48 protein-coding genes, 1 pseudogene and 1 riboswitch (2 of these 50 running past the window's edge) are annotated in these 57,671 nt (G+C 50.9%); of the genes and pseudogenes, 38 read left to right on the top strand and 11 right to left on the bottom strand.

Translation table 11 applies throughout. From position 1 onward, the window contains the following. The 4 genes from ABEB26_RS01515 to ABEB26_RS01530 all read left to right on the top strand — a co-directional run. Positions 1 to 1,203: the 3' portion of a PAS domain S-box protein gene (locus tag ABEB26_RS01515; protein WP_345720173.1), read on the top strand. The gene continues 801 nt to the left of window position 1, outside the view; 1,203 of the gene's 2,004 nt are visible here — the last part of the coding sequence; its start codon lies off the left edge, out of view; it ends in the stop codon at positions 1,201 to 1,203. Positions 1,204 to 1,316: 113 nt separating this feature from the next. Continuing rightward, positions 1,317 to 1,769 carry an SET domain-containing protein gene (locus tag ABEB26_RS01520; protein ID WP_345720174.1) on the top strand — a complete coding sequence of 151 codons (453 nt, stop codon included), beginning with the start codon at positions 1,317 to 1,319 and terminating at the stop codon, positions 1,767 to 1,769. 2 nt (positions 1,770 to 1,771) lie between these two features. Further along, complete coding sequence (locus ABEB26_RS01525) at positions 1,772 to 2,746, top strand: phosphotransferase (RefSeq protein ID WP_345720175.1); 975 nt, start codon at positions 1,772 to 1,774, stop codon at positions 2,744 to 2,746. A 3-nt stretch (positions 2,747 to 2,749) separates the two neighbouring features. Continuing rightward, the gene (locus tag ABEB26_RS01530) at positions 2,750 to 3,190 is read left to right on the top strand and encodes a DUF1801 domain-containing protein (RefSeq protein ID WP_345720176.1); all 441 of its coding nucleotides are present in this window, start codon (positions 2,750 to 2,752) and stop codon (positions 3,188 to 3,190) included. A 235-nt stretch (positions 3,191 to 3,425) separates the two neighbouring features. Here the strand turns inward: ABEB26_RS01530 and ABEB26_RS01535 are convergent, their stop codons facing one another. From ABEB26_RS01535 to ABEB26_RS01545, 3 genes are all read right to left on the bottom strand, one after another. Further along, a complete protein-coding gene (locus ABEB26_RS01535) occupies positions 3,426 to 4,292 on the bottom strand; it encodes an intradiol ring-cleavage dioxygenase (RefSeq protein ID WP_345720177.1) in 867 nt (288 codons plus the stop codon). Between the two features lie 97 nt (positions 4,293 to 4,389). After that, positions 4,390 to 4,770, bottom strand: coding sequence for a DUF2231 domain-containing protein (locus ABEB26_RS01540; protein WP_345720178.1), 381 nt, complete (start codon positions 4,768 to 4,770; stop codon positions 4,390 to 4,392). A gap of 2 nt (positions 4,771 to 4,772) precedes the next feature. Then, positions 4,773 to 7,841: a GAF domain-containing protein gene (locus ABEB26_RS01545; RefSeq protein ID WP_345720179.1), complete on the bottom strand. Its 3,069-nt coding sequence runs from the start codon at positions 7,839 to 7,841 to the stop codon at positions 4,773 to 4,775. 300 nt (positions 7,842 to 8,141) lie between these two features. On the opposite strand from ABEB26_RS01545, the gene mraZ reads away from it, so the two are divergent. The 29 genes and pseudogenes from mraZ to ABEB26_RS01690 all read left to right on the top strand — a co-directional run bounded on the left by mraZ (position 8,142) and on the right by ABEB26_RS01690 (position 42,090). Beyond that, positions 8,142 to 8,573 (top strand): division/cell wall cluster transcriptional repressor MraZ, encoded by a 432-nt coding sequence (gene mraZ, locus ABEB26_RS01550; RefSeq protein WP_345720180.1) that lies wholly within the window; start codon positions 8,142 to 8,144, stop codon positions 8,571 to 8,573. Positions 8,574 to 8,581: 8 nt separating this feature from the next. Next, a complete protein-coding gene (gene rsmH / locus ABEB26_RS01555) occupies positions 8,582 to 9,595 on the top strand; it encodes a 16S rRNA (cytosine(1402)-N(4))-methyltransferase RsmH (RefSeq protein ID WP_345720181.1) in 1,014 nt (337 codons plus the stop codon). A 28-nt stretch (positions 9,596 to 9,623) separates the two neighbouring features. Next, complete coding sequence (locus tag ABEB26_RS01560; RefSeq protein WP_345720182.1) at positions 9,624 to 9,995, top strand: hypothetical protein; 372 nt, start codon at positions 9,624 to 9,626, stop codon at positions 9,993 to 9,995. A gap of 36 nt (positions 9,996 to 10,031) precedes the next feature. Continuing rightward, positions 10,032 to 11,858, top strand: a complete 1,827-nt coding sequence (locus ABEB26_RS01565; RefSeq protein WP_345720183.1) for a peptidoglycan D,D-transpeptidase FtsI family protein — start codon at positions 10,032 to 10,034, stop codon at positions 11,856 to 11,858. A 45-nt stretch (positions 11,859 to 11,903) separates the two neighbouring features. Continuing rightward, on the top strand, positions 11,904 to 13,373 hold the full coding sequence (locus tag ABEB26_RS01570) for a UDP-N-acetylmuramoyl-tripeptide--D-alanyl-D-alanine ligase (protein WP_345720184.1): 1,470 nt from the start codon (positions 11,904 to 11,906) through the stop codon (positions 13,371 to 13,373). A 17-nt stretch (positions 13,374 to 13,390) separates the two neighbouring features. Further along, positions 13,391 to 14,521, top strand: coding sequence for a phospho-N-acetylmuramoyl-pentapeptide-transferase (mraY, locus tag ABEB26_RS01575; RefSeq protein WP_345720281.1), 1,131 nt, complete (start codon positions 13,391 to 13,393; stop codon positions 14,519 to 14,521). Positions 14,522 to 14,592: 71 nt separating this feature from the next. Beyond that, a complete protein-coding gene (gene murD, locus ABEB26_RS01580; protein ID WP_345720185.1) occupies positions 14,593 to 15,891 on the top strand; it encodes a UDP-N-acetylmuramoyl-L-alanine--D-glutamate ligase in 1,299 nt (432 codons plus the stop codon). Between the two features lie 153 nt (positions 15,892 to 16,044). Then, the gene (locus ABEB26_RS01585; RefSeq protein WP_345720186.1) at positions 16,045 to 16,905 is read left to right on the top strand and encodes a rhomboid family intramembrane serine protease; all 861 of its coding nucleotides are present in this window, start codon (positions 16,045 to 16,047) and stop codon (positions 16,903 to 16,905) included. A gap of 48 nt (positions 16,906 to 16,953) precedes the next feature. Next, positions 16,954 to 18,003 (top strand): annotated as a pseudogene (ftsW, locus tag ABEB26_RS01590) (putative lipid II flippase FtsW); the annotation flags it as partial. 100 nt (positions 18,004 to 18,103) lie between these two features. Beyond that, the gene (locus ABEB26_RS01595) at positions 18,104 to 19,405 is read left to right on the top strand and encodes a UDP-N-acetylglucosamine--N-acetylmuramyl-(pentapeptide) pyrophosphoryl-undecaprenol N-acetylglucosamine transferase (protein WP_486348285.1); all 1,302 of its coding nucleotides are present in this window, start codon (positions 18,104 to 18,106) and stop codon (positions 19,403 to 19,405) included. A 5-nt stretch (positions 19,406 to 19,410) separates the two neighbouring features. Continuing rightward, complete coding sequence (locus ABEB26_RS01600; protein WP_345720189.1) at positions 19,411 to 20,043, top strand: hypothetical protein; 633 nt, start codon at positions 19,411 to 19,413, stop codon at positions 20,041 to 20,043. 160 nt (positions 20,044 to 20,203) lie between these two features. Further along, complete coding sequence (gene murC, locus ABEB26_RS01605) at positions 20,204 to 21,535, top strand: UDP-N-acetylmuramate--L-alanine ligase (RefSeq protein ID WP_345720190.1); 1,332 nt, start codon at positions 20,204 to 20,206, stop codon at positions 21,533 to 21,535. A gap of 4 nt (positions 21,536 to 21,539) precedes the next feature. Then, entirely contained in the window at positions 21,540 to 22,820 is a 1,281-nt protein-coding gene (locus ABEB26_RS01610) for a tetratricopeptide repeat protein (RefSeq protein ID WP_345720191.1), read from the top strand. A gap of 2 nt (positions 22,821 to 22,822) precedes the next feature. Then, positions 22,823 to 23,731, top strand: a complete 909-nt coding sequence (murB, locus tag ABEB26_RS01615) for a UDP-N-acetylmuramate dehydrogenase (RefSeq protein WP_345720192.1) — start codon at positions 22,823 to 22,825, stop codon at positions 23,729 to 23,731. Beyond that, positions 23,728 to 24,813 carry a D-alanine--D-alanine ligase gene (locus ABEB26_RS01620; protein WP_345720193.1) on the top strand — a complete coding sequence of 362 codons (1,086 nt, stop codon included), beginning with the start codon at positions 23,728 to 23,730 and terminating at the stop codon, positions 24,811 to 24,813. Before murB ends, ABEB26_RS01620 begins: the two co-directional genes overlap by 4 nt. Next, positions 24,810 to 25,658: a cell division protein FtsQ/DivIB gene (locus ABEB26_RS01625; RefSeq protein ID WP_345720194.1), complete on the top strand. Its 849-nt coding sequence runs from the start codon at positions 24,810 to 24,812 to the stop codon at positions 25,656 to 25,658. Before ABEB26_RS01620 ends, ABEB26_RS01625 begins: the two co-directional genes overlap by 4 nt. An 11-nt stretch (positions 25,659 to 25,669) precedes the next feature. Then, positions 25,670 to 26,014, top strand: coding sequence for a small basic family protein (locus tag ABEB26_RS01630; protein WP_201783493.1), 345 nt, complete (start codon positions 25,670 to 25,672; stop codon positions 26,012 to 26,014). Positions 26,015 to 26,267: 253 nt separating this feature from the next. Next, a complete protein-coding gene (gene ftsA, locus ABEB26_RS01635) occupies positions 26,268 to 27,515 on the top strand; it encodes a cell division protein FtsA (protein WP_345720195.1) in 1,248 nt (415 codons plus the stop codon). 70 nt (positions 27,516 to 27,585) lie between these two features. Beyond that, positions 27,586 to 28,755: a cell division protein FtsZ gene (gene ftsZ / locus ABEB26_RS01640; RefSeq protein WP_012191034.1), complete on the top strand. Its 1,170-nt coding sequence runs from the start codon at positions 27,586 to 27,588 to the stop codon at positions 28,753 to 28,755. Between the two features lie 337 nt (positions 28,756 to 29,092). Continuing rightward, positions 29,093 to 31,012, top strand: coding sequence for a peptide ABC transporter substrate-binding protein (locus tag ABEB26_RS01645; protein ID WP_345720196.1), 1,920 nt, complete (start codon positions 29,093 to 29,095; stop codon positions 31,010 to 31,012). A 317-nt stretch (positions 31,013 to 31,329) separates the two neighbouring features. Beyond that, a complete protein-coding gene (locus ABEB26_RS01650; protein ID WP_345720197.1) occupies positions 31,330 to 32,397 on the top strand; it encodes an ABC transporter permease in 1,068 nt (355 codons plus the stop codon). Positions 32,398 to 32,449: 52 nt separating this feature from the next. Continuing rightward, positions 32,450 to 33,421, top strand: a complete 972-nt coding sequence (locus ABEB26_RS01655) for an ABC transporter permease (RefSeq protein ID WP_345720198.1) — start codon at positions 32,450 to 32,452, stop codon at positions 33,419 to 33,421. 25 nt (positions 33,422 to 33,446) lie between these two features. Then, positions 33,447 to 34,421 (top strand): ABC transporter ATP-binding protein, encoded by a 975-nt coding sequence (locus ABEB26_RS01660; protein ID WP_345720199.1) that lies wholly within the window; start codon positions 33,447 to 33,449, stop codon positions 34,419 to 34,421. A gap of 12 nt (positions 34,422 to 34,433) precedes the next feature. Beyond that, positions 34,434 to 35,423 carry an ABC transporter ATP-binding protein gene (locus ABEB26_RS01665; RefSeq protein WP_345720200.1) on the top strand — a complete coding sequence of 330 codons (990 nt, stop codon included), beginning with the start codon at positions 34,434 to 34,436 and terminating at the stop codon, positions 35,421 to 35,423. A 254-nt stretch (positions 35,424 to 35,677) separates the two neighbouring features. Next, positions 35,678 to 37,426 (top strand): peptide ABC transporter substrate-binding protein, encoded by a 1,749-nt coding sequence (locus ABEB26_RS01670; protein WP_345720201.1) that lies wholly within the window; start codon positions 35,678 to 35,680, stop codon positions 37,424 to 37,426. Between the two features lie 46 nt (positions 37,427 to 37,472). Then, on the top strand, positions 37,473 to 38,432 hold the full coding sequence (locus ABEB26_RS01675; RefSeq protein WP_345720202.1) for a 2'-5' RNA ligase family protein: 960 nt from the start codon (positions 37,473 to 37,475) through the stop codon (positions 38,430 to 38,432). Between the two features lie 39 nt (positions 38,433 to 38,471). Then, positions 38,472 to 39,722, top strand: a complete 1,251-nt coding sequence (locus ABEB26_RS01680) for a Glu/Leu/Phe/Val family dehydrogenase (protein WP_345720203.1) — start codon at positions 38,472 to 38,474, stop codon at positions 39,720 to 39,722. 205 nt (positions 39,723 to 39,927) lie between these two features. Continuing rightward, positions 39,928 to 40,686 (top strand): segregation and condensation protein A, encoded by a 759-nt coding sequence (locus ABEB26_RS01685; protein ID WP_345720204.1) that lies wholly within the window; start codon positions 39,928 to 39,930, stop codon positions 40,684 to 40,686. 288 nt (positions 40,687 to 40,974) lie between these two features. Next, on the top strand, positions 40,975 to 42,090 hold the full coding sequence (locus ABEB26_RS01690) for a hypothetical protein (RefSeq protein WP_345720205.1): 1,116 nt from the start codon (positions 40,975 to 40,977) through the stop codon (positions 42,088 to 42,090). A gap of 215 nt (positions 42,091 to 42,305) precedes the next feature. Here ABEB26_RS01690 and ABEB26_RS01695 read toward each other — a convergent pair whose 3' ends face one another. Both ABEB26_RS01695 and ABEB26_RS01700 read right to left on the bottom strand, forming a co-directional pair. Continuing rightward, a complete protein-coding gene (locus ABEB26_RS01695; RefSeq protein ID WP_345720206.1) occupies positions 42,306 to 44,159 on the bottom strand; it encodes an ABC transporter ATP-binding protein in 1,854 nt (617 codons plus the stop codon). A 71-nt stretch (positions 44,160 to 44,230) separates the two neighbouring features. Continuing rightward, entirely contained in the window at positions 44,231 to 45,997 is a 1,767-nt protein-coding gene (locus ABEB26_RS01700) for an ABC transporter ATP-binding protein (protein ID WP_345720207.1), read from the bottom strand. Between the two features lie 284 nt (positions 45,998 to 46,281). Next, positions 46,282 to 46,384: riboswitch (TPP riboswitch) on the top strand. Positions 46,385 to 46,443: 59 nt separating this feature from the next. On the opposite strand from ABEB26_RS01700, the gene ABEB26_RS01705 reads away from it, so the two are divergent. Next, positions 46,444 to 47,604 (top strand): thiamine ABC transporter substrate-binding protein, encoded by a 1,161-nt coding sequence (locus tag ABEB26_RS01705; RefSeq protein ID WP_345720208.1) that lies wholly within the window; start codon positions 46,444 to 46,446, stop codon positions 47,602 to 47,604. 59 nt (positions 47,605 to 47,663) lie between these two features. Here the strand turns inward: ABEB26_RS01705 and ABEB26_RS01710 are convergent, their stop codons facing one another. Beyond that, positions 47,664 to 48,239 (bottom strand): hypothetical protein, encoded by a 576-nt coding sequence (locus tag ABEB26_RS01710; protein ID WP_345720209.1) that lies wholly within the window; start codon positions 48,237 to 48,239, stop codon positions 47,664 to 47,666. A 382-nt stretch (positions 48,240 to 48,621) separates the two neighbouring features. Between ABEB26_RS01710 and ftcD the strand changes: the two genes are divergently transcribed. From ftcD to ABEB26_RS01725, 3 genes are all read left to right on the top strand, one after another. Further along, positions 48,622 to 50,109 (top strand): glutamate formimidoyltransferase, encoded by a 1,488-nt coding sequence (gene ftcD, locus ABEB26_RS01715; RefSeq protein WP_345720210.1) that lies wholly within the window; start codon positions 48,622 to 48,624, stop codon positions 50,107 to 50,109. A gap of 61 nt (positions 50,110 to 50,170) precedes the next feature. Then, complete coding sequence (locus ABEB26_RS01720; RefSeq protein ID WP_345720211.1) at positions 50,171 to 50,329, top strand: hypothetical protein; 159 nt, start codon at positions 50,171 to 50,173, stop codon at positions 50,327 to 50,329. Between the two features lie 189 nt (positions 50,330 to 50,518). After that, the gene (locus tag ABEB26_RS01725; RefSeq protein ID WP_345720212.1) at positions 50,519 to 50,656 is read left to right on the top strand and encodes a hypothetical protein; all 138 of its coding nucleotides are present in this window, start codon (positions 50,519 to 50,521) and stop codon (positions 50,654 to 50,656) included. Here the strand turns inward: ABEB26_RS01725 and ABEB26_RS01730 are convergent. Beyond that, positions 50,627 to 52,180 (bottom strand): tRNA nucleotidyltransferase/poly(A) polymerase-related protein, encoded by a 1,554-nt coding sequence (locus ABEB26_RS01730; RefSeq protein ID WP_345720213.1) that lies wholly within the window; start codon positions 52,178 to 52,180, stop codon positions 50,627 to 50,629. The two genes, ABEB26_RS01725 and ABEB26_RS01730, sit on opposite strands and share 30 nt — an antisense overlap. Positions 52,181 to 52,258: 78 nt before the next feature. On the opposite strand from ABEB26_RS01730, the gene rfbC reads away from it, so the two are divergent. After that, positions 52,259 to 52,825: a dTDP-4-dehydrorhamnose 3,5-epimerase gene (gene rfbC, locus ABEB26_RS01735; protein ID WP_345720214.1), complete on the top strand. Its 567-nt coding sequence runs from the start codon at positions 52,259 to 52,261 to the stop codon at positions 52,823 to 52,825. Positions 52,826 to 52,940: 115 nt separating this feature from the next. Here the strand turns inward: rfbC and ABEB26_RS01740 are convergent, their stop codons facing one another. From ABEB26_RS01740 to ABEB26_RS01755, 4 genes are all read right to left on the bottom strand, one after another. Beyond that, entirely contained in the window at positions 52,941 to 53,240 is a 300-nt protein-coding gene (locus ABEB26_RS01740) for a hypothetical protein (RefSeq protein WP_345720215.1), read from the bottom strand. A 149-nt stretch (positions 53,241 to 53,389) separates the two neighbouring features. Then, positions 53,390 to 55,141: a S8 family serine peptidase gene (locus tag ABEB26_RS01745; RefSeq protein WP_345720216.1), complete on the bottom strand. Its 1,752-nt coding sequence runs from the start codon at positions 55,139 to 55,141 to the stop codon at positions 53,390 to 53,392. A 1,143-nt stretch (positions 55,142 to 56,284) separates the two neighbouring features. Next, positions 56,285 to 57,130, bottom strand: a complete 846-nt coding sequence (locus ABEB26_RS01750) for an ABC transporter permease (protein WP_345720218.1) — start codon at positions 57,128 to 57,130, stop codon at positions 56,285 to 56,287. Between the two features lie 436 nt (positions 57,131 to 57,566). Further along, a protein-coding gene (locus ABEB26_RS01755) for an FAD-dependent oxidoreductase (protein WP_345720219.1) crosses the window boundary here: on the bottom strand, positions 57,567 to 57,671 show its 3' portion. It continues 1,308 nt past the right edge of the window; the window shows 105 of its 1,413 coding nt (coding positions 1,309–1,413); the start codon falls outside the window, past its right edge; it ends in the stop codon at positions 57,567 to 57,569.

Consider the following 57,671-nt stretch of genomic DNA (forward strand, 5'->3'; position numbering starts at 1 on the left):
AATGAAGCTGCTTTGCGCCGTCTGCAAAATCGTTTGCAACAGTTTCTCGATGCCACGCCTGTTGGGTTGTATGTGGTTGAGCCTGATGGCAAACCCTATTATGCCAATGCCAAAGCCCAAGAATTGCTTGGCCAACAAGTGATGCTACCAGTCAGCCAGCAAACTGAGACCTATCGCACCTATAAAATTGGCAGCGAAACGCTCTATCCTCGCGAAGAATTGCCAACCCAACGCGCCCTCAAGGGCGAAATGGTACACCTTGATGATCTCGAATTTCGCTATGCCGATAAGCCTGCAACCGCGATTGAAGTTTATGCCCGCCCGATTTACGACCCCAACGACCAAATTGAATATGCTATCGCGACCTTTTTCGATATTACCGAGCGTCGCCAAATTGCCCAAGAGCTATTCGATTGGCGACAACGCTTCGATCTGATCATGTCAACCGTCGAGTTGGTGATGTACGATTACGATGTGACCAACAATAAAATTGAATGGAGCGATTCGGTCACCAAGATTTTGGGCTATCCCAAGGCCGAATTTAGCTTGAGCCTTGATGCTTGGGCCGCTGGTTTACACCCCGATGATGCCCCTGAAGCCTTGCGCCAACTCGAAATTGCCCAAGAAAATTGCAGCACCTACGCGGTTGAATATCGCTTTTTACACCATTCTGGTCATTGGCTCTGGCTCTTAGATCGTGGTTTCTTTATTCCAAACAACGATGGTGTGGCAATCCGCATGCTCGGCTTGGTTCAAGATATTACTGAACGCAAACAAGCTGAAGTGATGCGCGAACAAATGCAGAGCCAAATTATCGAAGCGCAAGCTGCGGCCTTGCGCGAACTTTCCACTCCATTAATTCCAATCAACGACCGCACCGTGATTATGCCGCTGATTGGTTCGATTGATTCGGCACGAGCGACCCAAATTGTCGAATCGCTGCTGCAAGGTGTAAGCCAAATGAACGCTGGCGTGGTGATTCTCGACTTAACTGGGGTTCCAGTCGTCGATACTCAAGTTGCCAGTGCTTTGTTGCAAGCGGCGCGGGCTGTGCGTTTGCTAGGTGCTGAGGTGGTATTAACTGGCATTCGCCCAGAAATTGCCCAAACCCTGGTTAGCTTGGGTATTAGTTTGGGCGATGTTGTGACCTTGAGCAATTTACAAAGCGGGATTGAACGCGCCTTGAATCGGCGTTTATCCTAAGCAAGGGGGTTTGTATCAACCCTGAAACTGAAATCTGGGCAACTGAATTAGCGGCGGCGATCGCCCACACCATTCAAGCACATACCTTTCAAGCGCGAACACCGCAAAATCAAGTGCGTTTGTGGGATGGTCGCACGCCCTATGCCATGCACCCAATTTGGTGTGCCATGACCATCTTGGCCGAACCCTTGCTGCCCGAAACGATCCGTCGCGTAGGCTCGATTGTACTGCTATGGCACGATTTGCTTGAAGATACCAGCGCCGATTTGCTGGAGAACACGCCAGAACAAGTGCGCCAACTGGTACAAGAAATGACCTTCGATGATTTTGATCATGAAATGCGTGATCTATGGCAGCGCAGCGATTTAACCAAATTGTTTAAGCTCTACGACAAAACCTCGCAATTTTTCGATGCAATTTGGCTACGCGATGCCCGTTATGCCCAATTACTCCAACATACCCAGCAACTAACCAGTTTTGTGCGCGAAACCTATGGCGATTTGAATATCGTCAAAGTAGCCCAAGCGTTGGCTGTTCCCCGCGTTACAGCTTCACAATCAGGTTAATTATGGATGAACGCTGGCGCGAAGTTGTTGAATATGTAGCAACTATATCGCTCGTGGAGCCAAGCATTTGGCGAAATTGGCAGTTAACCCCGATTGCAGGTGGCGCGAACAATCGGGTCTATCGGGCGCAATCCACCTATGCCGATTATGCGATTAAGTGGACAATTCGCGACGAGCGTCGTCGGGCATGGCGTGAATATCAAGCGCTGCAAGCTTTAGCAGAACGTGATCATTCGCTAGCTCCACAGGCAGTTTGGCTCGATGAGGCCAATTTTGCTCAGCCAGTTGTAATACAAACTTGGCTCGATTTTCCAGCCTTGACTACTATTCCACAGGATTTGGCTCAATGGCAAGGCTTAATTGAACATTACTGGTCAATTCGCCAAATAACCCAAACCTCAACCACGCTTGAACTACCCAAAGCAACCCTCAATATGAGCAGTATGGCTGAGGGTAAGGCCTTGATTGAACAACATTGCGCCAAAATTCCAACTGATCAATTGCCGATTGCGCTTGAACAGCTATTGATTTGGCTAGAAACTTGGGTTGCACCTGAGTTACCCAGCCTGCCAATGAGCTTATGCCGAGTTGATAGCAATTGGCGCAATTTTTTGGCAACACCCAAGGGCTTTGTCTCAGTTGATTGGGAAAACGCAGGCTGGGGCGATCCAAGCTTTGATATTGTTGATCTGATGACCCATCCGGCCTATGCTGAGGTACCTGCTGAGCATTGGCCTTGGTTTGTGCAGGCCTATTGTGGCTTGGGCGACGACCCACTGGCTGCCCAGCGCATTGAGATCTATCGCACATTGATGCTAATTTGGTGGGTGGTGCGTTGGCAGCGTTATTTGTATGAAGTGCCGCGCGGCTTGGATGAACGCCTCGTACAACGCCCGCCAGCGTGGCTGATTACAGCTCAAACCAATTATCAACGCTATTTGAATTTAGCCCAACAGGCTATCAACCAATGGAGGTGATCGATGCAAAGCAAAGCTACGACTGTCGAGCAATATCTAGCTGAGTTGGCTCCTGAGCGCTACAGCGTGATCGAGCCAGTGCGCCAATTGATTTTGCAGCATTTGCCTGAGGGCTATGTTGAAACCTGCAATTGGGGCATGTTGAGCTATGAAATACCCTTGGAGCGCTTCCCCAATACCTACAATCGCCAACCGTTGAGCTATGTCGCGTTGGCCGCCCAGAAAAATTATAATTCGTTGTATTTAATGCCTGTTGCCTATGACGAACCCTATGCGGCTTGGTTGCAGCAGCAATTTAGCCAAGCAGGCAAAAAATTCGATATGGGCAAATCGTGTTTGCGCTTTCGTAAACTTGAAGATTTGTTGCCCGATGTGGTAGCTCAAGTCATTCAGCGCTATTCAGTTGACGACTATATCGGCTACTATCGGGCGATGCGGGGGTAAGTTGAGGCTAGGGGTCAGGGAATAGAAAGAAATATGAATTTGACGCAGAGGCGCAGAGCAACCATGGCTATCGGCTGTAGGGGTAATGGTTCATTCGGTTGGCAATAAATACATGGCATTCCCTCACCCCCGACCCCTCTCCCACGGCGGCGGGCGAGGGGAGTGCCACGCTTCATGATGCAATGGTTCCCCCTCTCCCGCCTGGCGGGAGAGGGGGCTAGGGGGTGAGGGAACGCTAGCGTGGCGGAGCTTGCATTTGCTCAAACCGATCAGCTTGGCCAGTTTCAGCGTCGCTCAAATCGAGCGCGATTGGGAAACCTGCACTGTACCCGTCGCTGGTTTTGCTTAAGCTAAGCAGCATTTGTTCGCCACCATTGGCGTAGTGCATATCGTTTTCGTTAGTGGTGTCGCGCTGGCTACCAGCTTTGTAAGGCGCATTTGCCAAAATTTCGTTGGTCAAGGCAGTATCGAAATAAAATTGCGAGGTAAATTCATAGGCTTCGTTGGTGCTGCTGGTGGTGCGAATTTTAACGTGAATATGCACGGTGCGCCCTTGATACCAGCCTGGGAAAATCGTGGTAAAGCTAGCATCGCCATTGGCATCGGTGATTTGGTAGCCGCGTAAAAACTTTAAGCCCTCGGTCTGAAAGCCGGCATCAGTTACCCCTGAATAAATCCCCTCAGCATCACATTGCCAAATATCGACCATGGCCCCCGCCAAGGCCGTACAAGCGTTGCTGCTAATTTGCGAAACATTGATATTGAGGGTTAGCGGCACACCCGCCCGTAGCGAATTATCCGATGGCTCGCTGCGAATATCCGAGCGATTGAGTTGCTCATCGACAAAATATGGCCCAACCGTCATCTCTGGCTTGACCACACACGAGGGCAAACTGGCAACGCTGGTTGCGGCAGTGGTCGCAGTTGGTACGGCGGTTGCGGCGCTTGCGCCAGTCGTGGCGGTGGCTGCTGGTGCGGTAGTCACAGTTGAGTTTTGGCTGCCACAGGCGGCTAACATCATACCTGCGCCAACTGCTGAAAAGAGCTTGAGCGCCTCGCGGCGGCTTAAAATTCGGCCTACTGGAATATCATCATTGTCCATCGTTGGTGCTCCTTCGTCGCTAAGAACATTCCGCTTTGCAAGAGCTATTCTCGTAGGCTGCAATGAAGGATCGATGAAGATTCAACGCTGAAAATGTTTAGATTCGCTCGCTCAATTGGCCGCCAAGCCAGCCTGCTAGCACGATTAGCCCAATCCCAAGTAGATGACGGCGCTTTTGGGATGCGGCGGGCAATGGCTTGCCTAACACTAAACGCCAATAAACCGTCACCAAACTAAGGCTAACCACCGCATGACTATTGATCCAAGTCAATTGTTGGCGAATTTGATCGAAGGCTAGGGCAGCGGCCAAAATACCTGTCATTACCGCTAGCAAGCTGCTCCACCAGCCGATTTTCAAGCACCAACGAGCGGTAATTGCCAGCTCGTGGTGCGGACGGCGCTCGTTCCACAGGGTCAAAATTGAGCTAACCAGCAAGAGTGCAATGGGAAAATGAACTGCTTGGGGATGCAAACTCATGCTTAGTTCTCCATATTATTGGCCAATTTGGCGCGGTTATTCAGCAAAAAGCCGATTGTTTCGCCCAACACCTGCGATTCAAATGGCTTGGGTAGTACTGCATCAAACACATGGCGGCGGGTATCAAGATCGGGCGCATTCCAAACCGTTAGCAACATGGCGACTAACAATGGATCGCGGGTTTTCAGTAGTTCGGTCAAATCCCAAGCATTGATGTCGGTCAGGCCACTATCGGCAATCAAGGCATCGAAATCGCGGGTATAGGCCAAATCGAGCGCCAATGTGCCGCTATCGGCGCAAACTACCGTATGCCCCAAACTTTCGAGCAAGCCCGCCAACGCCGATTGAACGCGCGTATCGCTCTCGACCACCAGAATTGTGCCACGTTGCAAGGCTTGTGCGCCGCCAACTTGCAAGGGGTCGTTGGAGCTTTCGGGTCGCGGAATTGGAAACACCAGCGAAATCGTGCTACCAGTGCCCAATTCGCTTTGCACTGCTACCCGCCCACCATGATGCTGCACCACAATCGCATGAGTCATCGAAAGCCCTAGCCCGGTGCCATGCTCGCCTTTGGTGCTGAAAAATGGCTCCCACATGCGAATTTGGGTTTCTTCATCCATGCCAATGCCTGTGTCGCTGACTTCCATAATTACATCGTCAGCAACTTGCTCGGTGCGGATCGTCAGAATGCCGCCCTTGGGCATAGCATCGGTCGCATTCAGCACAACGTTGGTGAGCACTTCGCGCAAGGCAAACGGTGAACCATAAATTAACGGAATTTGGCCTTTTTCGATGCGGGTTTGAATCATGGTGCTGGCAGGGCGGCTGCGCCAACGTGGGCGAATCAGCTTAATTACATCATTAATAATTGTATTCAAATCGACCATTTCATGATCTTCGGGCTGCTGAGCACGGGTAAATTGCTGAATCCGCTCGACCATATGCCGTCCATCACGGGCAGCCTGTTCGATCACCGCCAACCCTTCGCGTTGCTCTTCGGGCGCTTCGATTAGCAATAATTGAGTGTGGCCCAAAATTCCGGCAATCAAATTGTTGAAATCATGGGCGATGCCGCTCGATAATTCACCTAAAGCCCGCAAGCGCTCGGTTTGTAGCAATACATCTTGGGCTTCTTGTTTGGCGCGGTAGGCTTGCTCAAGCTCCTGATATAGTTGCGCATTGGAAATTGCCAAGGCCATATGTCGCGCCAAAATCTGCAACAACTGTTGATGGGCTGGTGGAAAGGCATCAGGATCGAAGCTTGAAAGCACCAACACGCCCAACCAGCGATCATCGCGGCGCAAGGGAACCAGCAAGGCTACAGCCAAGCCAATTTGGCGCAACTCAGCGGCGCGACTAACTGGTGATGAGTTCATAATCATGCGATACGGCGGCGCATCGATCGGCCCAAAATCTTGCCAAATTTCTTGTGAAAGCACCAAGGTTTTATCGAGCAGGTCAACTTCGGCGCGGCCAGTTTTCATTAGCACACTGAAAAAACGGGTTTGCTCAGTTGCCAAGGCCACACAGGCCCAATCGTAGGGCACAACCCGCTCGATCTGCTGCGCGATCCGATGGCAAACCACCTCAAGATTGAGGGTCGCGTTGAGCGTGGCTGTAATGTTCGAAACTGCATTCAGTTGCTCGGTTTGTTGCTGGAGCGTGGTGATCAAATCGCGTTGTTCGAGGGCGATCGCTGCTTGTGAACAAATTGCTTCGGCAAAATTGATATTACTGCGGCCAAAATAGCGCTCAGGTCGTTGATCAAACATCGCCATCAAGCCCAAGGTGCCGTTGCGCCCAACTAATGGGATGAGTAAGGCCGACACTAAGCCAGTTTCGAGCCAAAATGCGCTGGTGCTGGTAGCTGCAGTGCGATCGTTATGATGATAGGCACTGGCTGAGGTTTGGGTCATCTGTTTCAGATCGGGAAAATAATTTAATAGTGCGGTGGCAATCACGTCAATTGAACAATCTTTGGGCATTTGCCAGGCCAGTGGCTTAAGGCTTTGGCCATGGGCATCGTATTGAAACATAATCCCAACGTTGGTTTGGAGCGCTTCACAAACCGTTTGCACCAATTGATCAAGCAAATCTTCTTTTTGAGCTTGGTTGAAAATCCGATTGACATGGCTCAGCATGGCGAGGCGTTGCTTTTCGGCACGTTGAATATCAATTAATAAACCGCCGATCATACTGATTAAGTAGTACACGCCTAATTCAAAGACAATACTAGCGAAGGCCACGCGATCGTTGCCCATCGTGCCAACGCGGCGCATGCGACTGGTTTCATCGAGGAAAAATGAGAGTGCGATTAACATACTGCCGGTGGCTGAAAGCAACGCGCCATCGAAGCCATGACGGGCAGTAAAGGCCACGATAGGCAAGAGGAACAACACATTTAAAAATTGCACCGGAATATAGGCAACCCGATCAATACCCCAGCCGATCAGGCCGACGATGGTCAGCATAAAGATCAATTGCAATACGTCGCTACGGCTGATGGTGCTGCGATGAATGCTGCGTTGCAAAGCGGCGGGCGTGCCAAACCAGCCACGGGTGGAAAGCCATGGCGTGCCTAAGCGCAGCATTGGCAAGGTGATGATCAACGAACCCAAACTATTGGTGAGCCACATCAATGCTGTGGTTACTACCAACGAATGTTCGTCGATCCAGCCGACTTGCCAGCCGACAATACTCATACAAAATGCGCTAATCGCCGTGTTGAACAACACCCCGCTGGCCAAAAAACCATTCAGAGCCGATTCGCGCGACATATCGTAGGGATACCGATATAGAATAAAAATGAGCGCTGGCAAGCCGCCTTGAGCTAACCAACCGCCAACCAACAGTGCTAGCCACCCAACCTGATTAATGCCCGCAAACCATGCGATCAGCGCCATGCTGATGGCACTGCCAACAGCCCATGGTGTGCGCCACCACATAATGCCTGCTTGCACAACCCCTAAGGCTAAAATCCAAGGCATCGGCAGATTGGCTAGCCAACCCAATCCAAACAAGAGCGCGGTTATGGTCGCACTGCAAAAACTCAGCAAGAGCGGCCTTGTCATGGTGAGCCTCGTCTCAGGAAGATGCTCTCTCATTCTATAGCGATGAGCATGCTAGCGTCAAGCGCAAAATTGGCATTTAACTTGATGCTTTGGGCCTATTTTAGCGCAGATTTAACTCGCCTCCGTCAATCCTTTTGGGCAGAATTCTGTTAGCGATTTGTCATGTTGGGCCATGGCCTGTGGTTGAAAAAACCTAATCCATGGCCTATAATGGCGATCGAAGTGGGGCAAAGTGGGGGAATGTGGGGAATTCTGTAAGCGAACATCTGAGCGAAAAAGCCTTGACAGTGGGAGCATGCCATGTTTTTGGGCGAATATGAACATACGGTTGATGATAAAGGCCGCTTGGCGATTCCAGCAAAATTTCGGGCTGGTTTGGCCGAGGGTCTAGTGTTGACCCGTGGTTTCGACCAAAATTTGCTGCTTTACCCCATGCCAGTTTGGCGTGAATTGGCTGCCCGGATTAACGCCTTGCCAATTACCCAACCTTCGGCCCGCAATTTGCGCCGTTTGATGTTTGCTGGCGCTAGCGATTTGGGCCTCGATAAACAGGGCCGAATTGTGTTACCACCCAACTTACGCCAGTATGCCACCATTACTAACCAAGCGGTGGTTACGGGCATGGATAGTTTTATTGAAATTTGGTCGGCTGAGCGCTGGCAAACGGTGCTCGATAGTTTTGCCGACGAAGCGCCTGCCTTGGCTGAGCATGTCTCCGCCTTTGGGATTTAGAGTGTTTGATGGTGAGTATGCATATTCCAGTTTTGTATGATGCCGCGCTGGCAGCCTTGAATTTACGCCCAACTGGGCGCTATATTGACGGCACGCTTGGTTGGGCGGGCCATAGTAGCGGCATCCTGGAGGGCAGCAGCCCCACCGGCCAGTTACTCGCGATCGATCAAGACCCCATGGCTTTGGCGGCAGCGCGTGAACGACTTGCTTCGTATGGCGAACGTGCGACGATTGTTCATGGCAATTATCGCCAAATGGCTAGTCTCGCCGCCCAACACGGCTGGCAGCAAGTCGATGGTATTTTACTCGATATTGGGGTTTCCTCGCCGCAACTCGATTTGCCCGAACGCGGCTTTTCGTTTCAATACGATGCGCCGTTGGATATGCGGATGAATCCGACCCGCGGCGAAAGTGCTGCTGATTTGATTGCCCAGCTCGCTGAAACCGATTTAGCTAATTTAATTTATGAATATGGCGAGGAACGCCTTTCACGGCGGATTGCGCGGCGGATTGTTGAGCAACGCAGCAAAAGCCCAATTACCAGCACTGCTCAATTGGCCAGTTTGGTCAAAAGTGCCGTGGGTGGCCATGCCGGCAAGACCCATCCAGCAACTCGAACGTTTCAGGCCTTGCGAATTGCAGTTAACGACGAATTGGGGGCATTGCGCGAAGGTTTGGCGGCGGCAACCAAGTTATTAGCACCAGGCGGGCGTTTGGCCGTGATCACCTTCCATTCTTTAGAGGATCGAATCGTCAAAGAATGGATGCGCGATCAAGCTAGCGAATGTTTGATTCCGGCCAAGCTTGAAATTTTGGCCTGCCCGCATAGCTGCGCTGCCAAAACTGGCCCTCGCTCGTGTATTTACCCAGTTGGCCGTGATTGCGATTATGTGCCAACGCTTGAGGTGCTGAGCCGCAAACCAATTGAGGCCACGCCCGAAGAATTGAAGGCCAACCCGCGGGCCCGTTCAGCCAAATTGCGGGTTGCCGAACGACGATTAACCAAGGCGCTTGCGTCTTAACCATAGCTCAATTGTCGGAGGATGCTTGATGGCGGTTCAATCTCAATCAATTGGTGGCCTGAGTGCCATCCGAAATCGCAGCACCAGCCAATCAACCCGTCAACGCCGCGCTAGCGTACTGATCGCTTTGGCGGTGGTGGTGGCTTTAATGTGTATGCTCTATTTGGCCCAAACTGGGCGAATTGCCGCGCTGGGCTTTCGGCTCGAACAACTCGAAGTGCAGCAAATTAAATTGGAGCGCGAGAATAACCAATTGCTTTATGAGATTGAACAATCGCAATCGCTTGAGGTTGTGCGTCAGCGGGCAACCGCTTTGGGCTTCAAGCCAATTGAATCAAGCCAAGCCGAATATCTGATTATCGAACTACCACACCATCGTTGGACGGCTCAGGCTCGTTAGCGCCCGTTCCAGCCTTTGCTGCTTGGAGGAACTTGCATGGCCTCACGTACCGCTCCAACTCCTCAAAACCCACCATTGCTCTCACGCTGGCGGATCAACGCGATTCTGTTGATCTGTGTGGTATTTGCTTTAGCCAATGCCCATAAATTATTTGAAGTGCAAATTCAACGCCATGATCAGCTTTCGGGCTTGGCACAGAGCGAGTTTCGCCAAAATCGCACAATTCAGCCTGCTCGTGGCATCATTCGCGATAGCACTGGTAGTGTGTTGGCGATGAATGTGGATCGTGATACGCTCGGCGTTGCTCCACCCTATATCGATGATGATGCGACTGATCCAAATGAGTCTGATCGCTTGGCCTTGTTGCTTTCGCCACTGATTGGCAAAGCGCCTAGCGAGATTAAGCAACTGCTGCTAACCAAAAATCGCGAATATGTGGTCTTGGCGCGGCGCTTAACCCCTGAGGTCAGCGAGCAAATTCGAGCACTCAAAAATACCGCGCTAACGTTGACCCCTGAGCCAGTGCGGGTGTACCCCAAAGGCACGTTTGCGGCGAATGTGGTCGGGGTTGCTAATTACGAAAATGTTGGGATTAGCGGAGTTGAGGGTTATAATAATTCGTTGTTGGCTGGGGTAGCTGGCTCGTTAGAAGCCGAAATCGACTCGGCCTCGAACTCAATTTGGATCGAGCCGCCAACTGTGCAAGAGCCACGCGATGGCGCTGACATCACCTTGACGATTGATCCAACTGCCCAACATATTGCCGAAGAAGAATTACAAAATGCCTTAGTCAACCATGGTGCAAGTGGCGGCTCGATCACCGTGATGGATGCCAAAACTGGTGCGATTTTGGCCATGGCAACTTCCACCAAGTTTGATCCCAATCGTTATACCGAATATCAACCAGAAATTTACAACAAAAACTCGGTGATTACCGATCAATATGAGCCAGGCTCAACTTTCAAGCCAATTAATTTGGCGATTGGGCTACAAGCCAAGGCCTTTACGGTCAATAGTGTGGTTGATGATCCTGGGTTTATTGCCCGTGCGCCTGGCTGCTGCGCCAACTTCGATTCCAATGGCCATTCGCCGATGACTCCCGAAAATGTGATCTTGTATTCATCGAATGTGGGCGCTTTGCAATATGCCGAAATGGCGGGCGACGAAGCCTTCTACCAAGGTTTGCATGATTTTGGTTATGGCGAACCAACCGGAATTGAGCTAGGTGGCGAAGAGGCTGGGATTGTGCAATGGCCTGAATCAACCGCTGATTGGCGGCCAATTGTGCTTTCAACCAATGGCTACGGCCAGGGGATTGCCGTTACGCCGCTACAACATGTGCGAGCGATGTCGGCGATTGCCAATGGTGGCAACTTGATGCAGCCCTACATCATTCAAGAATGGTGTGAGCGCGGCGAATGTCACAAGGTTGAGCCAAAAGTGTTGCGTAAAGTGATCGACAGCGATGTTGCCATGGATGTGGCCAAAATGATGGTGCGAGCGGCCAACAATAACTATGCGTTTCAAGAAAAGATGTGGTGGACATCATGTAGCGGCTATTACGACCGCCAAGGCAATGGCGGCGTGCCCTTGGTGCCTGGCTATAATATTGCGGCCAAAACTGGTACCAGCTCAATTCCCGATGGTCGTGGTGGCTACGAAAATGCCACGATTGGCTCGGTGATGGGCTTTGGGCCAATTGAAGATGCGCGTTTTACCGTCTTGGTCAAGCTCGATCGAACTCAAGATATTTGGGGCACATCAGCGATTCCAGTCTATGCTGCCGTGTTCAAGCGCTTGCTGACCCATTATCAAATTCCGCCCAACCCAGAGTTGGTGCATGAATGCCAAATCGAACAATAACGAATCTACTAGCGCCATGGTGTTCATGGCTTTGAGATATTGCCTATGCTAAGCCTACAAACGGTGGTTGATGGAGTGCGAATTGCCAGCGAACCACGCCTGCAATTGCCCGCAGCGTTGGCCAATTTACCAATAACGGGTGCTTGCATCGATTCACGCGAAGCCAGCGCAGATGGTTTGTTTGTGGCCTTGCAAGGCGAACGCGTCGATGGTCACGATTTTATTGCGGCAGCGGCGGCACGCGGCGTGCGGGCGGCTTTGGTGCAACGCGGGCGTTTGGCCGATCCCAGCCAGCTTGGTTTGGATCGACCGTTTGTGCTGCTCGACCCTGATCAAGGCCAAATTGCTAATGACGCGCCAGCCAATGCCTTTTTTCTGATTAGCGTTGATCTGCCGTTAGCCGCCATGCATCGGTTGGCGACGCGCTATCGCCAACAGCAGGATTTGGTGGTGGTGGGGATTACGGGCAGCGTTGGCAAAACCTCGACTAAAGAGGTGCTGGCGGCGATGCTTGCGCCAACCATGCGTACCCACAAAAGCCCCCGCTCCTACAACAGCGAAAATACCTTGCCCTTGGTGGTGCTGGGGATTGAACCAGAACATCAGATAGCAGTGCTCGAAATGGGCATCTACAACAAAGGCGATCTGGCCTTGCTGACGACGATTGCCCAGCCCCAAATTGGCATCGTAACCAACGTTGGTGCGTCGCATTTGGAGCGCATGCATACGATTGAGAATGTGGCCGAAGCCAAAAGCGAATTGGTGCAAGCCTTGCCAGCCGATGGTTGGGCGATTCTAAATTATGATGATCAGCGGGTGCGGGCGATGCAGCAGGTGACCAAAGCCCAAGTTTTTACTTATGGGCTTGATCCTGAAGCCGATTTGTGGGCTGATAACATCGAAAGCCGTGGCCTCGATGGGATTGGCTTTGATGCCCATTATCGTGGAGAACAATGGCATATCAAATTACCCTTGATTGGCTTGCACAGCGTGCATACAGCTTTGGCGGCGGCAGCAGTCGGGATTGTATTAGGGCTTTCATGGGATTCGCTGATTCAAGGGTTGCGTAGCAGCGCTCAATTGCGTTTGCTCTCGTATCCAGCGGTTGGCGGGGCAACCTTGATTGACGATACCTACAATGCCTCACCAGTTTCCTGCATTGCGGCGTTGAATTTATTGGCTGAACTACAAGGCCGCCGGATTGCCGTATTTGGCGATATGGCCGAACTAGGCCCGCACGATGAATCGGGCCATCGTTTGGTTGGTGTGCGAGCCGCCGATGTGGTTGACCAATTATATGTAGTAGGCGAAAAAGCGCGTTGGATTGGCGAAGAAGCCATTGAAGTAGGCCTGCCTGCTGAACAAGTGCATGTGCTGCCTAATAAAGCTGCGGTGATTGCGGCGTTGCAATCGACGCTCCAAGCGAATGATTACGTCCTTGTCAAAGGATCGCGTGCTGCTGCTATGGAAGATGTGGCAAATGCCTTGCAAGTTAGGCCGGAGGCTACGGCGTGAATAACGAACAGGTCGTGATCGAGATTCAGCGAGCGCTGGTGCTCAAACTGGCTGAAGCGTTGTTATTGGCAGGAGCGGCCTTTGTTTTGACCCTAGTGCTTGGCCGCTGGTGGATTCGCTGGCTTAAGGCCCATAACATCGGTAAAGCAATACGGGTTGATGGCCCGCAGAGCCATATGATCAAAATTGGTACGCCAACCATGGGCGGCGTGATGATCATCGCCTCGGTTGTCATCATCACGGTGATTTTCAACTTGGTTGGGCGTTGGTCGATGCTTTTGCCCTTGGCGGCGCTAGTTGGCTATGGCATTCTTGGCGCGTTCGATGATTATCTTTCGTTGACCAAAGTGCGCTCGAAAACCTTTGGCCTGACCGAACGCTTCAAAATGGTTTGGTTGGTGATGATCGCCTTTTTTGCCTCGCTGGCCTTATATCTGCCCGAACCATTTGGCTTGGATAATGGCGGCGAGGTGGTTGTGCCGTTTGTCGGCGTGATCGATATTGGCTATTGGTACATTCCGATCGCGACGTTTTTGATTGTGGCGATGGCTAACGCAGTGAATTTTTCCGATGGCATGGATGGCTTGGCAGGCTGGACTTCAGCAATTGCCTTTGCCGCTTTTGGCGTGATTGCCTTTGTTTATCGCTTCGATTATTTGGTGACCTACTCGTTTACGGTTTCGGGCGCATGTGTGGCCTTTTTGTGGTTCAACGCCCATCCGGCTCAAGTATTTATGGGCGATACTGGCTCGTTGGCCTTGGGTGCGACCTTGGCGATTGTCGCGCTGATTTCCAAAGCGTGGTTGTTGCTGCCAATCGTTGGGATTATTTATGTGCTCGAAGCCGCTTCGGTGGTTATTCAGCGCTACTATTTCAAATATACCCGCATCACAACTGGTACTGGCAAACGGGTCTTCAAAATGACCCCAATTCACCATCACTTCGAGCTAGCAGGTTGGTCGGAGATGCAAGTGGTGCAGCGTTTTGTGATGATTGGGATTATTGCCGCGATGATCGGCATTTCGCTGGCGCTGAATCCAGCCTTGCCCCAACAAGCTAGTTCCAATCAGCCGACTGCGCCCAATAATCCGTTTACCACGACCGATGATCCGCTGCCGACGGCCTATCCAACGCCGCTGGGCAATTAACGGACGTTCGTAAGGTTGCTGGTAGAGTTAGCTTGATTCAATAGCAAGGTGCTTAGCAAGTAAGGCAATGCATGCTCGATTTACGCAATAAACGCATAACGGTGATGGGCTTGGGTGTTCATGGTGGTGGTTTAGGGGTCACGCGCTTTTTGCTTGAGCAAGGAGCCCATGTGATTGTGACCGATCTCCGTAGTGCCGAGATTTTGCAGCCCTCGCTTGAGGCTTTGGCGGGCTTACCAGTTGAATTTGTGCTGGGCGAGCATCGTGATCAAGATTTTGAGCGGGTCGATATGGTGATTCGTAACCCAGGTGTGCCGCGTGAATCGCGTTATTTGCAATTGGCTCGCGCTGCTGGCGTGGCAATTGAGATGGAGATGACGCTGTTCTTCCGACTCTGCCTTGCGCCAATAATTGGCATCACCGGAACCAAGGGCAAAACCACCACCACCACCTTGACTGGGGCGATGCTGCGCGAGGTTTATCCCGATACGGTGGTGGCCGGCAATTTGCGGGTTTCGGCCTTGGAACAATTGCCACGGATTACAGCCAAAACGCCAGTCGTGCTTGAGCTATCGTCGTGGCAATTGGAAGGCTTGGGCGAGGCTGGATTAAGCCCTGAGTATGCATGTGTCACCAATTTGTCACCTGACCATCTCGACCGCTATGGCTCGATGGCCGATTATGGATTAGCTAAGCAACAAATTTTTCTCTATCAAAGCCCTGATGATGTGGTGGTACTACCCAAGCACGACTTGATTGTCAATACCTGGGCCAACGATGCTCCAGGGCGGGTGATTTGGTTTGATGGCAACGAGGGCTGGCCGATGGGCCAGTTGCAAGGCCAGCATAATGCCTTGAATATTGCGGCGGCGGCGGCTTTGGCTCAAGCCTATGGCGTGCCCGATGCAGCAATTCGCAACGCAATTGAGCATTTCGCTGGGGTTGAACATCGGATGGAATTGGTGCGCAAGATCAATGGTGTGCGTTTGATCAACGATACGGCGGCCACCACCCCAACTGCTGCCGCTGCCGCGCTCAATTCAATGACCAGCCCAGTGATTTTGATTGCTGGTGGGGCTGATAAAAAACTAGCTTGGACACCGTTGGTTGAAGCGATTCAACAATCGGCCCAATTGAAACGGCTGATTATCTTGGATGGCACGGGTTCGCCCGCCCTGAGTGCGGCGCTTGGCACAATGCAAGAACGCTATCAATCGTTTGAACAAGCGATTCGGGCGGCCTTTGCCGAGGCTGAAGCTGGCGATACTGTGTTGCTCTCGCCTGGTGCTGCTAGTTTTGGCATGTTTCGTAATGAATTTCATCGCGGTGAAGAATTTCGCCGCATTGTTGACCTATTGACGGAAGCTTAAAAATTATTTAGGAATATTGGGCTATAGCGCAATTGCTTGAAACCAGCCACGATAGTGAAGGTTCTGCGATTGAAGGTTATTGCCAAAGGCCTAAGTTCTGGTTTCGTCGCTATTGAGCTTGATTGCTGCAATTGGCTCAGAAATTGGCAACCCATGCAAGATCCCTATTCAGGCTATCAACCTGAGCGTGTTGAATATTCGCCCAGCCAACCTGTGATGGTGCAACTTCCCAGTGCGCCAGTACGGGCTACTTGGGTGTTTATGGCGATCAACGTTGTGATGTTTGTGCTGTGTATTCTCAAGGGCATGAGCGTGATGGGCAATGCTCGCGGCGATGCCTTTGTCTTGATCGAACTTGGAGCCAAGTGGTCACCGTTGATGGATATGGGCGGCGAGTGGTGGCGCTTATTGACCGCAACCGTGCTGCACGGCGGGATTGTGCATATTGGCTTTAATATGTATGCCCTGTATGCGCTTGGCCCAACCGTTGAACGCTTCTATGGCAGCCTACGGTTTAGCGTGATCTACCTAATTGCAGGGATTGGCGGGGCTTGGGCTTCGTATAGTTTTGGCAATTTGACTGGCCCTTCGATTGGCGCATCGGGGGCAATCTTTGGCCTGATTGGTTGCTTGATTGGCTTTTTCCTTTCAGCTCGCAGTGTTCTGGGCGATTTTGCCCGCCAAAACTTGCGCCAAATGCTTGGCACAGCAGCGATTAACTTGATCATTGGCTTGTCGTTTTCGTCGGTGATCGACAATTATGCTCACATTGGCGGGATGCTGATGGGCTTGGCGGTGGGCTATGGTTTGGCTCCACGCCTCGTTTATATCGCCGATTGGTTTAAACCGCGGATTGAAGCCAAAGCGCCATCAGGGCTGCGCTGGTTGAGTGTGGTTGGCGCAGTTGGCTTTATTCTGGTTGCGACGTGGTTTGTGCATAACCAACGCATGAACGATGCTACAAGTGTCGCGCTCTTAGAAAATGTCTATCAAGCTTGGTTAAATGCCCGTTAGACGGTTGGAGGTCGCATGAACGATCGAGTTCCGCGAAAACCTGATGGAATGTTGCTAGCCCTAGTGGGCGGCTTGGTTGCGTTTGGGCTAGTGATGGTTTATAGCTCATCGTTCTATGTGGCCTATGCCGAATATGGCTCATCGGTCTATTGGGTGCTGCGCCAAACCATGTGGGCAATTGCTGGCGTTGGTGCAATGATCGCCACCATGCGCTTTGATTATCGTAAATTGCGGCGTTTTTCGTTGCCCTTGATGCTTGTTACGCTCTTTTTGCTGCTCCTGGTATTGCTGTTGCCCGAACATATTACCAAGGTCAACGGCGCTAGTCGCTGGATTAATATTGGCCCAGTTGGCATGCAGCCCAGCGAAATTGCTAAATTTGCGGCGATTATCTATTTTGCTGACTGGCTTTCGCGGCGTGGCTCGAAAATTCGCCAATTTGTCACCGGGCTGTTGCCGTTTGGGATTATGCTAGGGCTATTGGCGGGCTTGGTGCTGTTGCAACCAAATATGAGTACCACGATTGTGATTGTGGTGATCAGCGCAGCGATTTTGTTTACCTCAGGTGCCAGTTTGACCCACCTTGGCATTGCCGCCAGTATGACGACAGTGGTTGGCTGGCTGGCAATTCAATCGGCGGGCTATCGGGCCTTGCGGGTATTGGTTTGGCAAGATCCCTTCAGCTATCCACGTGATGGTGGCTATCAACCAATTCATGCCTTGTATGCACTTGGCTCAGGCAGCTGGACGGGCGTTGGTTTAGGCCAAAGCCGCCAGAAATTTTTCTGGTTGCCGTTTGCCCATACCGATGCAATTTACGCGGTGATTGGCGAAGAATTAGGTATCATTGGGGCTGGCTTGGTGCTGGCAGCGTTTGTCGTGCTAGCAGTACGCGGCTTCCGGATCGCTTCGCGGACACTTGATCCATTTGGAGCATTGATCGCCGTGGGCGTGACCACGTGGTTAGTAGTGCAAGCGCTGATTAATATTGCTGTAGTGACCACCGTAATTCCATTTACTGGGATTACCCTGCCATTTATTTCGTATGGTGGTTCATCGTTGATGATGACCATGATTGCGGCGGGCTTGCTGCTGAGTGTAACCCGTTATGCGCCGTTGAAACGGGCTGAGGAACGAACCAATGAACTCTCCATCCCCACAATTGGCCAACTCCGACCACGAGTGGTCGCCGCTGCTGATGCTGTGCGGCGGTGGCACGGGCGGCCACGTGTATCCGGCTTTGGCGGTGGCCAGCGCCCTGAAGAACATCACCGATCCGGCAGCTTTGCCGTCGGCAACTCCCTCGGCGGAACGTGGCGCAAACCAGCCGACGAATCCAAGCGACTTATCGCTTGGCGCAAGCCCAAACAGCGCAAAAACTTGGTCAGCCAGCCAATCAACGGCAGCACTGCCCGCGAACGAATTGAGCAGCGTCGTCGCAATAAACGCCAACGTTAAGCCGCAACTCCGCTATGTTGGCTCGGTTGATGGCATGGAAGGTGATTTAGTTCAGCGCGAAAGCTCAATTCCGTTTATTGGCCTGCCTGCTGCGGCCATGCGCGGGCGCAACCCACTGCAAATGCTGAAAAATGCTGGAGTTTTGATCAAAGGTGTGCTTGCTGCACGCAGCTTATTGCGGCGCGAACGGCCTGCGGCAATTTTAGGCACTGGCGGCTATGTCTGTGTGCCATTATTTGTGGCAGCGGCGCTTGAGCGTGTGCCAACCTTGCTTTATTTGCCGGATATTGTGCCAGGCTGGGCTGGGCGGGTGCTGGCTCGTTTAGCCACGCGCATTGCCGTAACCTTTGATGATTCCAAGCGCTACTTGCCAGCGCATAAAGTGGTTGAAACTGGCTATCCGGTGCGTGGCGAGCTGTTTAATCAAAATAAAGCCCAATGTCGGGCAATCTTTGGCCTAAATGATCAATTGCCAGTGCTGTTGGTGTATGGTGGCAGTCGCGGGGCACGCTCGATCAATCAGGCGGTTGCCGCGCTCTTAAGCGATCTGTTAGAATTAGCGCAGGTCGTGCATGTTTGCGGACGGAATGGCGATGAGACATGGTTGCGTGAGGCCCAAGCCAAACTCGGCCCTGAGCTAGCCAGCCGTTATCATCTTTACCCCTATCTGCATGCGGATGCTGAACGCTCGATGAGCACAGCGTTTGGCGCAGCAGATTTTGCGTTAAGTCGGGCTGGCGCATCGACGATGGCCGAACTTCCTGCCGCAGGCATTGGATCGATTTTAGTGCCTTTGACCATGGTGAAGCAAGAATACAACGCTGCTGCCCTAGCCGACCGTGGCGCAGCAATTAGCATTCCTGATGAAGCAATGCTAGGCTCTGGAGAGCCAACCCAAGGCCGTTTGTGGCGCGAACTCTCAGCAGTGCTGAGTAGCCCGTTGCGCTTACAAACGATGGCGCAACGCAGTGCCAGCCTTGCCCAACCAGATGCAGGGGCGCGGCTTGCCAGCGAATGGCTGGCGCTTGCCCGAGGAGGCTAAAGCGTATGTCGTTTCGACTGATCCTCTTGCAACAAGCGATCCAGTTTAGCTTTTTGCAGCTTTTGATGCTTGTGATTTTTCCAATCGCAGGCTTCTTTGGCTGGCGACGCGGCTGGAAGGAAGAGGCGATCACCACGGTCGGGCTGATTTTCTCGTTGGTTCTGTTCGCAAACCCTACGGTTGCTGAAAACATGGCTGGGCTGTTAAATCGGATTGTCAATGCCTTTGCAGTATTTATTAATGCGCTTTTTGGCAGCGATAGTGGCGAACGTTCACCTTTTATCGATAGCGAAAATTTCGAGAATTTTCGGGCAATTTCGTTTATTATCGGGGTGATTCTTTCATATGTGATTGGCTCGGCGATTGGTAGCCGCGAGGAGACTAGTCGTGGTGGGCAGGTGATTGGGGTTGGCGTGGGCGTGCTCAATTCGTATATTGTGCTTTCGCGCTTGCTCGATTTTTGGATTGCCTTCGATAAAGATGGTGCGAATTTGCCCTTTGATGAGGGCGTGGGCATCACGGTCTCGTCAATCTCGCAAGAAAATGCCTTGAAAGACAATTTGCCGACGATCTTTGCCTTGCTCTTTTTGGTCGTCTTGGTTGTGACCTTCTTCCGCCTGCCCAAAATGCGGGAGTAAGCTGAAGAGCATAGAGCAAAGAACATAGAACATAGCAAATGTGATTAATAAATTATGCTCTATGCTCTATGTTCTGTGTTCTGAAAATCCTTGGGGACGCTGGGAATCATCGATCTCAGCGTTTCTGCTGTTTTTATCTGGCTTTTTTAAGGAGTCACTGGTGCATACGCACATTGTTGGAATTGGTGGTTCAGGTATGAGTTCGATTGCGACGCTCTTGTTGGAGCGTGGCGATCAGGTTTCTGGCTGCGATCGGGCTTCTAATGCGGCTACAACCCGTTTGGCTGACCACGGTGTTTCAATCGCGATTGGCCATAGCGCTAGCCATGTGCAGGGGATTGATCGGCTGTTGGTGACCTCAGCCTTGCCACTTGACCACATTGAGATTGTGGCGGCTCACCAAGCGGCGATTCCGGTGCTAACTCGCCACGATTTATGGCGTGAATGGAGCGCTGAACGACCAACGCTTGCGGTTACCGGAACTCATGGCAAAACCACCACTACCGCAATGTTGGCGGTTATTTTTAAGTATTGTGGCTATACACCTGGCTTTTTAATTGGAGCCGATGTGCCTGCCTTGGGTGCGAGTGCCGCTTGGGGCCAAGGGCCGTTGGTGCTCGAAGCCGATGAGTATGCCCGCACGTTTTTGGCGCTGAGTCCAGCCATTGGTATTATCACCAATCTCGATTGGGATCATGTGGATATTTACCCAAGCCAAGCTGAGTATGATGCAGCCTTTCGTGAATTTGCCACTAAATCTAGCTTGCAACATTTGGTGTTGTGCGGCGATGATCTGGGTACACAACGAGTGCTTGCTGATGTGCCAGCGATTCGTTGCGGTTTGGCAGAGCATAATACTTGGCGAGCAACAGCGGTTCAGGCTACGCCCGATGGCATGCTGTTTGAGCTTATCAGCCCCGCTGCTGAGCCAATGGTGGTGCAATTAGCGGTTGCTGGTGAACATAATGTACAAAATGCGTTATTAGCCTTAGCCGCCGCCCATGCCTATGGGGTTGATTTGGCGGCAGCAGTCGCAGCAATTGCCCACTATCAAGGCGCGGCGCGGCGTTTCGAGCCAAAAGGCCAAGTTGGTGCTGTGCGCGTGTTTGATGATTATGCTCATCATCCGGTAGAAATTCGCGCGACCTTGGCGGCAGCTCGCAAGCGCTTTCCGGCGCAACGGATTGTGGCCTATTTTCAGCCGCACACCTTTAGCCGCTTGGAAGCGTTTCTAGCCGATTTTCAAACTGCTTTTGAGCAGGCTGACCTAGTGCGAATTGGCGCGGTGTACGGGGCACGCGAAACCAGCAAAAGCGACCCAACCGCTCAAATCGTGGCTGGAATGCAGCATCCGAACGCCTTGGCAGTTGGCGATTTAGAGCAAGCGTTTGAGCAATTGCTGCGCGATGTGCAGGCTGGCGATGTGGTGCTGACCTTGGGAGCTGGCGATGGGGTTGCGGTTGGCGAGCGGTTGGTGGCGGCGCTGAGGTGATTCGATGATTGCTGATGCTGCCTATCGCCAATTTCATCGTGATGCGGCAGAGCGCTTGCGTCAACTTTACGCTGAACAAACTGGGCGGCCTGAAGGCTTGGATGGAATTATGGCATGGCATTTAGCATTGGCCTGTGAGTGGTCTGAGGCAATTACTGCCGCACTTGATCAAGCAGAAACGGTGATTGCTCAACATAATATCGCCGATGCGCGGGTTTGGTGTGAACGGGCCTTGGAATATTTAAACCGTTTGGCCGAGGAACAACGCGCCAATTTTGCAATTCGAGCCTACAGCTTGGCTTGGACGGTGCTGGATTGGGCGGGCAATCACGATGATGCCTTGTTTTATGCTCAGCAATTGTTGACCTTAGCCCGTGCGGCCCAATCGGTGCAAATTGAGGGTGGTTCGTTGGTGGCCTTGGGGCGTTCGCAACGAGCAATCCGCGATTATAACAGCGCCGAGCAAACCTTAAAACGAGCGCTCGATTTGGCCCGAACTACCAATAATGTGCCGCTTGAGGCCGAAGCTTTATTGCACCTTGGCAAAACCGAGCAACTCCAAGGCCGCCATACCGAAGCAATTCACCTGTATAACGCCGCACAAGCACGCGGAGCGGTGATTGACGATCGGCTAACAATCGCTAAAATTATCACAAGTATTGGCGATGTCTATCGTTTGATTGGTTCAGGCCAACAAGCCGCCGATTACTACTCACGTGCCTTGGAAATCGAGGAACATCTGCCTGGTACGTTGGGCGTGGCGATTGTGCATGAAAAATTGGCACTTTCGTATCTCGAATTAAACGATTTGGATCAAGCGCTACGTTGCCAAGCCGAAAGCCTAATGCTGCGCGAAAAATTAAATGATTCAGTTGGTACGGCCCGCGCCTACACCGTGCTTGGGGTGATTCATCATGCCCGGGGCGATTATCAAACGGCGATTGAATCGTTGCTCAAAGCCTTGCAATATGAGGATCGGCGCACGCCTGGCGTTGGCCAGATTATGCTGCACAATCGCTTGGGCGATGCCTATCGGGCACAAGCTGATTATGGCTCGGCCAGCACCAACTACAATATTGCCCTGACCAATGCCCAGCAATTGGGCGATACGGTTGGAATTGCCTTGGCTAGCGAGCGTTTGGGCGATTTGGCCTACGAATGGAATGATCGCCACGATGCGGCCAAGCATTGGCATACAGCCTTTTTATTGCGCCAAGGTCTTGGCCATTACGATGAACAAAAACGCTTGCGTGAACGCTTGCGAACTATAGGAATGCAGGTTTAAGCATGATCGATCTTCGCGAACATGAGCTACTCGCGCCCTACACAGCTTGGCGCATTGGTGGCCCAGCGCGGTATTTTGTAAACGTTACCAGCCCTGAGCAACAGGTTGAGGCGGTGCAATGGGCTGAACTTCAGCAAGTGCCAATTTTTATGTTAGGCGGCGGCTCGAATTTATTGATGAGCGATGCAGGCTGGAATGGCTTGGTGATTCGCAATCGCGCGACTGGCTTTGAAGTGCATGACCATGGTGATCAGCTGACGATTCATGTGCAGGCTGGTGCACCAACCGCTGGCACAGTGCGGCGTTTGGCGGCTCAAGGCATTGCTGGCCTTGAATGGGCCGAAGGTTTGCCCGGCACAATCGGCGGGGCAATCTATGGTAATGCTGGCTGTTATGGTGGCGAAACTGCCAAACACCTGCAATCGGCGCGTTTATTGTTGCCCGATAACCAGATTGTCGAGTGGTCGGCGGCTGATTTTCAATTCGACTATCGCACGAGCCAACTCAAACGACTGGCAGGCAATCGCCCAACCACGCGCATTCCGTATGTGCTCGATGCAGTTGTGAGTGCTTGGCGCGATGATCCTGGGCGGATCGCTAGCAAAATGGCCGAGATTGCCGAAGGTCGTAAGCAACGCACGCCAGCTGGCTCATCGTGTGGCTCGGTGTTTAAAAACCCAACTAACACCACTGCTGGACGTTTGATCGATGCTGCTGGCTTGAAAGGTTTTCGCATGGGCGCGGCCCAAATTGCCGAAAAACATGCCAACTATATCTTGAATCTGGGCGGGGCGACGGCCAGCGATATTTTGCGGGTGGCCGAATATGCCCAAACCGAAGTGCTCAAACAATTTGGCATCGAACTCGAATTAGAAGTTCGCGTGATCACCAGTGAGGATCAATCGTTATGACAAAACGGCGGGTTGGAATTGTTTTTGGCGGGAAATCGGGCGAGCACGAAGTATCGTTGAAATCGGCGCGGGCCGTGATGAATGCGCTTGATCCTGAAAAATATACCGTGATTCCGATTGGCATTACCCGTAATGGTCAATGGCTGAGCGGCGGCGACCCATTGTTGGCCTTGGAGCAACAGGCCGACCAAAAGATGCTTGGCCGTGCGCCGCAAGCTGGGGTCGTCAGCGAAACCGCGATTGTGCAAAGTGCTGGTAGTTTGCCCGAACAAACCAATGTTGCCGCCTTGGATGTGATTATTCCAGTCTTGCATGGCCCATTTGGCGAGGATGGCACGATTCAAGGAGTGTTTGAATTCGCCAATCTGCCCTATGTTGGCTGTGGAGTTTTGGCGGCTTCAGTCGGCATGGATAAGGGCTTGATGAAATCGGCTTTTGCTGCCGCAGAGTTGCCCCAAGTGCCATGGCAGCTGGTTTTGCGCCGCGATTGGCAACAACAGCCTGAAGCAATTTACGAGCGGCTTGAAGCTCATTTGCACTATCCAATGTTCGTTAAGCCCGCCAATTTAGGTAGCAGCGTCGGCATTAGCAAAGTCAGCAATCGAGCTGAATTGGCGGCTGGCATGGCCGAGGCTGCTGGCTACGATCGGCGAATTGTGGTTGAACAAGGCATCAATGCCCGTGAAATTGAAGTTGCAATTTTGGGTAATGATGATCCTGAGCCTTCAGTGCCAGGTGAAGTGCTGCCTGCCAACGATTTTTACGATTATGCCGATAAATATCTCGAAGGCCAGACCCAATTTGCAATTCCGGCGGAGCTTGATGCTGCGACCAGCCAACAACTGCGTGAGATGGCAGTTACCGCCTTCAAAGCGATTGACGGGGCAGGCTTGGCGCGGGTCGATTTCTTTGTCGAGCGCGAAACTGGCGCGATCTATATCAACGAAATTAATACCTTCCCTGGCTTTACGGCGATGAGCCAATATCCCAAATTGTGGGAAGCCACTGGCCTTGGCTATAGCGAATTACTTGATCGGCTGATCGATCTGGCGATTGAACGTTATCATGAGCGAGGCCGATGAGTAATCCACGTCGCTCAAGCCGCTTGATTAGCCGCAAACCGCGCGGGCGTGCACCGCTGGGCGTGCGTAGCACCACGCCAATGGTGCGCCCAACGCTGCGAACCATTCTGCGCAACATGCTCTTGAATGGCAAATTAGCGGCGTTAGGCTTGCTGTTGGTCGGTATTGGCAGTTTGATTGTAGTCTTTCGTTCACCGGCTTTTGTGGTTGGCGAATTGGAGATCGAGGGCAATCGCTCGGTCGATGCCGCCACGATCAGCCAATTAGCCAACCTGCAAGGTATCTCGATTTGGGATATTGATCCGGCGGAAGTGGCTGCGCGAATTAGCCAAAACCCCTATGTTGCCACAGCGAGCGTGCAGTTGCGGATTCCCGCCCGCGTATTGGTGCGAGTGCAAGAGCGACAGGCAGCAGTGGTTTGGAATATGGGTGGTACAAATTACGAAGTGACTGCTGGGGGCGAAGTGTTAGGCTTGGCCACATCAATCACTACCGCAACCCTAGTGATTTACGATACCCGCACAATTCCGATTTCGGCGGGGAGCTATATCGACACCGATGCGCTGAATTTGGCGCAAACGCTGTATTTACGCATTCCCAAAGAGCTTGGTTGGCAACCGACGCGCTACGAATGGGACCCATACTATGGGGTTTCGGTTTACAATGATACTAATCAAGCGGTGTTTGGACGGTTGGCTGAACAGCAGGTGAGCCTTGATTTGAAACTTGCAACGTTGCAACAAGTTCAAGCAAGCAATACTGTATGGACATTTATCGATTTACGACCGGAAAAACCCTACTATCGACCGCAGGCGACTCCAACGCCAACGGCAGGGTCGCAATAAGGAGCACATGCGTGGAGCAGCGACAAGCTATGTGGATTCCGCTGGCGGGGCTGGGAGTCGGGGTAGCGATTGGACTTGTTTCCGGTCTGACAATCCCCTCGCAATTTGCCCGTTACACAGCGGTAGCAGTTTTATCGGCGCTTGATTCGATTGTTGGGGCAACGCGAGCAACAATCGAAAAACGCTATCGGAATCGGATCTTTATTTCAGGATTAATTGGCAACACTGTGTTGGCGGTTGTGCTGGCGTTTCTGGGCGAGCGACTAGGCATTGACCTCTATTTGGCGGCAGTGGTGGCCTTTGGTGTCCGTTTGTTTGAAAATGCCAGTCGTATTCGACAACACCTAGTTGGCTAGGCGCAGGTTGACAAAACAAGGCTGTGGTACGGTTGATGGATGCACTTTTTCGCAATGTCGCGCTCTCATCATTCATTATTTCGAGCAACCCGACATTGAGCATTGTTCCAGCCTTGAAGATGCAGCTTCTTCTGCGACCTAGTGTAGGTTGTTGACGCAATGCAGCGTGGTTGCAAAGCGATCTGCTATCTCGTATAATCGCCAGCAACCCTGCTTGACAGGCAACATTTTAGCCTAACACAAGGGGTTTTCCATGAATCGCACCATTGTCGGTATTGATGTCGGTACAACCAAAATATGTACTTTGGTTGCTGAAGTTCACGATACAGGCAAAGTGAATATTTTAGGGGTTGGCCTTACGCCTTCCAAAGGTCTCGACCGTGGGGTCGTGGTGAATATCGACGAGGCGGTTAGCGCGATTGCGACTTCGGTTGAAAAGGCCGAGCGGCTTTCGGGCTATCGCATTGGCACTGCCTTTGTCGGGATTGCAGGCCGCCATATTTCCTCAGTTAATAGTCGTGGGGTGGTCGCCATCTCACGACCTGATCATGAAATTTCGCGCACAGACGTTGCCCGCGCTGTCGAAGCCGCTCAAGCGATTGCTATCCCAACCCAACGCGAAGTGATCCATGTGATTCCACGGGCCTATATCGTTGATGGCCATGAGGGCATTCGCGATCCAGTGGGTATGGCAGGCTATCGGCTTGAAGTTGAAACCCATATTGTCACTGGCGAAGTGATGGCGATTCAAAATTTAATCAAGAGTGTTGAACGAGCTGGGGTCGGCATTGACGACCTGGTGCTGCAACCCTTGGCTTCGGGCGAGGCGGTGCTGAGCGAAGAAGATAAAAGCCGTGGGGTTGTGCTCGTTGATATTGGTGGCGGCACAACCGACATTGCGATTTTTATTGGTGGTGGGATTTGGCACACCGTGGTGTTGCCGATTGGCGGAGCACATTTTACCAACGATTTGGTTTATGTGCTGCATACACCACATAACACCGCCGAATATCTCAAATTGCGCTATGGCAAAGTAACCGATATCGACAGCCATGACCCTGATGATGATCTGATCGATACTGATGGCTTCTCGCCCGGCGAACATCAACAAGTCTCGCGGGTTGAATTGAATGAAATTCTGCAAGCGCGAGCCGAACAACTGATCGACATGATTGGCAATGAAATCCGTCGTTCTGGCTATGAAGGCCTGTTGCCTGCGGGGATTGTCCTGACAGGTGGCTCGGCTCAATTGCCTGGCTTAGATGAGATGGCACGCCAACTTTTAGGGATGCCAGTGCGCATTGGTATTCCAACGAATTTGACTGGATTAGCTGAAGCAATAGATGCACCACCCTATGCCACGGCTGTGGGGCTTGTCCGTTGGGGCTTGCGTCATGGAATGGGCAGCGTTGGCGGCCATGCTGCGAGCCAACCAGCAACGACCAACTGGAAACAAACCTACGACCGCTTCAAAATGTGGTTACGGGAATTTTTACCGTAAACAAGCATCGTGGCTACAGTCGATCTACGCCATTGCTGGGCTTTGGTGCTGATCTGGAGGCAAACTTAACATGGATTTCAATAGCAACTTAATTGAAAATTTCGCCCAAATCAAGGTGATTGGGGTTGGTGGCGGCGGCTCGAATGCGGTTGATCGCATGGTCGAATCGGGCCTGCAAGGGGTCGAATTTATCACTGTCAACACCGATGCTCAAGCCTTGATCCACTCACCAGCCACGATTCGCGTGCGGATTGGCGATAAACTGACGCGTGGACTTGGCTCAGGCGGTAATCCCGTGATTGGACAAAAAGCCGCCGAAGAAACCCACGATGAGCTGCACGATGTGTTGCGTGGCTCGGATATGGTTTTCATCACTGCTGGCATGGGTGGTGGCACAGGCACAGGTGCTTCGCCCGTGATTGCCTCGATTGCCCAAGAAATTGGTGCCTTGACGGTTGGTGTGGTAACCCGCCCCTTCTTGTTTGAAGGTAACCATCGCCGCAAAGTTGCCGAATCGGGGATTGACCAACTCAAACCAAGCGTTGATGCCTTGATCGTTGTTCCTAACGATCGTTTGCTGCAAATCGCTTCTAAAAACACCAAAATGAACGAAGCCTTTCGCATGGCTGATGATGTGTTGCGCCAAGGTATTCAAGGGATCTCCGATTTGATTACCAGCCGTGGTTTGATTAACCTCGACTTTGCCGACGTAAAAACGATTATGTCGCAACAGGGCACGGCTTTGATGGCAATTGGCCATGGGATTGGCGATAATCGCATGATCGATGCTGCGAATATGGCAATTTCATCACCATTGCTTGAAATCTCGATCGATGGTGCGAAAGGCGTGCTGTTCAACGTCACTGGTGGCGAAGATTTGGGCTTGTTGGAAGTCAACGAAGCTGCTGAGATTATTTCCAAGGCGGCTGATCCTGATGCCAACATCATCTTCGGGGCACGCATTGACCCTAATTTGCCAGCTGATGAAGTTAAAATCACGATTATTGCCACGGGTTTTGATCAAGCGCGGCCCCAAGGCAACAATCGCTCACGTTCATATCCATCGGCGCAAAGCCAACCGACGAGCCAACCAACCAGCTACCAACAACCAACTCAGCAACCAGTGCGGCCAGCACCCCAACCGCAACAACCACAACGGCCCACACCTCCAACCTCCTTTGGTAGCAACGACGATTTAGATATTCCGCCATTCTTGCGCAACCGCGAACGCCGCAAGTAAGGTTTTTGGCTCGCTCCGAGGGAGTGGTACTACCCCCTTGGGGCGAGCAAATTGCCCAAATTGAGCGTGAATATTTTTAGATAGTTAGCTAGGTCGTTGGGCAAACTGCCCAAAGATTAGGCAAAAAGTACTACAAATTTTGACACCAGCTTTTTAATGGTTATAATGATGCTCTGAATACAGATTGCATCTGTGCTACTTATACTATCCCCAAAAACCACATTGGAAGGAGGTGGTCGCGTCACCAACGAGACACCCTGTTGGCCCTATATCCCTCTGATATAGGAATGTTCGATTTAGAAATCGTCCTTTCAATTGTTTGATTTAGGAGGCAAGAATGCTTCGATCAAAGCGCCAATTGATGAGCTTTGCGCTCATGTTGGTCCTTGTTGTTCCGATCCTTGCTGCTTGTGGTGGCGAAACAACCCCAACCACAGCCCCAGCAACGACTGCCCCAGCAACTGCAACTACAGATACTTCATCAGCAGCAACCGCTGAACCAACGACTGCTGAAGCAACCGCCGAACCAACCGTTGCTGAAGCAACCGCCGAACCACAAACTGGTACCGCTCCTGATATGGATAAAACCATCATCATCGGTATGACCCAATCGCCAGACACCTTGTTCGGCATTGAATCACAATCAAGCGCCACGACTCAAGTGTTGTCAGCGATTCAACCAGCTTGTTTCACCACCTTGAGCTACGAATATCAACCAGTTTGTTTCACCAAATTGCCAAGCTTCGAAGATGGCGATGCAGTGACCCAAACCATCTCAGTTGATAGCAGCTATGCTGGTAACATCGTGATCGACGATGAGTTGATCACCGATACCGCTAGCTTGACCGAAGCTGTTGAATTGGAACAAGTTGTTGTAACTTGGACCTTGATTGATGGTATGACTTGGGAAGATGGCACCGCCATCACCGCTGCCGACTTCGTGTTTGCTGCTGAATTGTACCAAGATCCAGGCATCAAGAACGCTAGCCGCTTCGTGCTTGACCGCACCGAAAAATACGAAGCCAAAGACGACAAAACCTTGGTATGGTACGCTGCACCTGGTTATACCGATGCAACCTACTTCTTGAACACCTTTGGGCCTGAACCAAAGCACGTTTTGGAAAGCCAAGACCCAGCAACCATTGGTGGTAGCGACTACGCTAGCAAGCCATTGGCTTACGGCCCATACAAAATTGCCGAAAACACCCCACAAGAAAGCACCAAGTTGGTTGCAAACGAAACCTACTGGAAAAAAGGTTTCCCTCTCGTTGGTAATGTTACCTTCAAGTATCTGACCAGCGAAGATCAAGTCTTGCAACAATTGGAAAGTGGCGAAATCGACGTAGTTGGTTCAATTGGTTTGACCTTGGCTAACGCTCCTAAGCTCGACGAACTCGAAGCTGCTGGCGTGCTCAAGGGCCAATATGTTCCAGCAACCGTGTGGGAACACATGGACTTCGGTGTCGAGCGCAACGACGGTCAACCATCAGTATTCGCTGATGTCAAGTTGCGCCAAGCTGTGGCTTACGCTGTCAACCGCAAGCAAATCATCGATAACGTCTTGTTCGGCAAGACCGTTGTGATGAACACCTTCTTGCCAGCCGACCACTGGGCTTATCCACCAAACGGCGAAGGCTTGGAAGCTTACGAATACGATGTTGAAAAAGCTAAGGCTCTCTTGGCCGAAGCTGGTTGGACTGCTGGCGCTGATGGTATTCTTGAAAAAGATGGTACCAAGCTCACGGTTCAATTCTTCACCACCGAAAACAACCAAACCCGTGCTTCAGTCGCCCAGTTGATCCAAGAAGACTTGAAAGCTGTCGGTATCGATGTTCAATTGAACTTCGTGCCAGCAACCGATGTCTTGTTCAAGAACGGCGAAGAAGGTATCTTGTCAGGCCGCCGCTTCGACTTAGGCTTGTACGCTTGGGTCAGTGGCCCAGAGCCTTCGACCGCTCTGTACCTCTGTGAGCAAGTACCAACCGCTGAAAACAGCTACGGTGGCCAAAACAACACCGGCTGGTGTAACGAAGCTTACGACAAGCCAGCGTTGGCCTCGCAATCAGAAACCGACCGCGCCAAGCGGATTCCTTTGGTCATCGAAGCTCAAAAGGTCTTCAATGCCGAATTGCCAACCTTCCCATTGTACCAACGCGTCAATGTTGGTGCTTACAACGTCAAGGTTAGCGGCTTGGACTTGAACCCAACCAGCCAAGTTGACTTCTGGAACATCGAAACCTGGGATGTTACTGAGTAATCGGTAAGCTCCCCACTACGGAGCTGCGTGCTTGCACGTGGCTCCGTAGTTGTTCCCTCTCTTTTCCTACAACCTTTCGCGAGCACCATGCAGTTAAATCAAGACAATGTTGTCACTCAGGATGTCGTAACCACCAGACAGTGATTGTCATGCTTGTGTGGTTTTTTTGTAATGCGAGATAAATGGTACAATAGGCCAGTTTTCCAGCTTTAAAATTGATTGCTCTTTTTTTGAACGTAATTGACTAAAGTAGAGTGTAATAGTTAACAACCGTTTATCTTGGTATTAACCATTTCAAGCATGTGTAGAGGTACCGCATGACCGTATATCTCATTCGGCGCTTGTTTCAAGCGATGCTCGTTCTCCTGTTCTCATCAGCAGTGATCTACTCGCTGTTTGCGTTGGCTCCTGGTGGTCCACTTGATGAGTTGCGCCAAAACACAGATCCCAAAAGCCGTCCGAGTGAAGAGGATATCAAACGCCAAGCAAAATTGCTTGGGGCTGATAAGCCTTGGTACTTGTGGTATCCAACTTGGTTAGCTGGCGATACCTGGATGGATAAAATTGGCCTTGAAGAATATAAAGGCGATCGCAAAGGGATTTTGCGCTGGGATTGGGGCACATCGTGGAAGTTCCAACGCAATACGCCAGTCTTGGACATTATTGGCGATAAACTCCCCGATACGCTTTGGCTGATGATTTCCTCAACCTTGATTTCGTTGGTGTTGGGGATTCCGTTGGGGGTCTTCTCGGCAGTTCGCCAATATTCATTCTTTGATTATGTGCTGACCACATTTAGCTTTATTGGCTTATCGCTGCCAGCCTTCTGGTTTGGTTTGTTGATTATTGCGGTATCGCTGTGGTTCAAGCGTAATGGCTGGTTCTACTTCCCTGCTGGCGATATTTTGGCCTTGCGCAACTACGAGGTACCAATCCTCGGTACAGTTGTGGCTGGCTCGTTCCTTGATCGCGTGATGCACCTTGTTATGCCAGTTACCGTGCTTTCAATGCTCAATTTGGCCAACTGGAGCCGCTTTATGCGGGCTAGTATGCTCGAAGTGTTGAGCCAAGATTATGTGCGAACGGCGCGAGCCAAAGGGGTTAAAGAACGGGTTGTGATCTACAAGCATGCTTTCCGCAATGCCTTGATTCCCTTGATCACGATTATCGTTTTTGCGATTCCTGGGGTTTTCGGTGGCGCATTGTTTACCGAAACAGTCTTTAATTATAAAGCGCTGGGCTTTACCTTTATTAGCGCTTTGAACCTCAAAGATTACCCTTTGGCAATGGCTTTCTTGCTGATCTCATCGATTTTGTTGGTCTTTGCCACCTTGCTTGCTGATATTCTGTATACGATTGTTGACCCACGAATCCGACTTGAGTAGCTGCGGCTGACGGTTTGCGATTGGTCTTATCAACACTGTGAAAGGAAAATCCATGGCTGTTTCAACAACTCAAGTCGAGGCTCGCGAGGCAAAAAAAGAAGAATATGAGCGCCCATGGCTTGAGATTCTTAAGCGCTTTACGCGCCACCGCTTTGCAGTTGGAAGTGTCGTCGTTTTATTTTTGATGATTTCAGCAGTGATCATTGGTCCTTTCTTGATGCCATTCGGTGAAACCGATAGCGCGATTGTTAAGAAAAACCAACCACCAGGCACTGCCTATAATCTTGAGAAGAATCTTTATTATAATGGGATTGGCGGCGAAATTCGCACTCCAAAAGGTGAGCAACTAACCTTTTGGTTGGGAACCGATTATAATGGCCGCGATTTGCTGACCCGTTTGCTGTATGCTGGGCGGGTTTCGCTGTATATCGCCGTTGCCGTAACCCTCCTCAGCGAATTGATTGGGATTGTCGTTGGCGTGATGAGCGGCTACTTTGGCGGGGTGGTCGATGCCTTTGCAATGCGCTTTGTAGACTTCCTCAATACCTTGCCATTGCTGCCAATTCTCTTAATTATCTCGACTATTTTGAAGCCCACAATCAATGTGTTGATTATGATTCTGGTCTTCTTTAGTTGGACTGGCGGCGCACGCTTGATGCGCGGCCAAATTTTGAGCTTACGCGAACAAGAATATGTTTCGGCTTCGCGTGCTTTAGGTGCTTCTAACTTGCGGATTATGTTCCGCCACCTTGTGCCAAATGCCTTAGCCCCCAACATTGTTAATGCATCATTGGCCTTGAGCGGTGTGATGATCACCGAAGCTGCCCTAAGCTTCTTGGGCTTCGGGGTGCAATTACCCGCAGCATCTTGGGGTAATATGCTCAAAGATGTTAATACAACCGTCTTGGAAAAATATACGTGGCAAGCCTTCTTCCCGGGGCTGGCAATCTTTATTTGTTCATTGTGCTTCAATTTCATTGGCGATGGCTTGCGCGACGCTCTTGACCCACGCGCCAAACGCTAACCTGTAATTCTTGCTAGATAGGGGCATGCTTGTGGCTCAATCCGATGTTTTGTTGAAACTCAAGGGTGTCAAAACCTACTTTTTCACCGATGAAGGCACTGTCCATGCCGTCGATGGCCTCGATTTTCAGGTGCGTCGTGGCGAAACCTTGGGCATCGTCGGGGAATCGGGGTGTGGCAAAAGCGTAACGTCCATGTCGATCTTACGTTTGTTGGGCAAAACTGGTAAAGTCATCGAAGGTGAGATCATGTTCGATGGCGAGAATTTGCTCGACCTGAGTGAAGAAGAAATGCGCAAAATCCGTGGCAATCGGATTTCAATGATTTTCCAACAGCCAACGACCTGTCTGAATCCTGTTTTCCGGATCGGCGAACAGATTATCGAGGCCTTGCAAATTCACCAAGGGCTTTCGGGCGAGGAAGGCAATAAACGCACGATTGAGCTACTTACTCTAGTTGGTTTGCCCGACCCCGTGCGTCGGATGCGTTCGTTTCCCCACGAAATTTCTGGCGGTCAGGCCCAACGGGTGATGATCGCCATGGCCTTGGCATGTAACCCCGAATTGTTGATTGCCGATGAGCCAACTACTGCACTTGACGTAACGATTCAAGCCCAAATCTTGGATCTCATGCGCGAGTTGCGCGAAAAGGTTAATACTGCAATTATTTTGATTACCCACGATTTAGGGGTGGTGGCCGAAATGGCCGAAAATGTGATGGTGATGTATGCAGGTAAGGCGGTTGAATATGCGCCTGTCCATGCCTTGTTTGAAGCACCTAAACACCCCTATACCCAAGGCTTGATCGCTTCAACTCCGGTTTTGGGCAATGTGCGCGATGAATTAGAAACAATCCCTGGTCAAGTTCCGAGCTTGTTGAACCCGCCAGCAGGTTGTCGTTTTGCTTCACGCTGTGCCCATCGCATGGATCAATGTACTCAAGAAGAACCCCCGTTGATCAAGCTCGAAGGTGATCGACTGGTACGTTGCTGGTTGTACTAGAAGAGGTTTGACATGACTGTTTCCAACAGTACCAGTGAGAATTTGCTTGAGGTACGTAATCTCAAGAAATATTTTCCAATTAAGGGTGGTTTGTTGCGCCGCACGGTCGCCCAAGTTAAGGCGCTCGATGGCGTAAGTTTCAGCATCAAAAAGGGTGAAACGCTCGGCTTGGTCGGCGAATCAGGCTGTGGCAAAACTACTACTGGCCGCACGGTCTTGCGCTTGATTCCACCCTCGGCTGGCGAAGTGGTGTTTGAGGGCCAAGATGTGCTCAAAGCAAGCTCTGGCCGCATGCGAACGTTGCGCCGCGATATGCAGATTGTGTTTCAAGACCCCTATGCCTCACTCAACCCACGGATTCCAGTGGGCCAAAGTATTGCCGAAGGGTTGAAAATTCATAATATTGGTACGCCCAAAGAGCGGCTTGACCAAGTTGCCCAAGTGTTGGAGCGCGTAGGCCTTAATTCAGGCCACATGCGCCGCTTCCCCCACGAGTTCTCTGGTGGCCAACGCCAACGGATCGGGATTGCCCGCGCTTTGGTGATGCAGCCTAAATTGATCGTTTGTGATGAACCTGTTTCAGCGTTGGACGTGTCGATCCAAGCTCAGGTGCTCAACTTGTTGAACGATTTGCAAAAAGATTTGGGCCTAACGTATTTGTTTATTGCCCACAACTTGAGCGTCGTTGAACACATCAGCGATCGGGTAGGTGTGATGTATTTAGGGCGGATGGTCGAGCTTTCAACCCGCGATCAACTCTTCCGCAAACCAATGCACCCCTATACCAAAGCTTTGATGTCGGCGATTCCCTTGCCCGATCCAACCATCAAGCGCGACCGGATTATCTTGGAAGGCGATGTGCCCAGCCCAGTTAATCCGCCAAGTGGCTGCCGCTTCCACCCACGCTGCTGGCTGGCCCAAGATATTTGTAAACACGATGACCCAGCTTTTGAGGAAAAAGAGCCAGGCCACTTTGTCGCTTGTCACTTTGCTCAAGGTTAAGCACATTGTTGGGCAATAACACCAGAACCGAGGCGGCTTTGCTACCTCGGTTCGTTGTTTAACTAGCTAAAGATCTGATGAGAAACCCCGTGATCCCTGAAATATGGCCTACAAATATTCGACAAAAGTGGCGGGCTGCGCTACACTGCCTGTTGCTTAAAAGTGATCGAACGTTGCGGTTTGAATAAATTAGAGCGTCAACGATCAGCAAGGTGTTGATTGCTTGCTCGATGGTTGACCTTGGATTGATGCTCATGAAATTGCGTTTTAGCCTTGCGCTGTTGCTTTGTTTTAGCTTGATTGGTTGTAGTGTTGAAGGTGGCGCTCCAGTTGGTCAGCCAACTGTCCAAGTGCAAACTCCCTTGCCAACTACCAACCCTGCCACTTCCAATCTTTGGACGTTGGGCTTAACTGAGGAGCCGGTTGATCTGTATCCCTACAGTTATGCCTTTCGTGGCGCAGCCCCATTGATTGAATTGCTTTACCCTGCGCCTTTGACTGTGGTTGCTGAGGCTTATACCACAACTGGCGTTTTGGAGCGTGTGCCATCATTCGAAAATGGTGATGTGCAATATATTACAACCACGGTTAATCTTGATGCGAATGGCGTAATTACCACCACGCAAACTGAAACCATTACCAGCGTGCGCCAGTTGACCGTAACCTATCGCTGGAATAAAAATCTGCAATGGGAAGATGGTCAGCCATTGACTGCTGCCGATTCAGTTTTTGCTTATAATTTGTTGCGTGGCAGCGCCTCAACTGCCCAATTGGCAACTCAAAGCGACTTAACCGCCGATTATGTGGCGCTTGATCAATATACGACCCGCGCTTATTTGCCGCCCGAACGCGACGACCCAAATTATTTGATCACGGTCTGGACTCCGCTGCCAGCACATTTGTTTGAAGGCCAGCCAAGTGCCAAACAGGTTAGTGATCGGTTAGCCCAGTCGCCAGTTGGCTATGGTGCATATACGCTCAAGGCTTGGACGGCAGGCACGCAGTTGGAATTTGTGCGACGTGAAGGCCAATCGGAACAACTGCCCAGCACAATTATTGCCCGTTTATACCCTGATATTGCCATGATGCGCGACGATGTGCTGAGTGGGCGGGTCGATGTGGCTTGGACTGAAGGCTCGTTGGAGCAGTTAGCGCTTGATCTGAAAACTGATGTGCAATCTAAAACCTTGCAATTGCTCCAAGCACCCAACCCAATTTGGGAACATATCGACATGAATTTGGCGGTTGTAGCTTTGCAAGATATTCGGATGCGCCAAGCGATTGCTCATGGCTTCGACCGTGAGGCGATTAGTACAACCCTGTATGGCACGCCCAAGGCGGTTTTGCATAGTTGGTTGGCGGCTGAATCATGGGCCTTTGATCCAACAACGGTGGTCAGTTATAGCTTTGATCCTGAACTTTCACGCCAATTGCTTGATCAAATGAATTATCTTGATACCAATGGCGATGGTTTGCGCGAACGCCCTGATGGCACGCCCTTCCAATTGACATTAACCACTTCGGCCCAAACCCCGATTCGCCAACGCCTGAGCGAGCAATTTGTCAGCGATATGCAGGCAATTGGGATTGATATCAAGGTTGAAGCCTTATCGACTACTGATTTGTATAGCCAACAAGGGCCATTATTTGGGCGACGCTTTGAGCTGGCCTTGTTTGGCTGGCTGCGCAGCGTTGATCCCGATGGCGCGGTGTTGTGGAGTTGTGCTGCGATTCCTAATCAAATTAATGGCTACTCCGGCGACAATTTTACTGGTTGGTGTATGGATACCGCTGATCGGGCGATTCGTACCGCCACCAGTTCGCTTGATCCAGCGGTGCGTAAAGCTGCTTATAGCGAACAACAGCAAATTTTCACCCGCGAATTACCAGTCTTGCCTGTGATTACGCGCCAAACGACGGTGTTGCTTGCGCCGAACGTGCGGGGTGTGCAACCGCAGCCATTGGCTCCAATTACTTGGAACCTGAGTGCTTGGCAACGCTAGCGGTGCAGATTATGCTTAATTGCGCTGATGATTACTGACGATCAATGTGGATCAAACTGACATTATGGGCTTACTACTTGGAATTCTGCTGTTAAACCTAGTGTGGTGTAGCTACCGCCCCCAAGAACGCCAAATTCTCTGGGGGTGGTTTTTGCGTATCTGGCCACGGGTTCGACCAATATTGGGCTGGTTTTTGATTTTTATCGGCATCTTAGGTGTGATTCTGCCAATTCTTCAAGGGATTATTTTCTTGGTGATTGGCTCGGCCTTGATTGGCCCACGCCATCGGCTGATTCGGCGAACGCGGGTAGCGTATAAGCAGTTTTTGCACCGTTTGGCAGGTTCATCCAATCGATTTTTGGCTTGGCTTGGACGCTTTGGTATAAGTTCGTTGCGCACCATGAACCAGCAAATTCGGCGTTTTATTGAATACCGCACGCGCTATCAGCGTAAGCATCGGCCAATTCGTTTGGCAATTGTGCCGCCGCCGGAGGTGGTTGCAATGCTTGATCACTATCGCCTACGCTATGATCCGAGTTATCGCCATGGCTTGCCGCCGCATATTGTGCTTGTGCCAAGCAGCCATCCCAACGATCGTGATGCTTTTGAGCGAGAAGTGGCAATAACCCTAAGCCAATGGTCGGGCTTTGATCTGACACTTGAGCACTTGCAAATCGCGCCAAACCAACATCGTTTGGTGCTGCTGCCCAGCCAAGGCAAAGGCTTGGTTGAACAACTTCAAGCGAGCTTGCCGCAAACACGCCCAATCCAACGTCAGCCTTGGCCAGCCCTAACGATTGGCAAATTGTTGCAATATAGCAGCTTAGAGAGTGCCCAAACCTGGGTTGCTGAAACATGGCAACCACAACGTTGGCATGTGGCTGAATTGGTATTGTTTGAAGAACGTTTTGGCCGGATGTGGCACGAAGTACGGCGTTTTCGTTTGTGCGCTAGCACGAACCATGCGGAGTGTGTTAAGATACATGCACTTAACGATTATGCCTAAAGCAGCGTTGCTTTACACTCACTGCCGAGGAGTTTTACGATGATTGAAACCACAATGGCAACCGCCCAGCGCCAATTTGATATTGCTGCTGAATTACTGGCCTTAGAACCGGAAGTTCGCGATATGCTCCGCGAGCCACGGCGTGAGTTGATTGTGCATTTTCCGGTCAAGCTGGATAATGGGCGGGTGCGCACCTTAACTGGCTATCGTGTCCATCATAATATTACGCGTGGCCCAGCCCTAGGTGGCTTGCGTTTACAATCGTCGGCCACGCTCGATGAAATGCAAGCCTTAGCCATGTGGATGACCTGGAGTTGTGCGATTGTGCAAATTCCGTATGGCGGCGCTAAAGGCGCAATCGTGTGTGATCATCGCGAATTGACCAGCGGCGAACTCGAGCGGATTATTCGGCGCTATGTGACCGAAATTACCCCGCTGATTGGCGCTGAACGCGATGTGATCATGCCTGACCTTAACACCAATGAGCAAACCATGGCTTGGATTATGGATACCTATTCGATGCATCATGGCTATACGATGCCATCGGTGGCAACAGGCAAGCCAGTTCAGGTCGGTGGTTCGCAAGGCCATGGCCAAGGAACTGCCCGTGGTTTGTGCTATACCGTGCGCCAAGCAGCCAGCAAAATTGGCCTTGATTTGGCGGGAGCACGGGTGGTCATGCAAGGCTCTGGCTCGACTGGACGTTTGGTCTTGCAATTCTTAGCTGAAATGGGCTGTCGGGTTATTGCCGCCAGCGATGATAACACTGGCGTTGTGGCTGAAACTGATGCTGGTATCGACGTTAATACTTTGATTGAGCATCGGGTTAATACCGATGGCGTAGCGAATTTGGCTGGCACAAAGCCCATTAGCCATAACGAATTGCTCGAATTGCCATGCGATATTTTGGTGCTCGCAGCAGGCCAAAATGATATTAGCGGGGCTAATGCTGGCCGAATTCAGGCCAAAATTGTGGTCGAATTAGCCAATGGCCCAATTACACCAACGGGCGATTCGATTCTGGCCAACAAGCAAATTATGGTTGTGCCCGATATCTTGGCCAATGCAGGCGGGATTGTGGTTTCGTACTTCGAATGGGTACAGGGCTTGCAAGAGTTTTTCTGGACTGAACGCGAAGTTCATGGCGAATTAGCCACGACTATGGAACGGGCCTTTAACGAGGTCTTTACCGTCGCCCAAGAACGCTTTGTGCCATTACGCACGGCGGCCTATTTGCTAGCAGTTGATCGGGTTGTGCGGGCGATGGCCATGCGTGGGATTTATCCGTAGTTGTTGGGGGCTAGGGTTCAGGGGTCAGTTTGGAACCCTGAAGATTTGTTTTGACCACAGATTGGCATAGCTACCGGTGGTTATCTGCTGATGTCGATTGACTGAATCCTAGCCCCTGAACCCTGACCCCGTTGTTCGCTGTTCTCTATAATGAGCGATATGTGATGAATTCATCCTTCATCGCTCATCGCTCATCCTTACAATTATGCCCTTAGCAACCCATCACCCTTATAATTTGCAATTGCCCGAATTTGCTGGCCCCTTGGATTTATTATTACGCTTGATTGAGCGTGAGGAATTGGCGATCACGGCAATTTCGTTGGCGGCGGTCGCTGATCAATATTTGGCTCATGTACGAGCCATGCCCGACCCCGACCCGCTGACGGTAGCCGATTTTCTGGCCTTGGCAGCGCAATTATTGTTGATTAAATCGCGGGCATTATTGCCTCGTCGTGAGCCACCGCCCGCTCCACCTGAGGAAGATGTGGCTGAGCAACTGGCCCAACGCCTGCGCGAATATCAACAATTTAAACAAGCTGCAACTCAGTTGCGCGAATGGGAAAGCGCTGGCTTGCGGGTGTGGGAGCGGATTGCCCTGCCGCCACAGCCCGATTTACCAGCACCCCAAATCGCAGCCCATACATTAAGTGCTTTAGTTAATGCCTTATCGCGGCGTTTGAGCCTGATCGAGCGTGAAACCCCACCAATTGCTATCCCCAAAGCTAAAGTTATTACAATTGCCGAAATGGCCGAGTTGATTGGCGAACGTTTGCAGCGCCAACGCTATGTGGCCTTCGACGATTTGCTGAGCCTCGCGACCACCCGTAGCGAAGTGATTGTCGCCCTTTGGACGGTTTTAGAGCTGGTCAAGCGCGAAATCATTGCTGTTGAGCAAGATGATTTGTTTGAATTGATCAATCTCTCACGCGGGGAGCGCTTCGGCGAAAGGCTGACTGAACATTAAGCGCATAGAACATAGAGCATAGAACATAAACTAAACCTTGGCTGGGCAGTTTTAACGCAGAGGCGCAGAGCGTTAAGTCTAATGGCTAATGGCTATCGGAACATGAAGTGGTAGCTCAAGGACTTCGATAGCCATTAGCCCAGAGTCTAGAGCCGTATCAACCTTCGTGTGCTTCGTGGATCATTAACCTAGCCCCTTGACTATAAGCCTATTTTCAGTCAATTATCATTGCTTGGGGTTGGTTGCACACGTTAGGTTAACAGCAAACATAATGTATCTGAGGAAGAGATGATGATCAACCAGTGTTGGAAGTCAATCCTATGCGGCTTGCTGTTGAGCCTGTTGAATAGTTGTGGTTCTGCTGGAATTCAATCGATTTCACCGACCATTGAGCATAGCTCAGGGTTTGAGCAACTCATGCCTACCAAGGAAAACCTTGTTGCTTCGATTACTGCTGAAGTAGTCAATGATCGTGCCATAATCCAAACAATGCAAACGCTGCCGACTCTCAATCCAACGCGGTCAGCCAACTCTTATGAAGCACCGCCAACCTCGGTATTACCCACAGGCATTATTGCTGGCGAAGATTGCGAATCAGAAGATGGCGACCCTACATTTATAACGGCTAATTGTTGGCGAACTTACTTACGGGATGGATTAATCTATATCAACATCTCGGCAGGTAGACAATACCCAGATACACCTGGATCAATAGAACTGTATGTATCCCGTAACAACGAATTCTTTTCCCACCATAGGCTCTTCTTCACTGCCCCCCAAATAACCAGTCAATTAAGTCTTACAGCAGTGAATTATCCGCTGGTTGATATTCAATCAGAAAGCGGGTTCCGCTTTCGTTTCAATATTCAAACCCGCCAATGGCTTGATACAGCTGGTGGGCCAATTCCCATAACCCTAACCGCTACCCAGACATTCGAGCCAACAATAGCAATTCCCCCCTTGCAAACTGGTATGGGCGTGCTATCGCTCAGTTTGTTAGATGCTACCACTAACTTGCCGATCGCGGGCTTTGAGCAGATGAATGGGCCAACATCTTTGGAATTAAGTAGATTAGGCGTGGATAATTTTAACCTTCGAGCTAATACTAGTCCTGAAACAGTGGGCAGCGTTCAGTTTTTGCTTGATGGAGAACTCTATCGAATTGACAATACGCCACCTTATACCTTGAATGCTGAAAACGAACATTGGCTTCCTAATGAGCAAAAGCATGAACTACGAGTTACTACTTATAGTGGCCCGAATGCGACTGGTAAACGTGGTGGTTGGCTCGTGTTATGGTTGAGCGCCAGTGGTTTTCCACTAACCGAAGCGTTGCTTGCACCCTCAACCGCTACGATCCCCGCCAAAATCACTCCAGTTGCGGCTACCCCAACTAGCAATTAGAACAAATCAAAAGGCAAAAGTCAGAAGTCAAAAATGGGATCAGGGTATGAGGATCACAGAATAATCAAGCAAATATGTGCAATCTGTGGCTAAGAACTTAACCTTCACGGTTTCAGCCCTTCGTGCCCTTCGTGCTCTTCGTGGATGGAAATTAATCGGCGCTGAGAACCGAAATTCCCAGCGCCCCTATGCTCTATGTTCAATGTTCTATGTTCTTACTCCCCAATCGTGCCGTTGCCTTTGCTCCATTGCATGGTGTAAAGGTTGTAGTAGCGGCCTCGACGAGCTAGCAACTCGGCATGCGTGCCCATTTCGCTAATTTGGCCACGATCAAGCACCACAATTTTATCGGCATTGGTGATTGTGCTGAGGCGGTGGGCAATTACAAAGCTGGTTCGACCCCGCATCAGCGTATCCAAAGCAGCCTGAATTTGGCGCTCGGTCGTGGTATCAACGCTGCTGGTCGCTTCATCCAAAATCAGCAAGCGTGGATCGGCCAGCAAGGCGCGGGCAAAGGAGAGAATTTGGCGCTGGCCAACACTCAAATTTACCCCATTCTCTCCAACATCAGTGTCGTAACCTTCGGGCATGCGCTCGATAAATTCGTGTGCCCCAACCGCTTTGGCTGCGGCAATCACAGCATCATCGCTCGCATCCAAACGACCATAACGAATATTTTCGGTAATGCTGCCGCCAAACAGGAAGGTATCTTGCAACACAATCCCCAATTGTTGACGTAAGCTGGCTTGAGTTACCTCGCGAATATCATGACCATCGACCAAGACCGCGCCATCGGTGACATCGAAGAAGCGCCCAAGCAGCCGAATGATCGTGCTTTTGCCTGCGCCTGTTTCGCCTACCAAGGCAATCGTTTCGCCAGGCTGGGCTTCAAGGGTTACATCGCGTAGCACTGGCTCGCCGTCAGCATAGCCAAACGACACATGATCAAACATCACATGGCCATGCACGGCTGGCAGGGCTTTGGCATTTGGTGCATCGAGCATATCTGGCTCGGTATCGAGTAACGCAAACATGCGCTCCGATGAGGCCATCGTCGATTGAAAGGTGTTGTAACGTTGGGCCAACTCCAAAATTGGGTCGAAGAAACGGCTAACATACAACACAAACGCCACCAAAACCCCCGGCGTAAGATTATCGCCGAGCACCAGCCAACCGCCAACACCCACAACCAAGGCCGTTGCCAACGATCCCATAAAATCGACCGCAGGAAAGAAGGTTGCCGCCAACCGTGCCGCACTAGTGTTAGCGTTGAAATATGAGCGATTCAAATCGTCGAAGTGCTCGCCATTGGCTGCTTCGCGCACAAAACTCTTGGTTACCCGAATGCCTGAGATTGATTCGTTCAAATAGCCGTTGATCAAGGCGATCCGTTCGCGAGTTGAGCGATAGGCGTGGCGCACGCGCACCCGCCAGTAGTTGGTTACAATTACCATAATTGGCAACACAGCAAAGGTGACCAGCGCTAATTTCCAATTCAGCAAGAGCATGGCAATCGTAATGCCCACCAGCGAGAAGGTTGCCCGCGTTAGCCCAGTAATCGACCAGGTAACAAAATCTTGCAACACATCAACATCGGAGATTAGGCGACTCATCAAGCGGCCAACACTGTAGCGATTGTAGAAATTGAGCGATAAACGCTGCAAATGGCGAAACAGTGCCGAACGCACATCAGCAACCACTCCCGTACCCACCACTGCCAGCAAGTGAATCCGTGAGCGGTTGGAGAGCCATTCGCCCAAGGAAACGACCGCAAAAATGATCGTCCAAGTGTAGAGCGAATCGAGCGATTGAGCTTTAATACCCACGTCAATTGCTTGGCCAATTACCCATGGCGAGACGACCGACAGCACCGTGCCAATAATCATCAGCACAATTGCGGCGGTCATGGTGCGTTTGTATGGCCCGATAAAGGCCAATAGTCGCCGCATCAACCGCGGATCATAGGCTTTGCCCAAGCTATTTTCATCGTCCTTGGGCAATAAATCGGCGACCTTTTTTTCTATCTCATCATCGCGCTTACGCGACGGCGCTAAAGCTTTGGTTGTCATAACACCCTCATGAAATCAAAAGGCAGAAGTCAAACGTCAAAAAACACCAACAAAGTCCGATGTTCTATGTTCTATGCTCTTTGTTCTTCAACAAGGCTTTCCTCTTGATCTTTGAGTTGCAGATCGTAGATGGTGCGATACAACCCTGGCTGGGCCAATAGCTCGGTGTGCGTGCCGTGCTGCACGACCTTGCCAGCCTCAAGCACCAGAATTTGGTCGGCATTTTTGAGCGTCAGCAAGCGTTGGGCAATCACAAAGGTTGTGCGACCTTGCATCAGTTGTTCAAGCGCTTGTTGAATTAAGTGCTCAGTTTCCGTGTCCACGCTCGATGTCGAGTCATCCAAAATCAAAATGCGTGGGTTGAGCAACAAGGCGCGGGCAATCGCAATGCGCTGACGCTGACCACCAGAGAGCGTGACTCCACGCTCACCAACTTTGGTTTGATAGCCTTCACTGAAATGTAGAATAAAATCGTGAGCACGCGCTGCTTTGGCCGCTGCCATCACTTCATCATCGCTTGCTTCAGGCCGACCATAGCGAATGTTATCGGCGATGCTTGAACTAAATAAAAATGAATCTTGTAGCACAATTCCAATTTGTTGGCGCAAACTTTGAATTGCCAAATCGCGCACATCGTGGCCATCGACCAACACCCGCCCTTCGATTGGGTCGTAAAAGCGTGGGATGAGATTGGTGATTGTGCTTTTGCCCGAGCCAGTTGGTCCCATCAAGGCCACAACTTGGCCAGGTTTGGCCTCGAACGAAATATCGTGCAAGGTTGGGCGACCACCTTCGCGATAGGCAAACGAAACATGCTCGAATTTAACGTTGCCCTGGACATGCTCCAACGCATGGGCATCAGGTTTATCGGCTAATTCATCAAAAGTATCGATAATTTCAAATACGCGGGCCGAGCTAGCTACCGCTGTAGCCGCCAAGTTGACTGTAAAGCCCAAGCGTTGGACTGGATTATTGAGCAACAACACATAGCTGATCATGGCGAATAACGAGCCAACCGTAATTGTGCCGTTCATCGCCTGCGGGCCTCCAATCCAGAGCAAAATAATCACGCTGATGGCAACCAAAAAGTTGAAAAAGGGCCAGCTATTGCCCCAAATGCGAATCACCGCAAAACGGCGGTTATACCACTCGCCATTATCACGATCGAATTTTTCAAGTTCATATGGCTCACGCGCAAAAGCTTTGACCACCCGAATGCCCGTCAGGCTTTCTTGCATCATGGTCGAGAGCTTGCCCATTTGCTCTTGAATTTTGGTAAACAGCGGCTCGACCGTGTTGCCAAAACGAATTGTGGCGTAGAGCAACACGGGCAAGGGCAAGAGCGCCAAGCCAGTCAAACGTAAATCTTCAACGACCATCGCCACGATAATGCCGAAAAGCAAGAGCATAGTTGAGCTAAGTTCCAGCAAACCAACCCCGACAAAGCGCTCAGTTTCGGTAATATCGCTAGTAGCGCGGCTCATCAGGTCGCCAGTTTGTGAACGATCATGGAACGAAAATGGCAGCCGTTGAATCGCATCGTAAAAACGATTGCGTAAATCGTAGGCTACCCGAAAGCTGAGCCATTCGCCATAATAGCGTTGAGCAAAGCCAAAAATCACCCGTACCACCGCCACGCCCAAAATGATCAGTGCTGTAATCAGCAACGCGCGACTTGAACCACTGGCAATGCCTTCGTCAATCGCTTGTTTGAGCAATTGCGGAATCGCGATGTTCAAGCCGACCGCCAATAGAGTGGAACCATAGGCATAGAACACTTGCCTAGGGTAAGGCCGTAGGTGCGCCAGTAGTCGTCGATACTGATCTAGATGCTTCACGCATGCCTCCTTTTTGATGGTTATCCCGAACCAGCAGACTATATAGTATATGCTAAAATGTGCATAACAATATCAGTCTTTGGTCGCATGATCATTTTCCAAATGGTTAGATCGTGGGTGAAAACCCAAGAACACATGGTAATTAAGCTGTTGGGTTTTGGGGGTTAGCAAGCTTGATTTAGCTGGAACCACTTACTTACTGCCTAGAGTGTTCAAGTTGCTGTTGTTAAGTATAGCTTTTGCTGATTCAAATTTTTTGTGCTATTGTGTGAGCAATTACAGATAACAACCGCTAGGGGAGCCATGTGGCTGAGATTTCGCAACGGCGAAAGACCCTCTGAACCTGATCTCGTTAGTCCGAGCGAAGGAAAGCGGCGTGGTTTAATCCCGCCGTGCGCGGGATTTTTGCATGCTGACCCCTAGCCAATGTTCAAGGAGTTTATTTCGTGAAACGTTGGTTACTCAGTTTTTTAACAATTGGTTCATTGGTTTTAGCTGGCTGTGGTGCGGCGGCTACACCAACCGCTGAAACCGCGATTCAGCCTACTCCGGCCACCACAGCAGCCGCTGATGTTACGCCTGCGGCAACCCAAGCAACCCAAGCGCCGACTGATAGCGGCCAGTTTGCTGGTCAAACCTTGGTGGTGGTTTCGCACGATAGCTTTGCAATCAGCAGCGACGTTATCTCAGGTTTTGAGCAAATGACCGGCGCAACTGTCCAAATTCTGGAATCGGGCGATGCTGGCGAGGCGCTCAATAAGAGCATTTTGGCTAAAGGTGCACCCTTGGGCGATGTGTTGTATGGGGTTGATAATACCTTTTTGAGTCGGGCACTTGATGCTGATATTTTCGAGGCCTACGCTGCCAAGAATATCGAGCAAATTCCTGCTGAATTGAAGCTCGATAGCCAAAATCGGGTTTCGCCGGTTGATGTTGGCTATGTCACGATCAATTATGATAAAGCTGCCTTGGCCGAGGCGGGCCTGAGTTTGCCAACCGATTTGCGCGATCTGATCAAGCCAGAGTGGAAAGGCAAGTTGGTGGTTGAAAATCCAGCAACTTCGTCACCTGGTTTATCATTTATGTTGGCGACGATTGCTCACTTTGGCGAGAGCGGCGATTATACGTGGCGCAACTTCTGGAGTGACCTGCGAGCCAATGAAATCAAAGTTGCCAGCGGCTGGGAAGAAGCCTATTATGGCGATTTTAGCGGAGCCAGCGATGGTCAATATCCATTAGTGGTGAGTTATGCGACCAGCCCAGCGGCTGAAGTGATCTTTGCGACAACGCCTTTGACCGATGCACCGACGGGCAATTTGTTGTTGCCTGGTGGCTCGTTCCAACAAATCGAATTTGTTGGGTTGCTGAAAGATGCCAAAAACCCTGAATTGGGTAAAGCTTGGATTGACTATATGCTGAGCGATACCTTCCAGAGCGATATTGGTGGGCAGATGTTTGTGTATCCAGCCCTGCCTAGTGCCAAGGTTCCGGCTGAATTTACCCAATATGCCCAAGTTCCCGATAAAGTGGCGACGCTTGCGCCAGCCGAGATTGCTGCCAACCGCGAGCGCTGGCTCAACGAATGGCAAGAAACTGTCCTGCGCTAAAAATAAACGACCCCTGCAAGCTTCAAGTCTTGCAGGGGTCGTTTTGATCTAAAACAAATTTAGTCGCCAGTGGTTTTGACTGCTGGCCAATCGCCAACCATCAACCCGCCGACAACCCCGATTAATGCGCCAAAGCCACCGCCGAGCAAATATTCGCCTGTGACTGTGGCCAAGCCCAAGCCGATCAACACACAGAAGGCAACCCCCGCAATAATTCGCTTGAGCCGACCAAGCATAGTCAGCGAAATAATCGAATTTGCGGTGATCAAATCGTTGCCATTGCTGGCGGGAGCAGCTGGTTTTGGGGCAGCAGGTGCAGCCGGAGCAGCAGCAGGCGTGGCGGCAACCACAGGTGCAGCAGCAGGAGCTGGAGTTGCAGCAACAGCGACTGGCGCAGCAGGTGCATCGCTAGCAGCCGCTTTTTTGGCAGCCCGAATCGCTTCCAACCGAGCCTTTTTATCATCCGACATATTAGCGCCAACCGCAGCGCTGGCTGGAGCCTCGGTTGTTGCCGCTACGACCGGCGCAGCAGGTGCAGGTGCTGCCGCAGGCTCTTCGCCAGCAGCCTTCTTAGCGGCATTGGCTGCGCGAATCGCATCGAGCCGCGCCTTTTTTTCATCGCTTGTATCAGCCATGTGCGTCCCTCAGATAGCAAAGATTAAATTGATCGACATCATTCCGATAGCACGTTATTCCCAATCGCAAACAAGCCAGTAATCCCCAACTCAATGAGTTAAGGCTTCCAACTCGCGCTGTATTGTATCATGCTTGGTTGGTCTTGGTGCAGCAATTTGGCGAGGAAAATGAGTTCCGTTAAGCCAGCCGTGCCGTTCCACCCAAGAGCACGGCTGACCTTTTCGGATTGAGAGGAAACGCACCTGTAGTATGCCGCCAACAGATGAGTATCAGGTGAGGAGGATGTCAATAAGCGATTAACGTTAACCACCAATTGTTTAACCAAATTCTCACCATCTGAGCTATACTTGGGCGGTTGTGGTTCGTCAAAGGAGACATTCAATGGGCTTGGTCGAAAGTATTATGAATTTCAGCGAAGGCCGTCGCACCGAGGTTGTGCACGCCATTCGTGATGCAATTACGGCAGTTGCCGGGGTGCAATTGCTCGATGTTCAATCTGACGCTGATCATAATCGCACGGTGATTAGTTTTGCGGGCGAGGCTGAGGCAGTTGGCGAAGCTGCCTTCCAAGCAACCCGCACCGCCCAAGGCTTAATTAATTTAGATACCCATCGTGGCGAACACCCACGGATCGGCGCGACCGATGTGTTGCCATTTGTGCCACTTGGCCAAACCACAATGAAACAATGTGTGGCCTTGGCTCGCAAAGTTGGCAAGCGGATTGGCGATGAGTTGGGGATTGCGGTGTATTTGTATGAAGAAGCTGCGACTCGCCCCGAACGCCAGAATTTGGCCGATGTGCGCAAGGGCGAATATGAGGCTTGGCGCAAAGCTATCGGGGTTGATCCAGCGCGGGAGCCAGATTTTGGCCCAGCCGTAGCGACACCAGCTGGGGCAACCGTGGTTGGGGCACGTCAGCCATTAATTGCCTATAACATCTATTTAAATACTACCGATGTAGAGATTGCCAAAAAAATCGCTAAATCGATTCGCTACCTTGGCGGTGGTTTGCGCTATGTCAAAGCCTTGGGCTTGTTGGTCGATGGCCGCGCTCAAATCTCGATGAACTTGGTTAATTTTCGTGGTACGCCAATTCATCGCGTGCAAGAGCTGGTACGCGCCGAGGCCATGCGCTATGGCGTGACAATTACCGAGGGTGAAGTCATCGGGCTTGTGCCGCAAGATGCACTGGTTGATGCCGCTGAGCATTATCTGCAACTTAATCGTTTTCGCCGCGACCAAGTGCTTGAGGCCAAATTGGCCACGCCAAGCGCCGCTGATACTTGGCTACCAACCAATACGTTCCAAGCCTTTGCGGCGGGCACGCCAACGCCTGGTGGTGGTTCGGCAGCAGCCTTGGCTGGCGCTTTGGCTGGCTCGTTGGGCCAGATGGTGGCTAATTTAACCGTCAGCCGCAAAAAATATGCAGCGGTTAAGCACAGCGTGCAAGCAGCCTTGGAGCGCTTGAGCGAAGCAACCACCAGCTTAGGCAAATTGGCTTTAGCTGATAGTGCAGCCTTCAATGCTATCAGCGTCGCCCGTAAATTGCCCGAAGAGCAAGCTGACCGAGCGCAACAATTGGCGGCGGTGATTGTCCATGCCTGTGAAGTTCCCTTGCAAGTGGCCCAACAAGCCGCCAGTTTGTTTGATGATTTATATTTGTTGGCGACCCAAGGCAACGTCAATGCCCGCACCGATGCCCAAGTTGGCGGCTATTTGGCCTATGCCGCAGTTAATGGCGCTGGATTAAATGTGTTGGTGAATCTTGGTGATTTAAGTGATAGCCAATTGCGCGAACAATTCAGCGCGGCGGTTGCCAAGCTGCGCCAACAAGCTGAACAAGGCTTGCAAAAACTGACGACACTCTAGGCAGGGTTATGCTACAATGAGCACATAGATCAACTTCTGCGTATCGCGAGGAGATTTTTCAATGGCTCGTTGGCTTCTGATTGTCGTTGGCTTGGCTGCTTTGGTGCGCGTCATCGACTTACAACGTAAACTTGATGCCGCCCGCTCACGTGGCGATATGTACCGCGACATCTCAGCCCGCCTTGATCGTCAATTGGCGGATTTGCAAAAGCACGTGTAAGCATACCTGATAGCTGCTTAAACGAGCCGCTCAATAATCCTTGTTTGGATTGTTGAGCGGCTCGTTGTTTAATCGGTCTTGCGGCGGAGCTATCAGTCGGCCATCAGGCGCTCGTCAGATCGGCATACTGGCGTAGCATGGAGTTATTAAGTACGCTGCCTCTGGAAACACAAGCCCATGGAGGTCGCCATGCTGACGACACTATTTTTTGTTGCGCTCCTGCTTGTGGCATTAGCCGCATTGCCGTATATCTCACGCTCAACGCCAGTGGTCGAGGATGATTCCGACGAGCCACAATTACGCATGAAGCCGACGCGCCAACGCTAAGGCGCTCTCAAGGTCGGTCACTTCGCCAGCCGCTTGGGCTTCACGAATCGCCTCAAGCAACGCCCCAACTTGGGGGCCGGCTGCTAAACCTAGCTCTTGCATCAGCGTGTGTCCATCTAATAAGGGCACACGTTTTTGTTCGGCCTCAGCATCCCAATAGAACCCGAGCATCGCATCTGTCCAAGCGGCTTGGTAGGCCCAATGATGTTCTTGCAGCAGCGGCCCGCGTGTTGCCATATGGTCGGCCAAGGCATGCAGCAAGGTATCGACGGCGCTTTCCTTTAAATCGCGAAAGAAGCGATAGGCCGCTTTAGCCGTGGTTTCGGGCTGCGAGTACAGCTGACCAGGCCGCATATGCCCCGCAATTACTTTACACATATATTCAATCTCTTGGTTGCTAAATCGTAGCCGCTGGTATACACCTCGGGCAATGTCAGCGCCAATCGTTTGATGCTCATGAAACGATACGCTACCATCGGGCTTATCGACCCGCGTCGCGGGCTTGGCACAATCGTGCAGCAAAATTGCCATTTTCCAAAGGGCGCGATGGCTGGCAGTCTGGCCAATTGGCTGTTGGATTTGGGCAACAACCTGCTCGGCCCATTGCAGTTGTAGCGTCAACTTGGGTAGCATGCGCAAGGTCGCGGGTTGTTGAAAAAAGGCTGGTGGATGCCAATCATCGGCCATTGCTGGCGGTGCTGGTGGCGTTGGCTGTTGATCATGTTCCAACTGGGCTAGCAGCCATTCGCCAGCAGTAATCGTTTCGAGCGAATGCTCCCACACATCCAAAAAGTGAATATTGGGCTGGCTGTGGCCATACATGGGGCGAATTTCAGGAATTAAGCTTGGCAAAAGATTAACGCGATCTAAATAACGCAGCCAGCTAGCACTCCAACGGGTGGCTAAAATTGCTAATAGCTCAACTCTCACCCGTTCAACCGCCACTTTATTGATCAATTCGGCATGCGCCATGATTGCCTGATCGGTTGCTAAATCAAGTTGCCAGCCGAGTTGGGCCGCAATTCGCACGGCGCGAAGCATACGCAGCGGATCGTTGGCTAAAGCCTTGGCTTGCACCATGCGCAGCGTGGCAGTGGCAATATCGTTCAATCCAGCATGAGGATCGATAATTTGGCCGAGTTGGGCTTGCTCGTAAAGCGGCGCGGCCATGGCATTAATTGTAAAATCGCGGTCGGCCAAATCGCTCGCTAAGTCGGCAGCGCGTAAATGGGCCAGATCGAGATACTTGCCATCGGCCAAGACAACTCGCCCAATATCGCGTTCAGCATCAAGCACCACCAAACTCGCGTTGAGCTGGTTAGCAAGGGTTTGAGCTAAGCCAATGGCTGGTTGATTGACCACTAAATCAACATCATGCAACGGGCGGCCAATCACTAAATCGCGCAATGTACCGCCGACGACCCAGGCTGGCTGCGAACCTAAAAGTTGTTTAAGCACACTCAACGCATGGCGTAAACTCAGGTAGGCTGAGGTTTGGGGCAACTGAATATGGTTAATCTTCATACAAAACTCACTTTGGGCAGCTATGCTCTATAATTGGGGGATAATTGAACCCACCGAATGGCGAAAGGACTAAAGGCAATGAGTTTGACCGTAACGCAAACCGCGCTTGATGGCGTTGTCATTATTAAACCAAGCGTGTTTGCCGATGAACGCGGCTTCTTCCTTGAAACATACCATCAGACCAAGTTTGCTGACCTCGGTCTGCCTACCGATTTTGTGCAAGATAATCACTCACGTTCCAAGCAAGGGGTACTGCGTGGTCTGCATTATCAAGATGAGCGCCAGCCAATGGCAAAACTTGTGCGTTGTAGTGTTGGCAGTATTTTTGATGTTGCTGTTGATTTACGAGTTGGCTCGCCCACGTTTGGCAAATGGGTTGGGGTTGAGCTAAGCGCCGATAACTTTTTACAATTTCTGATTCCTTCGGGCTTTGGCCATGGCTTTGTAGTGCTTTCGGAGTTTGCCGAGGTGCAATATCGCTGTACAGGTTTATATGCGCCTGAGACTGAAGGTGCGGTGCGCTGGAATGACCCACAAATTGGGATTGAGTGGCCAATTAGCGAACCAACGCTCTCAGGCCGCGACCAAGCTGCAATGAGCCTCGAAACGTATCTTGAAAATCCAGCCTTTCAATATCGTGGCTAAGTATTTCGCTAGCTTAACGATTGAAAACAGCGTCGCGTCTTTCTCCGCAATAATGGGAGAAGGGCACGGCGCTGTTACGGTTAACGCTTATTGTTTGGTGGGCGACCCTACAAAATTACCACGAAACCCCATCTTTTTTGGCATCGAAGGTTTCCAAATCAAGCTCCATTGGTGGGCGCACTGCAAAATCGGTATATTCTTGTTGCTTGAGTGGAGCTAAAACCGAAGCAATAATGGTGACCACTAAGCCCAGCATAATTGCCAAGAAGGCCAAAGCCCCAGCTGGCGAATCATCGGCAAACAACATCATTGGCACAACAATAAACGAAAGCACTGATAACAAAAGTACAAATAGCGTGCCAATAATCGAATAGCTACGCTTGTTGGTCAAAGGTTTGTTTGACTCACTGGCCATTGATTGCTCACTCCTTAAACATGGTTGGTGGTTGCTACGCTCTATTTTAGCGTAACGCAGGGCGCTTGTAAAACGCCACACCCGCCAACATTGCTGTTGACGGGTGCGACTGACGTTGTTCGATTGCAAACTAAGGAAGAACGAGCAGCTTATTGAAGGCTTACATCATCAACAAAGAACGATGTAATCAATGAGCTATCTGTTGTGGTTTCAAAGCGGATGCGAACCGTTTGACCAGCATAAGCGGCCAAACTCAAACTTTCAGCTACCCAAGCGTTCTTGGTGTTGACATTCGAGCGGGTCGCCAGGGTTCCCAATAAGGTTCCGCTGGTATTGTAGACCCGAACGCGCAGGTAGTCGTAAGCCGTTGTGCTACCTTCGGCAGTGGTTTGATACCAGTAGAAGCTCAACGACTTGCCTGCTGGTACGGCCAAGGTTTGGTAGATCCCTTCGCTGGCATTGTTGTAGCCACCCATATAAACGCTGTAGCTACCAGTGCGTGGGCGGGTGGTATCGATCAAACCATAACCACCGCTTGAGGCTTGCGTCCAACCAGTTGTGCCGCTTTCGAAGCCACCATTGACGATGCTACCGCCGCCTGGAGGTGGGGTTGCCGTTGGTGGAACCACGGTTGGGGTGGTTGGAAGTGGCGTGCTAGTTGGCGGCGTTGGAGTTGGGGTTGAGCCACCGTTGTTGACAGCATTGTAGACGTTGATCCGACCACAAGTCCAGGTGCTACCGGTGCCGCTGATGCGATCTGAGGTCGAGCAGATGCGGTCGCGAATTTGGCTATTGGTCAAGCCTTGTGAGGCCAACAAACCAGCCAAACCAGCAACGTGTGGCGTAGCCATCGACGTACCGTTGATGGTGTTGTAGCCACTGTTAATCCAGGTTGAGTAGATGCTCGAACCTGGGGCCGCCACTTCGACCCACGAACCGTAGTTCGAGAACGATGAGCGAGCATCGGTTGAGGTCGTTGAGGCAACGGCAAAACAGTTGGTGTAGGCGGCTGGATAGGAACTGGTGGTGCTTGAGGTGTTGCTGTTACCAGCAGCACAAGCCAAGAACACCCCGCGACCCCAAGCGTAGTCAACAGCATTTTGCAAGGCCGTTGAACCACCACCACCAAGGCTCAAGTTGATGACCTCTGCACCATTGTCAGCAGCGTAGGTGATCCCGTTGGCCACACCAGCCAACGTCCCACTCCCACTGTTGTTCAATACCCGCACAGGCATCACCTTACAATTTGGACATGTGCCAGCACCACCAGTGCTGTTATTCGTCTCAGCGGCGCTTGTACCTGCAACGTGGGTACCGTGGCCATTGCCGTCAGTGGGGGTTGAGTCGTTGTCGATATAGTCGTAGCCAGCCACCATCTTGGCATCAAGATCAGGGTGGTTGCTTTGAACCCCTGTATCAACAACAGCAATCACCACGCTGCTGCTCCCTTGGGTGATATCCCAACCGGTATATGCACGGATGACACCCCATGCCCATTGTGAGCTTTGGCTTGGGTCATTGGGCGTAAAATTCACAGAATAAATAAAGTTGGGTTCGGCATATTCGATATTGGGATTTTGCTTCAAGTTAGCTAAGAAAGCTTCGCGGCCTGCGAGGGTATCGTTGCTCTTGAGGCTCGCAACTTCGATCACTTCTGCATCAAGTGCTGCAATGCGATCGATTTGCACCGCGCCAAGGGCTTTGAGGGCTGAGCTGCGGTTGGCTTTGCTAGTCGTGGCTTTGAATTTGACCACAAATTGGCCTGCCACTGCTGGAGCAGCAAAATCAACTCGTTCAACTGGTTTCGCAGGAGTACGGCTTTGACCAAATGAAGGGTTTGGAGCACTGAAGATAATCACGAGACTGCAGATCAAGACGAATGAAACAAACAGACGCTTCAAGGGTGCCTCCTCAATATGTGGATTGCAAATTTACCATGGGCAATCCCAAAACCGACAGTGGTTGGATTACCGCACGTACACATCATTGTTTCGAAGGAATCGGTGAGGCCGTTGGGTTCTTCCGAAGTCGCATGCCCCTTTCTGTGGATGAAGTAAGTGGCCAGTCGAACAACGTCGGGATACTCAAGTGGTCGAGTACATGACATATATTAAATCATTTTAACGAATTTGTCAAAATTATTAATATTTATTTGGCATAGGCTAAAAACACAACCATCACGAAATCGCTGATCTCGTGATGGTTGCTAGAGTTTATTGAACGGTCAGTTTAGAAAATGATAATCATGAAATCCTCCCCAAGATAGTGCATATGGCCTCAACACAACCAAAATATAGCTGTGAATTCACAAAGCCTCGTTGATCCTGGCGACGAGCATTGCTCATCGGTCGTGTTCCACCCTGCATTGGGAAGATCAGCAGTTGGTATCCGAGGCTTGCACACCCTCAATCTTAGAAGATTATTACCATAAACAGACCCCCAAATGTTATGTCAGTTCGATTATGCTGAATTCATTTAGAAAATGATAATCATGGTAGCCTCCCTCGCTATTTACACGGGGATGTTCCGGTAAACCGAGCAAGATCCGGTGGAGTTTATTGGTGTTGGGCGATGATACGTTAGCTGTAGGAATGTTGGATGTGTGGTGAGATTCCTCCTTAACGCCAGAGACCTCTCACGTTGAAACCATTGGTGGCTGATCAGGCTGATTCCTAGGCCGAATAGCCGTGATTCACTACAAAAATGGCTTCTACAGGCTATCGTAGGTAGGTTGTTAGGCCTATTGTACCTGTACAGCAGTTTTTTGTCAAAATTATTAATGGTTCTTTGGTACTAAAGGGGGGATAGCTATCCCCCATGAAGTCGCTAAAAGGTTTAACCCTGGCCTGAAAAGCATGACCTTGGTCCTATAATGCTGCATAGTACAGTCTCTACTCTAGCACTAGACTACAAAAAAATACCCCCCAAGGGGGATATTGAATCTATACCATTAATTTTTAGCGTCACGGTTGCGCAAAATGATTAATTATGTTCAAAATGGCTTCAAATTGGCTTGGTTGCTGCAAAAATGTGTCAATAAGCGCCTAGCCGTTGCGTTTTAGGCGGCCTGTGCGTTTGGCATATTCCTCGCCACGCAAGAAAATCCATAAGCCAAAGGGCACCAGCAACAAACCACTGCCCAATAACGGCAATAGATAGCTGGCCCAGAGGTCGAACGGCCCAGCATTATTTTGCAAAGCCCGCCGCATGCCTTCCAACACATAGGTCGCTGGCGAAATTGAGGCCAGTGGTTGCATCCAAGTTGGCAACACGCTAATGGGATAATACACGCCCGAAACCAACAAAATCGTGGCTTTGACGATGTTGGTCATCTGTGCTCCGCGCTCAGGAAACAGTAATGGCAAAACTGCCGCGACAATTCCTAAGCCAATAAAGCTGATACTGCCCGTCAGCAAGATGACGGTTGCACCCAAGAAGTTGGCATTCTCAAGGCTAATTTGAAAAAACACCGCCACAAAGGCCAAAATAATGCCGGTATGAAACAAGCCCCAGAAGATTGCAAAAATCGTTGTGCCCAGCATGTGGGTCAGCCGCGAAATCGGAGCCATAAAGGTATATTCAATCGTGCCTTCCCATCGTTCCCACTGTACCGATTCAGCAATACAATCAAACACTACTGCCAAATAGTGCCAAACCAATGTCCCGACAATCAAATATAAAATCGTGGCGTTAATCGTTGCTTGGTCGAATTCTTGGCCAGTAATCGCCCCAACTGCCTTACCAATAAAGGTGATCGATAAGGCATTGACGATCGAATAGATCAACCAAACAACTTCCCAGCCCCAATAACGTTTAATTAAGTTGATATTGCGCTCAACAAATGCATACGATGCGCGAGTTTCGCGCCAAAATGAACGCCCAAATGCCATAGCTCGCTCCTTGTTTTACGATGATGGGTAGTTGCTGTATGCATTGTACTGCGTTCTGCATCATGCTAAATCCGCCAAAAGGCAGAGCGAAGGATGAAGGATGCATTATGAGGGATGAAATTAAGAACAGAGAATATAGGGTTAAGTCAGAAGTCAAAAATCAAAAGGCAAAATCGGCATGGGAATTTAACGTAGAGGTGCAGAGTTTCAAAGAATGAAAGATGAAGGATCAGTGGGCAGAATCATAATCATACAAATCTGTGGCAATCTGTGGCTAAAAACAGCCTTCGCGCTCTTCGCGTTCTTTGTGGTTGCGTTCTTCGTGCCCTTCGTGAGTTCAACTTAACTGACCCCTGATCCCTAGCCCCTGACCCCTAAACAACAAACCCACACCTGAATTTACTCAGATGTGGGGTTTAACTTAAAAATGCTAAGTTTAGGCGGTTACATTTTTGCCAAGCGCTGCTAGCATATCTTCGATGCGCGTGAATTTGACTCGTGGCCGACCTGTGGCCGCACCATTGGCAACTTCAATCTCGTC

The sequence above is a fragment of the Herpetosiphon gulosus genome, assembly GCF_039545135.1.
Taxonomy (GTDB): domain Bacteria; phylum Chloroflexota; class Chloroflexia; order Chloroflexales; family Herpetosiphonaceae; genus Herpetosiphon; species Herpetosiphon gulosus.

What these genes read in the sequence shown, in the direction of transcription:
- ABEB26_RS01625 (WP_345720194.1), top strand. Translation starts at nt 24,810, where the DNA reads ATGAGTAATCCACGTCGCTCAAGCCGCTTGATTAGCCGCAAACCGCGC.
- ABEB26_RS01570 (WP_345720184.1), top strand. Translation starts at nt 11,904, where the DNA reads ATGCTAAGCCTACAAACGGTGGTTGATGGAGTGCGAATTGCCAGCGAA.
- ABEB26_RS01680 (WP_345720203.1), top strand. Translation starts at nt 38,472, where the DNA reads ATGATTGAAACCACAATGGCAACCGCCCAGCGCCAATTTGATATTGCT.
- ABEB26_RS01740 (WP_345720215.1), bottom strand. Translation starts at nt 53,240, where the DNA reads ATGGCCAGTGAGTCAAACAAACCTTTGACCAACAAGCGTAGCTATTCG.
- ABEB26_RS01725 (WP_345720212.1), top strand. Translation starts at nt 50,519, where the DNA reads ATGCTGACGACACTATTTTTTGTTGCGCTCCTGCTTGTGGCATTAGCC.
- ABEB26_RS01595 (WP_486348285.1), top strand. Translation starts at nt 18,104, where the DNA reads ATGCTGTGCGGCGGTGGCACGGGCGGCCACGTGTATCCGGCTTTGGCG.
- ABEB26_RS01565 (WP_345720183.1), top strand. Translation starts at nt 10,032, where the DNA reads ATGGCCTCACGTACCGCTCCAACTCCTCAAAACCCACCATTGCTCTCA.
- ABEB26_RS01665 (WP_345720200.1), top strand. Translation starts at nt 34,434, where the DNA reads ATGACTGTTTCCAACAGTACCAGTGAGAATTTGCTTGAGGTACGTAAT.
- ABEB26_RS01655 (WP_345720198.1), top strand. Translation starts at nt 32,450, where the DNA reads ATGGCTGTTTCAACAACTCAAGTCGAGGCTCGCGAGGCAAAAAAAGAA.
- ABEB26_RS01530 (WP_345720176.1), top strand. Translation starts at nt 2,750, where the DNA reads ATGCAAAGCAAAGCTACGACTGTCGAGCAATATCTAGCTGAGTTGGCT.
- ABEB26_RS01545 (WP_345720179.1), bottom strand. Translation starts at nt 7,841, where the DNA reads ATGACAAGGCCGCTCTTGCTGAGTTTTTGCAGTGCGACCATAACCGCG.
- ABEB26_RS01560 (WP_345720182.1), top strand. Translation starts at nt 9,624, where the DNA reads ATGGCGGTTCAATCTCAATCAATTGGTGGCCTGAGTGCCATCCGAAAT.
- ABEB26_RS01685 (WP_345720204.1), top strand. Translation starts at nt 39,928, where the DNA reads ATGCCCTTAGCAACCCATCACCCTTATAATTTGCAATTGCCCGAATTT.
- ABEB26_RS01670 (WP_345720201.1), top strand. Translation starts at nt 35,678, where the DNA reads ATGAAATTGCGTTTTAGCCTTGCGCTGTTGCTTTGTTTTAGCTTGATT.
- ABEB26_RS01645 (WP_345720196.1), top strand. Translation starts at nt 29,093, where the DNA reads ATGCTTCGATCAAAGCGCCAATTGATGAGCTTTGCGCTCATGTTGGTC.
- ABEB26_RS01690 (WP_345720205.1), top strand. Translation starts at nt 40,975, where the DNA reads ATGATGATCAACCAGTGTTGGAAGTCAATCCTATGCGGCTTGCTGTTG.
- ABEB26_RS01600 (WP_345720189.1), top strand. Translation starts at nt 19,411, where the DNA reads ATGTCGTTTCGACTGATCCTCTTGCAACAAGCGATCCAGTTTAGCTTT.
- ABEB26_RS01750 (WP_345720218.1), bottom strand. Translation starts at nt 57,130, where the DNA reads ATGGCATTTGGGCGTTCATTTTGGCGCGAAACTCGCGCATCGTATGCA.
- ABEB26_RS01620 (WP_345720193.1), top strand. Translation starts at nt 23,728, where the DNA reads ATGACAAAACGGCGGGTTGGAATTGTTTTTGGCGGGAAATCGGGCGAG.
- ABEB26_RS01540 (WP_345720178.1), bottom strand. Translation starts at nt 4,770, where the DNA reads ATGAGTTTGCATCCCCAAGCAGTTCATTTTCCCATTGCACTCTTGCTG.
- ABEB26_RS01730 (WP_345720213.1), bottom strand. Translation starts at nt 52,180, where the DNA reads ATGAAGATTAACCATATTCAGTTGCCCCAAACCTCAGCCTACCTGAGT.
- murB (WP_345720192.1), top strand. Translation starts at nt 22,823, where the DNA reads ATGATCGATCTTCGCGAACATGAGCTACTCGCGCCCTACACAGCTTGG.
- rfbC (WP_345720214.1), top strand. Translation starts at nt 52,259, where the DNA reads ATGAGTTTGACCGTAACGCAAACCGCGCTTGATGGCGTTGTCATTATT.
- ABEB26_RS01660 (WP_345720199.1), top strand. Translation starts at nt 33,447, where the DNA reads ATGCTTGTGGCTCAATCCGATGTTTTGTTGAAACTCAAGGGTGTCAAA.
- ABEB26_RS01695 (WP_345720206.1), bottom strand. Translation starts at nt 44,159, where the DNA reads ATGACAACCAAAGCTTTAGCGCCGTCGCGTAAGCGCGATGATGAGATA.
- murD (WP_345720185.1), top strand. Translation starts at nt 14,593, where the DNA reads ATGCTCGATTTACGCAATAAACGCATAACGGTGATGGGCTTGGGTGTT.
- ABEB26_RS01525 (WP_345720175.1), top strand. Translation starts at nt 1,772, where the DNA reads ATGGATGAACGCTGGCGCGAAGTTGTTGAATATGTAGCAACTATATCG.
- ABEB26_RS01710 (WP_345720209.1), bottom strand. Translation starts at nt 48,239, where the DNA reads ATGGCTGATACAAGCGATGAAAAAAAGGCGCGGCTCGATGCGATTCGC.
- ABEB26_RS01720 (WP_345720211.1), top strand. Translation starts at nt 50,171, where the DNA reads ATGGCTCGTTGGCTTCTGATTGTCGTTGGCTTGGCTGCTTTGGTGCGC.
- ftsA (WP_345720195.1), top strand. Translation starts at nt 26,268, where the DNA reads ATGAATCGCACCATTGTCGGTATTGATGTCGGTACAACCAAAATATGT.
- ABEB26_RS01535 (WP_345720177.1), bottom strand. Translation starts at nt 4,292, where the DNA reads ATGGACAATGATGATATTCCAGTAGGCCGAATTTTAAGCCGCCGCGAG.
- ABEB26_RS01610 (WP_345720191.1), top strand. Translation starts at nt 21,540, where the DNA reads ATGATTGCTGATGCTGCCTATCGCCAATTTCATCGTGATGCGGCAGAG.
- ABEB26_RS01650 (WP_345720197.1), top strand. Translation starts at nt 31,330, where the DNA reads ATGACCGTATATCTCATTCGGCGCTTGTTTCAAGCGATGCTCGTTCTC.
- ftsZ (WP_012191034.1), top strand. Translation starts at nt 27,586, where the DNA reads ATGGATTTCAATAGCAACTTAATTGAAAATTTCGCCCAAATCAAGGTG.
- ABEB26_RS01585 (WP_345720186.1), top strand. Translation starts at nt 16,045, where the DNA reads ATGCAAGATCCCTATTCAGGCTATCAACCTGAGCGTGTTGAATATTCG.
- rsmH (WP_345720181.1), top strand. Translation starts at nt 8,582, where the DNA reads ATGGTGAGTATGCATATTCCAGTTTTGTATGATGCCGCGCTGGCAGCC.
- ftcD (WP_345720210.1), top strand. Translation starts at nt 48,622, where the DNA reads ATGGGCTTGGTCGAAAGTATTATGAATTTCAGCGAAGGCCGTCGCACC.
- mraZ (WP_345720180.1), top strand. Translation starts at nt 8,142, where the DNA reads ATGTTTTTGGGCGAATATGAACATACGGTTGATGATAAAGGCCGCTTG.